Source organism: Pseudomonas sp. SJZ080 (genome assembly GCF_007828295.1).
Lineage (GTDB): Bacteria > Pseudomonadota > Gammaproteobacteria > Pseudomonadales > Pseudomonadaceae > Aquipseudomonas > Aquipseudomonas migulae_A.
In genome coordinates this window covers 57362-114635 of record NZ_VIUK01000006.1, presented here as the reverse complement: position 1 = coordinate 114635, position 57274 = coordinate 57362, and the positions used below count along the sequence as shown (strand labels likewise).

Here is a 57274-nt window from a genome sequence, read left to right as displayed (position 1 = left end):
TTCCGGGAAGATCATGTCGGCGCCGGCCTCGATGCACGCCGCAGCGCGATCCAGTGCGGATTCCAGACCTTCAACGGCCAGGGCGTCGGTGCGGGCCATGATCACGAAGCTGTCGTCGGTGCGCGCATCGACCGCCGCCTTGATGCGGTCGACCATTTCCTGCTGCGAAACGATCTCTTTATTAGGACGGTGACCGCAGCGCTTGGCGCCGACCTGATCTTCGATGTGAATCGCCGCCGCGCCGAACTTGATCATCGACTTGACGGTGCGCGCGACGTTGAACGCCGAGGAACCGAAACCGGTGTCCACGTCCACCAGCAGCGGCAGGTCGCACACGTCGGTGATGCGACGCACATCGGTCAGCACGTCATCCAGGCCGGTGATGCCCAGGTCCGGCACGCCGAGGGAGCCGGCAGCCACCCCGCCACCCGACAGGTAAATCGCCTTGAAACCTGCGCGCTTGGCCAGCAGCGCATGGTTGGCGTTGATCGCGCCGACCACTTGCAGCGGATGTTCGCTGGCGACCGCATCGCGGAAACGCTGGCCTGGAGTGCTCTTGTTGGAACTCATGACTCACCTCGTTCAGTGGCTGTCTTAGTAGCGCCGTCCTGGTAGTGACGGGCGATATTGCGTTTGGAGGCGCCGATGTGACGGCGCATCAACAACTCGGCCAGTTCACCGTCACGGTCGGCGATGGCATCGAGAATCCTGTGGTGCTCGGCAAAGGCCTGGCGCGGGCGATTGGGCGTGGTGGAAAACTGGATGCGGTACATGCGCACCAGTTGATAAAGCTCGCCGCAGAGCATCTGCGTCAGGGTGCGATTGCCGCTGCCCTGGATGATTCGGTAATGGAAGTCGAAATCGCCTTCCTGCTGGTAATAGCCGACACCGGCCTGAAACGCCGCATCGCGCTCGTGGGTTTCAAGGACGTGGCGCAGCTCGTCGATTTCTTCGACGGTCATGCGTTCAGCGGCCAAGCGACAGGCCATGCCTTCGAGGGATTCGCGGATTTCGTAGAGCTCCAGCAGCTCGGCGTGGCTCAGGGAAACCACCCGCGCCCCGACGTGCGGCACGCGAACCAGCAGGCGCTGGCCTTCCAGACGGTGAATGGCTTCACGCAGCGGGCCGCGGCTGATGCCATAGGTGCGCGCCAGTTCCGGCTCGGAGATCTTGCTGCCCGGGGCGATCTCGCCCTTGACGATGGCCGCCTGAATGCGTCGGAAGACGTTCTCGGAAAGTGTTTCCGGATCGTCTTGGGCAATGACCGGGGGATCGAGTTGATCCAGCATATTGTCGACACCTTGAAAGCTGATGCGGCAAAAACTAGCGAATACAGGTCTCTTAGTCAAAGGATAAATGGGTATTGTCGACAATCGTCTAATAACCGGATTGTTTTTAGCGTAGACCGAGTGCATGTCCGTTGCTGCTTTTGGCGGCGGGGCGATTCTTTTGATGGGGTACATATCCGTTGCTGCGGTAACGGCGGGTAATGGTTCCGCCCTTACGGCGGGTTACTTGGAAAAGCGCCAAGTAACCAAGCGCCTGCGCCCCTGACGTACGGTGGCTCGCTAGGGCTCGCCATGCCCTCGCTCCGGTCCTGCTCCGAGGGCCCGCCGCCATCGGCCATCCATGGCCGGGGGCGACTAACCCGGCATCCATGCCGGGTTGCCCACTGCGCAGAACCTGCGCTCGGCCTTCCGACGGGGCAGATCAAGATCAAAAGCCAAAGCGAGGCGGCCTTATAGCCGACCTGATGTTCGTCAAGGTCATCGGCGGTGAACCCCCATGTCATGCCCACCAAAAATCCCCTGTGGGAGCGGCGGTGCGACGATTCGGCTTGCTCGCGAATGCGAACTGGCATTCAGCATTGATGTCGACTGACCGGACGCCTTCGCGAGCAAGTCGAATCGTCGCACCGCCGCTCCCACATTTAATAGGAGTTGCTCAAGAGGGATGTAAACGACAAATGAGCGAAGCGCGCCCGCTTCAAGCCCAGGTCGGCCCGAAGGCCGCCTCGCGCTGCTGTGGCGGTAGTCGCCCCCTCACGCCCTGAGCCTGTCCGTCAACCGGTGACTACCTCCATCGACGCCTCTACCAGCGTTGATCTGCCCCGCGCCCGCCTGCGAGCGAACACCAAACCCAAAAGTCCAACGCTGGCGCCATAAAACCACCGTGCTAGAATGCCGCCCGCATTTGTTTGTGACATCTGCACTGCTTGTCATAAATGGCTGATAGGCATACGAGGGAGCTTGCGCAGCGATGCCAGGGCCTTGAATCGAAACACGGACCGCTGCGCACCAGGATTTATGAGACTCAAGCCCTTCCCCACCTTCTTTTATCTGCTTTGCCTGCCCGGTGTCGCCGCGGCGGGGGAAAAGACCGTGTACGGCCTCAACGAGTACGCCTCGCTGGATGGCATCAACCTGGAAGTCGCGGCCAAACTCGACACCGGGGCGAAAACCGCCTCCCTGAGCGCCCGCGACATCAAACGCTTCAAACGCAATGGCGAATCCTGGGTACGCTTCTATCTGGCGATCGACGCGGCGCACTCGCACCCGATCGAACGGCCGCTGGCGCGCGTCAGCAAGATCAAGCGTCGCGCCGGCGACTACGATCCGGACGAAGGCAAGAAATACACCGCCCGTCCGGTGATCGAGCTGGATATCTGCATGGGTTCGGCTTTACGCAGCATCGAAGTGAACTTGACCGACAGAAGTGCCTTCCAATATCCGCTCCTGATCGGCTCCGAAGCGCTCAAACGCTTTGATGCGCTGGTCGACCCCAGTCTTAAATACGCTGCTGGCAAACCCGCCTGCGCCACCGACGCACATACCGCAGAGTAATTCCAATGCGCTCTCTTACCCTTCATCTGAAAATGCTGATCGCCATCCTGGTGGTGCTGGGCATTTCAGTTACGGCCTATCAGATCTTCGTGCTTGGCATTCCGGTGACCGAAGATGCCACCGACGACTTGTGGAACATCGACGCCAAAGTCGAGTTCGTCCCGAATGCCAAGGACCCGGTCAAGATCCAGATGTTCGTGCCACCGCTGAGCCGCGACTACGTCAGCCTCAACGAAAGCTTTATTTCCAATAATTACGGCGTGGCCGTGAACCGTGTCGACGGTAACCGCAAGGTCACCTGGTCGGCGCGACGGGTGAAGGGCAACCAGACGCTTTATTACCGTCTGGTGCTGACCAAGCGCTATACCGGTGAAAAATCCAAGATCAAGGGCCCGACCTTCCGCGACAGCATTGCCGTCGAAGGCGCGGAAAAAGTCGCCGCCGAAGCCCTGCTCGCGCCGATTCGCCAGCACTCGGCCGATGTCGAAACCTTCATTGGCGAGGCGATCAAGCGGGTCAACAACGTCAATGACGACAACGTGAAACTGTTGCTGGGCGGCGACCCGTCCAGCGGGCACAAGGCCAAAATCGTCGAACTGGTACTGTCCATCGCCCACGTGCCGGTGGAAAAGGTCCACACCATTCGTCTGGTGGCCGACCAACCGCAAACGCCTGAGCTCTGGCTGCGCAGCTTCAACGGCACCGACTGGCTGTACTTCAACCCGGAAACCGGCGAACAAGGCCTGCCGACCGACCGCCTGCTGTGGTGGACCGGCGACGAAAACCTGATCACCGTCGATGGCGGCAAGAAAGCCACCGTCACCTTCAGCATGAACAACAGCGAAATGAACGCCATTCGCCTGGCCAAGCTGACCGACGAAAACACCGACGCCAACTTCCTCGAATACTCGCTGTATGGCCTGCCGCTGCAAACCCAGCAGACCTTCATGATCATGGTGATGATCCCGATCGGCGTGCTGGTGATCCTGATCCTGCGCAACCTGATCGGCTTGCAGACCCTCGGCACCTTTACCCCGGTGCTGATCGCCCTCGCCTTCCGCGAAACCCAGCTCGGCTTCGGCATTGTGCTGTTTACCATCATCACCGCACTGGGGCTGTCGCTGCGCTCGTACCTTGAGCATTTGAAACTGCAAATGTTGCCAAGACTGTCGGTGGTGCTGACATTTGTGGTGGTGCTGATCGCGGCGATCAGCCTGCTCAGCCATAAGCTCGGCCTGGAGCGCGGGTTGTCCGTGGCGTTGTTCCCGATGGTGATTCTGACCATGACTATCGAACGCCTGTCGATTACCTGGGAAGAACGCGGTTCCGGGCATGCGATGAAAGTGGCGATCGGCACCCTGTTTGCCGCCACCCTGGCGCACCTGATCATGAGCGTGCCGGAACTGATTTACTTTGTGTTCACCTTCCCGGCGGTCCTGCTGATTCTGGTGGGCTTCATGCTGGCGATGGGGCGCTATCGCGGTTACCGCCTGACTGAACTGGTACGTTTCAAGGCATTCCTGAAGAAGGCTGACGCCTGATGTTCGGCTTCTGGAAGACCTGGAAGGCCCTGGAAGCCCGGGGCATCATGGGGATCAATCGGCGCAACGCGGACTACGTGCTCAAGTACAACAAGCGCAGCCTGTACCCGATCGTCGATGACAAGATCATCACCAAGGAACGGGCGATCGCCGCCGGCATTCACGTGCCGGAACTGTATGGCGTGATCTCCACCGAGAAAGAGATCGACAACCTCGACGAGATCATCGGCGGGCGCAACGACTTCGTGATCAAACCGGCCCAGGGCGCCGGCGGCGATGGCATCATTGTGGTTGCCGACCGTTTCGAGGGGCGCTATCGCACGGTGTCCGGCAAGATCATCAGCCATGAGGAAATCGAGCACCATATCTCCAGCATCCTCACCGGCCTCTATTCACTGGGTGGTCACCGCGACCGTGCACTGATCGAATACCGCGTGACGCCCGATCAGATTTTCAAAAGCATCAGCTACGAAGGCGTGCCGGATATCCGCATCATCGTGCTGATGGGCTACCCGGTGATGGCGATGTTGCGCCTGCCGACGCGCCAGTCCGGCGGCAAGGCCAACCTGCACCAAGGCGCCATCGGCGTCGGTGTCGACCTCGCCACCGGCCTGACCCTGCGCGGTACCTGGCTGAACAACATCATCACCAAACACCCCGACACCACCAACGCGGTGGACGGTGTGCAGCTGCCCTACTGGGACGGCTTCATGAAACTCGCCGCCGGCTGCTATGAGCTGTGCGGGCTGGGTTACATCGGTGTCGACATGGTGCTGGACCAGAAAAAGGGGCCGCTGATTCTTGAGCTGAATGCCCGGCCGGGGTTGAACATCCAGATCGCCAATGATTGCGGCCTGACGTTGCGCACCCATGCGGTCGAGGCGCGGCTGGAGGAGCTGAAGGCTCGCGGGATTACCGAGTCGGTGCAGGAGCGGGTCGAGTTTGTTCAGGAGATGTTCGGACATATCCCAGCAGTTGAAGGCTGACCTTGTGGCGAGGGGGCTTGCCCCCGTGGGACTGCGCAGCAGGCCTGATTTTGGGGCCGCCCCGCAGCCCAACGGGGGCAAGCCCCCTCGCCACAGGTTCGTGCTACCGCTGCCGATCGGTCACTTCGCGACATCCCCTCTAGGAGCAATTCCCTGAGGGGACTACAATCGCCACCCCGCCTCGATGGCTGATCTGCCCCGCCCATGTTGACCTGTTCCGTACACCCCCTGCCCTATCTCGCCAATCCCGCCGAGTACTTCGCGGCGATCCGTCATGCCCCCGGTGCCGTGCTGCTCGACAGCGGCCGACCAACGGCTGATCGCGGACGTTATGACCTGCTCAGTGCCTGGCCACTCGAGCAACTGACGGTGTTGCCTGACGAAAGTGGCAGCGATTTCCTGCAGCGTCTGCGCACCCATCTGACACGACTGGGCGAAGCGACTGTTCCGCATGATCTGCCCTTCGCTGGCGGTTTGATGGGCTATCTGAGCTATGACTTCGGTCGGCATCTGGAAAGCCTGCCGAGCCAGGCACAAGATGATCTGCAGTTGCCCGATGCGCGTTTCGGACTGTACGACTGGGCGCTGATCAGCGATCACCAACGAATGACCAGTCAATTGGTGTTCCACCCGTCACTGATCGACAGCGAACGTCAACGGCTGATGACGCTGTTCACTCAACCTGCGGTCGCAGCGGCCCAGGCATTTCAACTGAAAACGCCGATGCATGCCGATCTGAGCGCTGATCAATATCGCCGGGCACTGGAGCGTATTCAGCAGTACATCCAGGCTGGTGACTGCTACCAGGTCAACTTCGCCCAGCGTTTTCGCGCCGAGTGCGAAGGTGATCCGTGGGCCGCTTACTGCGCGTTGCGTGCAGCATGTCCGACGCCCTTCTCCGGCTTCCAGAGCCTGCCCGACGGTGGCGCGGTGCTGAGCCTGTCGCCTGAACGCTTCGTCAAAGTCAGCGAACGCCACGTTGAAACCCGCCCGATCAAAGGCACCCGCCCTCGCGGCCTGACCGATGCGGAAGATGCGGCGAACGCCGCCGAATTGTTGGCCAGCCCCAAGGACCGCGCGGAAAACCTGATGATCGTCGACCTGTTGCGCAATGATCTGGGCCGGACTTGCCGCATCGGCTCGGTACGAGTGCCGGAATTGTTCAGCCTGGAAAGTTACCCGAACGTGCATCACCTGGTGAGCAGCGTGACGGGCGAACTGGCGGATGACCGTGATGCCCTGGACCTGATCGCCGGCAGCTTCCCGGGCGGCTCGATTACCGGCGCCCCGAAAATTCGCGCGATGCAGATCATCGATGAGCTGGAGCCGACCCGACGCGGGTTGTATTGCGGTTCGTTGCTGTATCTGGACGTGCGCGGCGAGATGGACAGCTCCATCGCGATCCGCAGCTTGCTGGTGAAGGATGGGCAGGTGTGTTGCTGGGGCGGCGGCGGGATCGTGGCGGATTCGGAGTGGCAGGCCGAGTATCAGGAATCGATTACCAAGGTGAAGGTGTTGCTCGACACCCTGCAAAACCTTTAACAGCATCGCCAGCAAGCCGGCTCCTACGGGTTTTGTGTTGATCGCGTCATCGTGGTTCCACACAAAACCCGTAGGAGCCGGCTTGCTGGCGAAGGCATCATGTCAGGCGACTACAAACTCAACGCCCGATTCGAAGCCTTGATGAACTCCTGCTTCAAATCCTCAAACGTGTGCACCGCCGGGAACTGCGGAAACTCGCGAATCACGTTATCCGGCGCATGGAACAGAATCCCCGCATCCGCCTCGCCCAGCATCGTGGTGTCGTTGTACGAGTCTCCCGCAGCAATCACCCGGTAATAAAGGCTCTTGAACGCCAAAACCGACTGACGCTTCGGATCTTTCTGACGCAACTGATAGCTCGTTACCCGCCCGGTATCGTCGGTAATCAGACGATGGCAAAGCAAGGTCGGGAAGCCCAACTGGCGCATGAGCGGCTGCGAGAACTCGTAGAACGTATCCGACAGAATCACCACCTGAAAGCGCTCGCGCAGCCAGTTGACGAACTCGGCAGCACCGTCCAGCGGCTTGAGCGTGGCAATCACTTCCTGGATGTCGGTGAGTTTCAGGCCATGTTCGTCGAGGATCCGCAGGCGCTGCTTCATCAGCACGTCATAGTCGGGAATGTCCCGGGTGGTGGCCCTGAGGGATTCGATCCCGGTTTTTTCGGCGAAGGCGATCCAGATTTCCGGGACCAGCACACCTTCAAGATCCAGACAGGCAATTTCCACAAGACACTCCCATTTGTATTGATTATTGAGTCGAGCGAGCAAAAGGACTGCCGAACTCTAGCGACTCGGGCGGGGCTGCGCAACGCAGAGGGCGCGCCAGCCACTGCAGGATTTTGTTACCATCAGCCCATATAGAGCGCCCAGCGCCACCGACCTGTAGGAAGCCGCCCTGATGAGCCCATCGTTCGATGTCGTGGAACTCGCCACGACCTATGCCAACAAATCCGCCCAGGACATCCTGAAACTCGCGTTTGCCGAGTTCGGCGATGACCTGTGGATATCTTTCAGCGGCGCCGAAGACGTGGTGCTGGTGGACATGGCCTGGAAGCTGAACAAGAACGTCAAAGTGTTCAGCCTCGACACCGGCCGCCTGCATCCCGAGACTTACCGCTTCATCGATCAGGTGCGCGAGCACTACAAGATCGACATCGAACTGGTGTCGCCGGACTACACGAAACTTGAACCGTTCGTGAAGGAAAAAGGCCTATTCAGCTTCTACAAGGACGGCCATGGTGAATGCTGTGGCATCCGCAAGATCGAACCTCTGCGCCGCAAGCTGTCGGGCGTGACCGCCTGGGCCACCGGCCAGCGTCGGGACCAGAGCCCTGGCACCCGCAGCGCCGTCGCGGTGCTGGAAATCGACACCGCCTTCTCCACCCCGGAACGCACCCTGTACAAATTCAACCCGCTGGCGCAAATGACCAGCGAGGAAATCTGGGGTTACATCCGCATGCTTGAGCTGCCGTACAACAGCCTGCATGAGCGCGGCTTCATCAGCATCGGCTGCGAGCCGTGCACCCGCCCGGTACTGCCAAACCAGCACGAGCGTGAAGGTCGTTGGTGGTGGGAAGAGGCAACGCAGAAAGAATGCGGGTTGCATGCCGGTAATATCATCAGCAAGTCCAAAGCCTGATCCCGCCTGGCGAATTTCCTGTAGGAGCCGGCTTGCTGGCGATAGCGATTTTCCAGTCAAGAAGCTGTGGCTGACACACCGCTATCGCCAGCAAGCCAGGCTCCTGCAGGTTTCGTGACCAGCCCCATTAAATGTGTACACACGAATGTCACCATAGGTGCCATTAATGTGTGCACTTTTTGTTTCGACGCCCCAAATGGTTACATCCTCCCTTCCTGAATTCCTCTGTAGACCTTCCCCGCGAATCCCGCTGAAAAATAAATACCTGTTCATCCGGTCAATTTATATCACCTGAATTTCAATCACTTATTGCACATCAATAACAAAACGAAATTAGCAGCGAAAATCATAGACCTCTGGCTGGCATGGATCTGGCTTATGTGCATACATGTTTTGTATACAATCAAATCAAAACATACACACACTTTAGATCCGCAAGCCTGAAGCGCCCTATCCCGTACAGGCTGCAGATGCCCCGTAACCAATGACGCTTGTTGCCCGCGACGAAGATTTGTCGAGCCTACGCTCATGCACAGTCATCGCGACGCCAAGCTCGGAGCCTGCCGGAATGCGTACTCGCCTCCCTGATAACAACATCGCGCTGGATCTGTCCTCCTTTCCACCTACTGCTCACGATAAAACCTTTCAAGAACCCGTGGTGCTCAGCCCGCGCCTGCACAATAAAGACCTGGCGCCGACCAAAGCCGAAGGCCGGCGCTGGGGGCGCTACAGCATCTTTGCCCTGTGGACCAACGACGTTCACAACATCGCCAACTACTCCTTCGCCATCGGTTTGTATGCGCTGGGCCTGGGCGGCTGGCAGATTCTGCTGTCGCTCGGGATCGGTGCGGCGCTGGTGTATGGCTTCATGAACTTGTCCGGCTACATGGGCCAGAAAACCGGGGTGCCGTTTCCAGTCATCAGCCGGATCAGTTTCGGTATCCACGGGGCGCAAATTCCTGCACTGATCCGCGCCGTTATCGCCATCGCCTGGTTCGGCATTCAGACATACCTGGCCTCGGTGGTGTTTCGCGTGCTGCTGACGGCAGTGCATCCGGGCTTCGCCGACTACGACCACAATTCGATCCTCGGTCTGTCGAGCCTGGGCTGGGTGTGTTTCGTTGCCATCTGGCTGGTGCAACTGGCGATCCTTGCCTACGGCATGGAGATGGTGCGGCGCTACGAAGCGTTTGCCGGACCGATGATTCTGCTGACCGTCGCGGCCCTCGCCGCCTGGATGTACTTTCAGGCCAACGCGACCATCGCCTGGTCGATCCGCGAGCCGCTGACCGGCGGCGAGATGTGGCGCAACATCTTCGCCGGTGGTGCATTGTGGCTGGCAATCTACGGCACGCTGATTCTCAATTTCTGCGACTTCGCCCGCTCTTCGCCATGCCGCAAGACGATCCAGGTCGGAAATTTCTGGGGCCTGCCGGTGAATATCCTCGTGTTCGCCGGCATCACCGTCCTGTTGTGCGGTGCGCAATTTCAGATCAACGGCCGGATCATCGAAAGCCCGACTGAAATCATTGCGTCGATTCCCGACACCTTCTTTCTGGTACTCGGGTGCCTGGCGTTCCTGATCGTCACCGTGGCGGTGAACATCATGGCCAACTTCGTCGCCCCGGCCTTCGTCCTCAGCAACCTGGCGCCGAAGTACCTGACCTTCCGCCGCGCCGGGCTGATCAGTGCGACCATTGCGGTGCTGATCCTGCCATGGAACCTCTACAACAGCCCGCTGGTGATCGTGTATTTCCTGTCCGGCCTCGGCGCCCTGCTCGGCCCGTTGTACGGCGTGATCATGGTCGACTACTGGCTTGTACGAAAAGGTCAGGTCAACGTGCCGCAGTTGTACAGCGAGGACCCCGACGGCGCTTATTACTACAGCCGTGGCGTCAACTTACGTGCGGTGGCGGCGTTCACTCCTGCAGCGCTGATCGCCATCGTCCTGGCGCTGGTGCCGGGTTTCCACCTCGTATCGCCCTTCTCCTGGCTCATTGGCGCCGGCATTGCCGGGATGCTTTACCTGATCATCGCCAAGCGGCAGCCCCACTACGCGGACGTCAACGGCGAAGCCATCGCAGTCGACAACGTCAGCCATTAACCCCATGACGGCCCGGCACCGTCGGGCCGCAGAACCACCCCGCTATAAGGACTTCCCATGCGAATTCTCGTGGTCAACGTCAACACTACTGAATCCATCACCCAGGCCATTGCCCGTTCGGCACAAGCCGTGGCCGCGCCCGGTACCGAAATCATCGGCCTGACCCCACATTTCGGCGCCGACTCCATCGAAGGCAATTTCGAAAGCTACCTCGCCGCTATCGCGGTGATGGACCGGGTGATGTCCTACGATCAGCCTTTCGATGCGGTGATCCAGGCCGGTTATGGCGAGCACGGTCGAGAAGGGTTGCAGGAGTTGCTCAATGTGCCGGTGGTGGACATCACCGATGCCGCCGCGAGCACGGCGATGTTTCTTGGCCATGCCTATTCGGTCGTCACTACGCTGGACCGAACGGTGCCGCTGATCGAAGACCGCCTGAAACTCTCCGGCCTCTGGGACCGATGCGCATCGGTGCGGGCCAGTGGCCTCGCGGTGCTGGAGCTGGAATCCGATCCGCAGCGGGCGCTGGAAGCGATTGTTGGTCAGGCTGAACGGGCGGTGCTTGAGGACAAGGCCGAGGTGATTTGCCTCGGCTGCGGCGGGATGGCCGGGCTGGACGAACAGATTCGCCGGCGCACCGGGGTTCCGGTGGTGGATGGTGTGACAGCGGCGGTGACCATTGCCGAATCGCTGGTGCGATTGGGGTTGTCGACGTCGAAAGTGCGGACGTACGCGACGCCGCGGCCGAAGAACATTATTGGGTGGCCGGGCCGGTTTGGGCGTTGAGTTTGCACCGTTAGACCCAGTCGACACCATCGCGAGCAAGCCAACCTCATAGAGCACTAAACCGCCGCCCCAACCCCTGCTCCGCAAACTGCTCAATAATGAAATCGACAAACGCCCGGGTCTTGCCCGGCAACAATTTGTGCTCCGCGTAATAGATAGAAATGTTGCCATCGTCGACGTACCAATCGGGCAACACCCGCTGCAACGTCCCGGCCTCCAGGTACCCCGCAGCAAACGGCATGCTCACCAGCGCAATGCCCAACCCCTGAGTCGCGGTCGCACAGGCAGCTTCCGAATCGCTCATGGTCATCCGCGCCTTGAGCGTCAGAGGACTGTGTTGCTGAGTGCGACTGGTCAACTGCCAGGAACGCACGCGCCCCGTCTGCGGCGACCGAATGAGGATGCCATCGTGATGTTTGAGATCATCGGGTTCGACGATCGCCTCACGCCCTGCCAGATACTCGGCTGAAGCCACCAATACCCGATGGGCCGGCGTCAGCTTGCGCGCCACGACGCCTTGCGGCAGCTCGAATCCCCCTCCTATCGCGGCATCGAATCCCTGAGCGATCAGATCGACCTGTCGGTTATCGAAGTGCCAATCCGGGTTGATCGCCGGAAACCGCCGCAGAAACTCACCCAGCAAAGGCACGACATACAATCGTCCGAACACCGTGCCCATGCTGACTTTCAGCGTACCGGCCGGACGCCCTTCGGCGCTGGCAAGGTTAGCCACCGCATTCTGGATCGTGAGCAAGCTGGAGCTAACTTCGCCGAGAAACAACTGACCGGCCTCGGTCAACGTCAGGCTGCGGGTGCTGCGCTGGAACAACCGCACACCGAGGTGCGCCTCAAGTTTTGCCACACTCTTGCCCACCGCGGCGGGTGTCAGGCTCAGTCGCCGCGCAGCTTCGGCAAAGCTGCCGACTTCCGCGCTGCGCACGAAGCATTCGATACTGCTGAAGGTTTCCATAGGCGTCACTATAAACTTCTGGTTTACACAGACTATCGCAATTACCGGCTACTCAGCGTGTAATCAGAATTCGATACTAGCCTCCATCAACCGAGACATCTCGCCTCGGGACTTTGGAGATCAGCATGACTACTCAGAACCTCAGCGGCAAAGTGGCTTTGATTCAAGGCGGTTCCCGCGGCATCGGCGCAGCCATCGTCAAACGCCTGGCCGCCGAAGGCGCAACCGTTGCCTTCACCTACGTCAGCTCCACGGCCAAGGCCGAAGAGCTGCAAAACAGCATCACCGGCAACGGCGGCAAAGCGCTGGCGATCAAGGCCGACAGTGCCGACGCCGAGGCCATCCGCAACGCCGTGAGCGCCACCGTCAAAGCCTTCGGTCGCCTGGACATCCTGGTCAACAACGCTGGCGTGCTGGCCGTTGCCCCGCTGGAGGATTTCAAACTCGAAGACTTCGACCAGACGCTGGCGATCAACGTACGCAGCGTGTTCATCGCTACCCAGGCCGCCGCGAAACACATGACCGAAGGCGGTCGCATTATCAACATCGGCAGCACCAATGCCGACCGCATGCCCTTCGCCGGTGGCGGCCCGTACGCCATGAGCAAAGCGGCACTGGTCGGCCTGACCAAGGGCCTGGCCCGTGACCTCGGCCCGCGCGGGATTACGATCAACAACGTGCAACCGGGCCCGGTCGATACGGATATGAACCCGGCCAGCGGCGACTTCGCCGAAAGCCTGATCCCGCTGATGGCGGTGGGTCGTTACGGCAAAGCGGAAGAGATCGCCAGTTTCGTCGCCTACCTTGTGGGGCCGGAAGCGGGCTATATCACAGGGGCGAGCCTGACCATCGACGGTGGTTTCGGCGCTTGATGAGTTAAACGCAAATCAAATGTGGGAGCGGCGGTGCGACGATTCGACTTGCTCGCGAAGAGGGAGTGCCTGGCAACAATTATGTCGACTGATACGACGCCTTCGCGAGCAAGTCGAATCGTCGCACCGCCGCTCCCACATTTGCCGGTTTCTTCCTGCGTGTCGTGTTAGGCCCACTCGAGCGCGGGCAAACCACATGCACTCGGTTTGAACGCTTTCAGCGTACGAAGAATGCCATCAGCGTGTGCGTATTTTTCGTCAGCCATCGCCGCATCGGGAATCGCAATCGCCGTCATCCCCGCCGCTTTCGCCGCCGTGACACCGAACGGCGAATCTTCGAACACCAGGCAATCCTCAGGCGCCACGCCCAGGCGTCGTGCTGCCGTGAGGAAAATATCCGGCGCGGGCTTGGCTGCACCGACCTCCGGGTCATCGGCCGTCACGATGAAGTCGAACAACGCAAACCAGTCGCGATGCAACGTGGTTTTCTGGCCAAACGACTGACGCGAAGAACTCGTGCCCACTGCAATCGGAATGTTGTTGGCCTTCAAGTGCCGAACCAGTTCCTCTGCCCCCGGCATCGCCAACGCTGTAGGAAAACGCTCGCGCATCAGCGGCTCGCGGATCACCAGAAACTCCTCGGCAGTGATCGGCAGTTCCAGCGCCTCGACCACATAACGCGCCAGATCGCCCGCGCCACGGCCGATGATGTTCTGCTTGACGCTCCAGTCGAAGGTCCGGCCATAGCGCCCGGCAATGATCGACGTCACCTCGGTGTAAATGCCCTCGGTGTCCAGCAGCAAGCCGTCCATATCGAAAATCACGGCTTTGATCGGGCCGAACTCTTTCAGCGGTGCATTCATCGCATCTGATCCGTTTTTAATGACATCCCGACCGATTCAGGTACGGCTGAATCGCGGATTGGATTAAAGGGTTCAGCAGCATAACGAGCGCGGCCGACATTGAGCAACGGGCAATCTCCCGACGCCGACAGAACCTGTTCCAAAGCGCTGCCCATGATTTAGCGATTCGCCCTACACCAAACGCCTCCTTTCCCGACTTCTTTCCCTGTTGATCCCCCGCAAAGTCTCGCGATCAAAATCGACCCGCGCGAGGGACTGCGAATGTTCAACCCCGACAAGGTCCTGGCCTTGAACAACGCCATCGGCCTGATCGTGGTCGCCGCCATGAACCCCGGACAACCGGACGTCGAGGCGCTGCTTGGGGATTTTCGTCTCTGCCTCAATGACTACGAAGCCTGGGCGGAAAATTTCTGGACCAGTTGGGCGCTGGACGTCGAGCAGGTGTTCAAGGTCGGTGACGACGTTCGCTTGAGCGCACCGAAGAATTCTACCGGCCCCATCAGCTCGACCCTCGCCACGTGCCCGGCCAGCGGCCCTTTGACCCTGGTGCACATGTTTGACACGGCGCGCTTTGTGCCGATTGGCGATACGCCAGTGATGCTCGAACCCCTGCTGGCCGAGGACAAAGGCGTACCGACGTTTGGCGAGGCGATTCACAAAGTCATTGGCCCCAGCGGCATTCTCGAAATCCCTGAATGCTGGCGTGGCCAGCGATACCGCATCACATTTTTTCCCGACGTTTCCGTCGCCCACGTCAAAGCGCTTTACGCCTCTTATCAAAGCGTGATCGACGAACTTGAAGGTTGGTTGCGCAACGAGTGGACGACCGAGTTTGAGCCCTTGTGGGCTGGGTTTACCGAGGCCGGGTTCACTGAGCGCTATGGCCTGCTGCAACAGGCCGATTGGCGTGGTTTCGAGAAGTCGCTGCACGGCTTGTGGGATGACGTGAAGCAGGTCTTTGCCCTGATGGCCGACCTGCAAGCCAACAGCGAAAAACTCCTTGAGTACCTGAGCGAGGTTGAGCTCGAAACGCTGCTGAACGCGTCGGCGGAAGCCATCGCCAACGTGTTGCTGGTGTTGAGCGATGAACCGTTGATGTTCATCCATCTCGCGGCCTTCACCAGTTGGTTGCGCCTGTTGCCGCCGCAGTTCGTCGCCGAGGTGGTGGCGGACATTCGCACAGAGGTACTGATCGGTTTCCTGCTGGTGCGCCTCACGGGTCCTGCAGGCTTGACCGTCGGCATGAGCGCCAAAGTACTGGGCAAGATCAAGTCCGAGCGTGCACGACAATGGCTGGCGGCGGCGAGTGTGCGACTGGCCGGGGTTACGACGGGCGCTGATCTTACCCGTCACGCGGGCGCGCTTAAACCATTGATGGTCAACGCCAGGAATGCGCCATTCAAACCTGCGCCAGCGGTTCCACTGCACATCAACGACGGTCAATCAGCGGCTGTGCAGGTCAACAATCCGCTCGCCATTGCCCGCAACAAGTCCGAAGCCAAGACCCGCCTGAGCCGGCAGGAACATCGCGATGATGCCTCCGCCCCGGCGAAAAACCCGAACGGCGACAGTGTCGATTCAGCGGACAACACCGCGACCAACGGCTGCCCGGTGTCGATGGTCACCGGCGAAGAACTGCTGACCCTGATCGATGGCTCGCTGGATGGTCTGTTGCCGTTCGAGTTCACCCGCGTGTACCGCACCAGTGCCGCCGAAATCGACGGAGGGCTCGGATTTGGCTGGAGTCATTCCCTGGCGCATCGGCTGGAAATCGATGGCGACATCGTCAGCTGGATCGACCACGAAAACCGTCGCATCACTTTCCCGCTGCCAGACAGCGAACGACCGGCCATCCACAACAGCCTGTCGCGGGCGGCGATTTATCTGGGGGACGAGCCGGAAGAACTGATGCTCGCACTGGCCGGCGAAACAGTGCGCTTTTACCACTTCCGGACAGGACGACTGACGGCCATCAGCGACGCCTATGGCAATCGGCTGACAGTGCAGCGCGACAGGTCCGACAGAATCAAGCGCCTCGACAATGGCGCCGGGCGCTCACTGCGATTGCGCTATGACCGCCGGCACCTCGCTGCCGTCGAGTATCAGAGCTTTCATCCAGCCGCCACGCTGGAAGACGCCTGGCACACCGAACAAACACTGGTTGCCTACCGTTACGACGCCTGCCATCGGTTGATCGAAGCCACCAATGCCCTCGGTGAAAGCGAACGCTACGACTACGACGACCAGCAGGTCATTTTGCAGCGGCAGCTGGCCGGTGGCGCGAGTTTCTTCTGGGAGTGGGAAAGGTCCGGCAAGGCCGCGCGATGCGTCCGACATTGGGCGTCGTTTTCACAAATGGATACGCGGTACGTCTGGGATGACAACGGTGGCGTGCAGGTAAAAAACGTCGATGGCAGCGAAGCGTTTTACCAGCACGATCATCAGGCGCGGCTCGTGCGGCGGGTTGAACCGGACGGAGCGGAACACTGCAACGCCTATGACGAAAAAGGCCGGCTGATTGCCGAAAAGAATCCGCTGGGGGCGATTACCCAATACCGCTATGACGAAATCGGGCGACTGATTGCCCTGGCTCCACCTGAAGGCGAGCCGACGTCCTACGAATACCGCCATGGTTTCCTGCATGCGCAGTCTCGCGGCAAAGCGGTGTGGAGGTACCAGCGCAATGCCCAGGGGGACGTCACCGAAGCGACCGATCCTGACGGGCAAGTCACCCATTATCACTACGACGGAAAAGGTCGGCTGCTCTCGGCCCGTTACCCAGACAACAGTCGGCATCTACTCGTCCGCAATGCCCTGGGCCAGTTGATCGAAGAGACCTTGCCGGATGGCAGCCAACGGCGTTTTTCCTACGACATGCTTGGCCGGCAGACTACTCGTCAGGACGAGCACGGTGCCGTCACCCGGTACGAATGGGACGCCGTTGGACGACTGCTCCAGACGACGTTTCCCACAGGTGCCACTCGCGCCTTCAGCTACAACGCCTACGGCAAGATCGTTGCCGAACGTGATGAGCTGGGCCGCATCACCCGTTTTGAATACACCGATGATCTGCACCTGATCAGCCGCAGGATCAATCCCGACGGCACGCAACTGCTTTACCGCTACGACAACGCGCAGTTACTGCTGACCGGGATCGAAAACGAATCCGGCGAGCAATATCAGCTGGACTACACACCCAATGGATTGATCCGACAGGAAACCGGGTTCGATGGCCGTCGCACCGCCTATGCCTACGACCTCAACGGTCATCTGCTGGAGAAAACCGAGTTCGGTGATGACGACTCGACACTGATTACCGCTTATCAACGGGATTCGACTGGACGCTTGCTGGTCAAGACGCTGCCGGACGGCGTCAGCGTCGAGTACCGCTATGACAGCCTTGGGCGGTTGATCAGCGTCGATGACGGACATGACCACCCGCTGGAGTTCGCGTACGACCAACAGGACCGGCTGGTCACCGAACACCAAGGATGGGGCACGTTGCGCTATGGCTACGATGCCTGTGGACAACTCAATCACCTGCGTCTGCCGGACAACAGCAAACTCGATTTCCACCATGCCAAGGGTGGCGCACTGACGGCCATTGACCTCAATGGGGCTCGCCTGACGTCGCATACCTTGGTCGCCAATCGCGAACAGACCCGCCGACAGGGCCTGTTGCTCAGCGAGTACCAGTACGACGACCAGGGACGTTTGAAGGCCCACGCTGTAAGCCGACAGCAGCAATCGCTGTATCGCCGCGATTTTGCCTACAGCGCCAATGGCAATCTCGACAGCATCGCCGACTCCCGGCACGGCCAGCGCAGCTACCGCTACGACCCGCTCGACCGGCTGATTTGCGTCCGCCACTCCCGCGATCACCAACCGGAAACCTTCGCCCACGACCCGGCCGGAAACCTGCTGATGCAGGATCGCCCCGGCGTAGCGAAGGTGCTGGGTAATCGCCTGCTGAGACAAGGCGACCGGCATTACGATTACGACGCCTTCGGCAACCTCAGCCGCGAACTGATTGGCACTGGGCAAAAACTTGTCACCGAATATCGTTACGACTGCCAGCATCGGCTGATCGGCGTCACCCTGCCCGACGGTCGTTGCGCGAGTTACCGCTATGACGCCTTCGGCCGTCGTATCAGCAAAACGGTCGACGGCAAAACCACCGAGTTCTTCTGGCAGGGCGACAACCTCGTCGCCGAAAGCAGCCGCGAGCATTACCGCAGTTATGTCTACGAACCGGGCAGCCTGCGGCCGCTGGCCATGCTCGACGGCAAAGGTCCGCGCAAGGCTTGCCCGTTTTACTACCAGCTCGACCATCTCGGTACACCGCAAGAGCTCACGGATTACAGCGGCGACATCGTCTGGGCCGCCCGATACACCGCCTACGGCCGCCTCACCCGACTGAACCGGAACACCCACCAGATCCTTGACCAGCCATTGCGGTTTCAGGGTCAGTATTTCGACGCCGAGAGCGGCCTGCATTACAACCGGCATCGGTATTACCAGCCGGAGGTCGGACGGTATTTGACGCCGGATCCGAGCAAACTGGCCGGAGGATTGAACCAGTATCAGTACACGCGAAACCCGACGGGGTGGGTCGATCCGTTGGGGTTGAGTGATTGTCCGGGGGCGGGGAAATGCGGGGCGGCGGTTGGGGTTGAGGAACCGGCAGGGAAAGTTAAGGTTGTTGCTGGAGAGCCGAAACTTCCCTTCCCGGAAACAGTTGGCTGGACACCACACGGTTACAAGCACACACCCTCAAAAAAAATGACTTGGGGGGAAACGATAACCTCAACCAAGTCGGGGCCCGCCAAATACAAGCACGGTATTGATATTGAGAGTATGGAACGAGAGGCCTATAAAACCGGAACCGCTGCAACCAATGGAAAACCTTGGAAAGTGAAAGAATACGGAACTGACATCGGCGCGAGCGAAGGGAAACCAAGTCGCTGGATACGGATAGAATTAAGCGCCAAAACAATTCACGGGCACCCGATTTCAGAGAACGAATTCAGGAGACTAATGAAGTGATTGACCTAACATTCATCACGGGAAAAATCACTCACGACGATCTTTCTCCACTGAACAATATCGATCCTTCCTATCAGATCGAATCTCTGAAGGAAGACTTGCTGCAAGTAGAGTACCCGGCATCGATGCTGTTGGATGTCGGTTGGTACCCTTCATTCAATATAACTGGGTGTTTTCAGATTAGAGTAATCAAGGAATATGACTGGGATACGCCGCTATTCTCTTCGCAAGCAAACACCGTTCAGTCACTCATCGAAGAGATGATCATTGCGCAAAAAATCATCAACTAACGTAATCTTCCGCTTCACGTTTCTCACACAACAATTATGAAAAAGCCCAGCAACGTTCAGCGCTTGCTATTTGACGGTGGCGCTCTCGACAATCATCGACGCACCACCTCACACCTATCAACTCGGCTCGTCAGAACCCTCCTTCCCCGCAATATCCGGATCATCAGGAAGCGCTTCAACATCAGTATCGCTGCGCTTTACATCACCGTCAGGCACCTGTTCCACACCAGGCTCATCATCCGGCGGCCGCTGATCGCGACTCAGGGAATCAGTCGGCGAAGGCAGCGGATACTCAGGGGTATCGTCGTCGGTGTCTTTGGGGTCAGCGTTCATAAAGCACCTCTCAAGGGGCCTGAAAAACAAGTTTTTGATGACAGCGTGACGAACGCAGTTCGATCAGGGGGACGATCGGTCGCCCCGATCGCAGCGGCCGATCATTGCTCGTCTTCGTCGTCATCCTCGTCTTCAAACTCTGTCTGGCCGACGTCGCCCGCATCATCGGCATCGTTGAGCGGCACCGTCGCATCATCCATCAGCGACCCCGGATCTTCATTACCCGGATCATTGATAAACGGCAGTCCGCTCGGACCTTTTTCTTCCTTGCCTTCGGTTTCAGGTGTCATGGCATACCCCTCGATATTCAGGTGTGTATGAAGTTCGAGGCAACCTGAGGGCCAAACGTTCCGGAGTACTTCTCACGAAAACGAAAAACCCGGCGCCAGGCCGGGTTTCTAGTGTCATTCGCTATCGGTCAGCGATGTTTATTCCTGTGTTTATTCTTGTGTTTGTTTTTGTATCCGTTTCCGGAATGGGAACTGCCGCTGTCGGTGCCCAGGTTGTTGCCCACCGCGCCACCCGCTGCACCACCCAGGCCTGCGCCAATGGTAGAGCCGGTCGAACCACCGAGGCTGTTACCAATCACCGAGCCACCCGCCGAGCCCAAACCACCACCGATGGCCGCTTCGGTGCGACTGCCTTTAGACGCGCCAACCGCACTGCCCGCCGCGCCACCCACACCTGCGCCAATCGCTGCACCTGAGCTGCCGCCCATTTGCCGGCCGACCACGTCACCCAGCGCACCGCCAATACCACCGCCAACAGCTGCGGTGCCATCACCGGCAGCCATCGCACCTTGAGCGACCAAAAGTCCCAGAAACAACGTGGACAATGTCAAACGCATGATATGAACCTCTAATTCCGCATCGGGGGAAAGGAACGCGCTGCGGATGGGGCGGAGTCTAGCACCTGTCCCCGCTGAATCCGCTCAGCGATGACGTTTGGACAGCTTAAGATGCGCTAGATGCGAAGAAGAAACAGCCAGATACAAAAAGCCCGGCATCAAGCCGGGCTTTTGAACTGATCTCGCAGAATCAGTGGCCCTTGTGGCCCTTGCCCAGGTTACTGCCAACGCCACCGCCCAACGCACCGCCCAGGCCTGCGCCGATGGTCGAACCGGTCTTGCCGCCCAGGCTGTTGCCGATTATCGAGCCGCCCGCAGCACCCACGCCGCCGCCGATGGCCGCTTTGGTGCGGCTGCCTTTGCGTGCTCCAACAGCGCTGCCGGCGGCGCCCGCGACACCAGCACCAATCGCAGCGCCAGTGCTGCCGCCCATGCTTTGGCCGACCACATTACCCAGCGCGCCACCCAGACCGCCACCCAGTGCGGCAGTGCCGTCGCCAGCAGCCATTGCACCTTGAGCAACCAAAAGCCCCAGAACCAGAGCGGGCAGTGTTAAACGCATGACAAGAACCTCAAAAATAGGGGGAAATCAAAAAGGGTCGAGATTGAATGCTTTAGCGGCGAGAAAGTCCAGACACACAGCCCCAACCTCACCATTGGCGACGGTTGGACAACGTTTATGGAAAAGGTTTTATGACAGGCAAAAAAAAGCCCGCTGGGGAAACGGGCCAGGTGTTGCTTTCTAACGGATGAGTTGAGACTACGTAAGACCTTGTGAAAACTTTGTGAAAAAACCGGACGAAAAAACAGGCATCAGCAAAATCATTCAGGCATAAAAAACCCCGCTCGATGACGGGGTCTATTCATGGCAGCTACTTCCTGACCGGAGCCGCTACCTTGGGTAAAAATTTAGCCTTCGGTCCCTGGCGCACCATCGTCTTCATCTTGCCGAGCTTGACCTTGTCGTCACCAAAGCCCGAGTCATAGTCTGTCTGGCCACACTGCACGCAATTGTTGATCGGAAATTCAGCACCGTCGTCTTCGATATACGGATCAGTCATCTTTTCACCCCTCTCAAAAGCGGGATCGACACCGGCAAGCCCTATTTGCCTGAAACATATCGACCACCAAGCTTTTGAGACTAGTCGGTCACTACCGGACTTGTAATTCAGATTTCCCGATGCCCGACGAATGGCCCACCTCGCTTCCTACAAACCAACACATCAATTCGTACCGGACTCACCTCAGTTTAACGGCTGTCCCGGTGACGAAAACCACCACCATCCCGCCCTTCCCGGCCGGCATGCTGATCTCATAATCAAGCCCCACCACAGCATCGGCCTGAATCGCCCGCGCCCGTTCCTTGATCTCATCGGTCGCCTGAATCCGCGCTTCCTTCAACGCACGCTCCAATGTCTGAGAGCGCCCGCCGAAGAAGTCGCGCATTCCGGCGAACATGTCCCGAATAACGTTGACGCCCTGTACCGACTCGGCGCTGACGATGTCCAGGTAAGCCGTGATTTGCCGACCTTCGATGGCGTGGGTTGTGGTGGTGATCATGGGATTTCCTTTTTCAGGGCCTTGGGACTCAAGGCAACCGGGATAAATAGAGAGCCAGCGCATCAAACGCCGGCAACGTAACAGGATCGTTAGCCGAGTTGCTGGCAACGGGATGAGAAGCGTCCGGGAAGGTTGCAGCGGGGATACAGTGGCAAGCGAACAAACAGCGAACATCGACATTGCTGCGATCGGCATCAATAGCCGGCGGGATGCAGCAACGGGATGAGGCATGGTTTCAATTCCGTTCGAGGGAGCCTGACAATATCTCAAGGGGCGAGAATGCAGATTCCGGGCTCCTGATTATTGATACAAAAAGAGATCCTCGGCAGAGTCCACCTCGCCCCACTCTCCACTGTAGGCCACGGCCAGTATTGGAACCCGCCCCGCATCAATGACTTGCTGAAGGGTGTTCGTCATATGCACTTTGTCACTTTGTTCCGGGGTTAAAGCCGAGCGAAGGCGCACGACTTCTGTCCAACCTTCAGGCGTGAAGCGCAAAAGCCCCATGTATTGGCCTTGAACATCGTCGACTGATTGCGGCTTGTTGCCGATTTCAGCCAAGGTGTTATCGGAGGTCAGGCGGAACGTTTCGGCGTCCAGTAACGGGTCGCCAAAACGCTCGGTCCAAAGTGCCAGCCAATTCGGGTCATAGGTGACGGCCAGGGAAGCCTTGCATGCCATCAACGACTGAACCGCTGCGGGACTGTAGAAGATGTCGGAATAACTCACGATGCACGGTTCGTTCTGCAGCCAGGCTTCAGCACAGGCCAATGACGACACCATGTTGGTTTGCGCCCAGCGTGGATTATGAAATTCGATCAACCCTTGCTCTGCCAGCAACTCGCGCTTGTACCCAGTCACAATGGCTATCTCGCCAATGCCTGCCTCGCGCAGCGCCGCAAGCTGCCACTCCAGCAGAGTCTTGCCACGCAATTCGACCATGCACTTCGGACGTTCATCCGTGAGACTTTTCATACGGCTGCCACGTCCGGCAGCCAGAATAATGGCTTTCACAACAGTCCTTCCTCATGAATGTCTTGAAGTCGTTTTACTGACCAAACAATTGCTGCAGTCGATGAACGTCGTGTGGAGCCCAGACGTCCTCTCGTTCCGGGTGCCACATCCAGCCCTCCCAAGGAAGGCTGCGGTGCCGGATGGCTTCGATTTCCCCATCGCCACTGCACGCCAGGACCTCGAAACCTTCCGGGCAACCGGCAAGCGCATAACCGTGATAACTGTTCACCTCGGCTACGATTTTTCCTGTCAGTTGATGCCGGGTTCGCACATGACCGGTCACCGGTTTCAGCCCGCCACCCGACCAGTGCGCAATCATCTGCATGCCCCGACAGATTCCGAGTACGGGCAGACTGTGGGATCGTGCATGGGCAAGCAATCGGCCTTCGGTCAGGTCGCGTGACGAGCATTGGCCGACGTCATTGCCTCCCGACAGCACGATGGCCTGTGGCGATACCGTGTGCAGCCAGTCATGGAGGGCGTCCTGAGTCAGCTTTCCGTCGGTGGTTTGCAGACATAACCCGTTGGGTACCGGCACCGGCAAAAAGCCGACAGCCACAAGAAAGGCGATCAGACGCTGGTCAATTGCATCGCGGCTTTCACCGCGTTCGGGAAATACGTCAACACGCTGACTGAGGGCAACGACTTTCATGCCAGCATCTCCACGCAACGTCCTGGACAGTCCAGGTGCAAGCGCTGCGCCGCCGACCAGCGGCGATAGAGGACCTCGCCGGCACCAATCACTGCTGGCAAGCCAAGTTCTCCTGCGCGAATCGCCATGTGCGAGTTGGCGCCGCCCCAAGCCGTTATCAGCCCGGCAATCGGGTAGGCAAACAACCAATCGAACCCGGGGTCCGCGTTGGGAATGCAGACAATCGCACCGGCGAGTCTTTCTCGGTCATCACTGCCCACCACAGGTGCAGTCACCTGCTTCTGGGTGATGAAGTTGGGGGCTGTTTCCGGCCATTCGAAAGACCAGACATCCTCAGGTCGGGTAATCACCGGCGGTAGCGATACCTTGAGCGTCTCTGCGTGGCGGGCCTTGCCCTGCTCAATGCTGCGCAACAGCACGTCGTTCGGATTGACAGCCGCGACATGCAGTTCCTTGAAGACACTGATATCGCAATAGGCCATGTCTTCACGGCTTATGCCGTGCTGGGCCCCCACTTGCGCGATCAATGCCAGGGCATCCGAAAGATTGCGGGTGAAGTGGAACTTGGCCAGCTCCCGCAACTCGATTCCTGCTTGCATGAAGTCCAGCAAGCCAACTGGATCGGGCTGCAAGCCGTGTGATTCCAGTTGCTTCACGATTTCGCGCATTTGTGGAAGGGTCAGCGAAAACGGTTGAACGGGCTCCGGGATAGAAGGACGTTGAGTCCAGTCGAAGTAAAGTTCCGGCGCTTCATCGTAACGGGGCGAAAGGATGTCGTAGGTGCCCGGGCGCAAGTGGCCGTATCGCGCGAGGAACGTCGCCTTGTCCAATGTCGCACGGTCACGTGCCAACTGCCCGCTGACAGTCGACACTCCACCCATGAAACAATCGTAGTCAGCCTGCGAGAGCACACCCACCGTCATCAGGGATTTGAGCATCTGCACCGCGACGAAGCCGGCGCGGGCCAGACCGGCGAATGGCAGGGTTCCGTAGCGCTTGGCATCCTCCAGCAGCCAGTAAATCCGTTCCAGAGGGTCGGCGTTGGAGGCCAGCAAGGCCTCACGTCGCGCATTCAGCGTATCGAGTTTGTTGGCATCCGCGCGCCACAAGCCATCCTTTGGATGGACGATGCGGTTGGTCAACTTGCGCAAACTGCTGCTGATGGCCTCCAGTTCATGCTCCAGAAAACCGGCACTGGCCAGGCGCTCCAGCCGTTGCGACAAATCCAGTGTGTAGCACGAGAACACAATCTCGAACTCCACTTTGTCGTGCAACGTCGGTTCGGACAGCAGCCGATCGATATAGTGATCGACCAGACGCCCCGCCAACCCCTCATCGAGGTCTGCCGGGATGAACGAGTTGAAGGACAACCGCACATCGATGTAGGGCAGCCCGAAAAAGTGCGGCATCAGCGGAAAGCTGCGCAAGTTGCGGTAGCCGTAATTATGGCGCTGATAGGCCCAGATCGAGTCAGTCACCAAATCCCGGTAAAGCGATAGCGCCAGTGGCTTGGGACGGATACCGATAATCTCGGCCGGATTCCAGTCCGGCATCACGCCATAGACGGTTCGCTGACCGATCAGGAACGGATGCGGCTGCATGCCCCGCGCCACCTTGCTTTGAATGTTTTGCAATCGGTCTGCTTGTGCTGTTTCCGACTCCGGGGGGGCTGGCAAAATCAGTGGTCGGGCCTGTAATAACCACAATACCTCGCCTTCAGCCTCCCGCGTGACTGCGAACTCACAGTCGATCGGTGTCCCCTCGAACAACCCCAGCAACTCTTCGAGCAAGGTCATGACGGGGGCCATATCCGGCGGTGGCGACACTTGGCTGTGTGCCGCCTGCTGCCAGAGCCGGCCGCCCATACCACCGGTGACCGATGCCGTGTCATGGCCTTCCGTCCAGTTCACCACCCGATACGGCGCGCAGGTATTCGGATCATGGGAAAAGGCCATGCCGGAACGAACGACATTGCTCAACATCGGTTGAATCAGAACTTCGTCTCCCAGGTTTGCATCGCCATAACTGGCTATGACCTGTTCAACCGCCGATTCCAATCCTGCTTCATGGATGTCAGGTAGCGAGAGAAAAGCACCCGCACAGGAGGCTTGTTCGCCGTCTTCGCGCAGACAACTGGAGCGCACGATCCAGGGGCCGGCTTCCAGCCGTCCCTGAATGTCGCGATAACAGGCGTGTCGCCCCATCTGCCAGTCCCTCACGGTGAATGACAGCAGTGGAGCAATACGCGCGGACGTGAGTCGCTCTTGCAGGCCGGCAAGCGTACCGGCCTTGGTGGAAAATCGCAGAACCATCAGGATTATCTCAGCTGAGCAACCCAGATATTGGTTGAGTACGGAATCTGGATCGAGTCAGTCCCCAGGCCTTTCAGATAGTCATCGATCGCACTGATCACCTCATGGAAATTCGCACCTGCCTGACGCTCCAGCGTGGCGTGAGAACGCCAGGCTTCCAGACATTCTTCGATGGTTTGCTCGTGAGTGACACGCGCATCAAGATGAACAACAGGACCGAATAGCGCACAGGAGTCGATCACCGCCGTCTGATCTTCACGACGAGTACCGTAGCCGTAACCCTGTACCCGCTCTTTGATGATCGATTCGATTCGCGCCTGGACAGGATCATCAAGATGACGGTGATTCCACATACAGGCGAACCAGCCTCGTGGCTTGAGAATACGTGCGGTTTCCTTGAGGGCCTGCTCACGGTCACAGACATTGAAAGAACTGCCAAAAGTGACCATGTCGAAAGCGTGCGACTTTTGCCCAGTCACTTCGCCCGGTCCTTCATGCCAACTGACATTCGCCAGGTCCGCGGTACGCTTGATGCCATTCGCTCGCATGGCATCGTTAGGTTCCACCGCAACAACATCCAGGCCTCGTGCAGCCAACATCAAGGTCAGGTGCGCGACGCCGGCGCCGACATCGCAGAACTTGTCGCCCTTCTCGGCGCCTGCAATCGAAAGCATCGCATCGATCGCAGCATCAGCGTAGTCAGGACGCTTCAAATAAGCGTCGGCCAGTGTGGTGTAATCCCATTCCGTTTTCATACCAACTTCCTTTTATAAAAATGGTGCAGTAAGTCATCAGTCAACATAGATAGAGGGCGATGGGGATCGAATTCCACCACCCAGTCCGCCGCACCCGGTTCATCAATCGACAAATCGAGTCCCGCGACGTGATGCAACTCGCCCGCATCGAATCGGCGATAAATGCCCTTGGGGTCCCGACGGCGAAGTTCCTCCATCGGTACCTTTAAATAGATCTCGAAATAACCAGGCAGGTGGTTACGGTTCCAGGCATGAACTTCGCGGAACAGCGAAATCGTGGCGATCACCACCGTGAACCCCTGCGCCGCGATAACCTTGCATAAATGAGCGTATTGCATGGCCAGCACCAATCGCCCTTCACGCCCATGGTTTTGCGAACTGGCCGCACTGGCGCCGAAGACGTCGCGCAGTTCATCCCCGTCCAGCATGACCACCGGGTGACCATCGCTTCTAAGCCTTGCAACAAACGCCTGGGCCAGCGTTGATTTACCGGCACCCGACAATCCGGTAATCCACACGACCTCGCCGGTAGCGTTATTCATATCGACAGTGGGGGTCTGGAAGCCACTCTCGATCATTGCCGCGCCCTTTCAGGATCGCTGATCAGACCGTCGTGGACGCCCCCGAACGAATCGATCGCACAGTAACGAAAACGGGACTCATGCTGGTTTTGAACCAACTCAAGAAACACCTCATCCGGATGATGGAGCCCGCTGTATTCCGAGTCGTAGAACTTTTTATAAATAAAGTGCTTTTGCTCGGAAGTAAGAAGTGTAAACCCAAGCACCATATCCTTAAGCTCATCGCCGTTTTTAGCGATCGGCAACAAGCCCTCCATTTGATCCAGCCAAGCTTTGACGATTGGATTGCTATCGTGGCCCACCGGAACATAATAAATGGGCAATTTGCACGTATTCAGCATAAAAGACACACCGCCACTGGAGGCATCCGTGATGATCGTGTCACATATCCGATAAAAGTCTTTGCTGCTGCCTCGAGTATCGTCAATGGAAATCCATGGGTATCGAGCCAACTGCTCACACAACTCTTTTACATGAGCGCGTTCAAAATCTGTCATATAGGGGCGAAAGATAAACTTCGCATGAGGAATCTGGGACTTGACCGAGTTGACTACCACTTCCATGTTTTCAAAGAGGGAAGCGCCGATCGGACATATTCCTATCTGGGTAGGCAGAAGGCCGACGACATACTCCTCGGACGTACACTGAAACTCAGGGGGCGCACTGAACACCTCGGGAATCTTGATCGGCAGTACCGATACTGCGCTGGTGTTTCGAAGATCGGTGCGCAATCTGTCCAGCTCAGACGATAGACGCAAGGCCCCTCTGTCCTGCCTGTAAAGGTGCAGGCCTGTCTTAATCAAATCAAAAAGCGATCGGGAAGAGGAAACAATCGCATCCCAATAGGATGTCCAACCGGAACAGTAGTAAACATCCTTGAGGGGCATCCCCACGTTGCCGTGAGCAATAAAAATGGAAAAGTTTGACTCGTCCAGAAACTTCCCGACAGAAGCATCGTTTGAGATAACTATTTGCGATTTGAGCTTTTCAATATAATCCAGCCGCACTTCTTCAACTGCACAACCTAGAAACTTTTCAGCTTCAAGTTTGCTGACACCGGTAATGCTTGTTTGAAGTACGATGCAATTGTATTGGTGGCGAAGCGCATTTAACGCCGGCAGCAAGTACTCAAGATAGGTTTTCCCGCCGTTATCGACGTTACTGATCAAATAAACGCTTTTCATATAACACGTGCACCTTCAAAGCTGTCCCAGGCAAGCCAGGGCTAGGCCAAGTAAACGCACAGAAAAGGGGACGCATTCGGTCCAGCTCAAGTGCATATCCCTTTCGCACGTGTACATCCTTGTTGTTAAGCGAATCAGGCTGAAATCGAACTGATCTTCAATGAAAATCAATTCCAAGGGCTTGATCCTGATCACACAAACCGGGGCAATATAACATACGATGGCAAATTGACACCTTGCTCGCCGAGCATTTTCACCCTCGACGCCGCCGATGTGCCGCTTCGAAATCCGGTCACCAGAACGCACAAAACCCCTGACTTCTTTCGAAATCAGGGGTTCTGGTTACATCGAATTTGGCGGTGAAGGAGAGATTCGAACTCTCGATACAATTTCTTGTATACACACTTTCCAGGCGTGCTCCTTAAGCCACTCGGACACTTCACCGTATCTCGTCAAACATGTTCTGTCTGTCGAGGCGCGCTAATGTAGTCGAAAGCTTTTCTGATGGCAAACTTTTTTTGCAGAATTTTCATGCGGTTAGCGATTTAGACGTTCTGCGGGTTTCGGAGTATGGCAAACCTGCCAATCTCCGGCTTCGCGCCCTCGCCTCTATATAGAAGGGAATACACGGTGGGTGTGGTGGGTCGGGCTTGCCCGAAGGGGAAAAGTGTGACTGGCGGGTCAGTCACGGCGCTTTACCTGGCCGGCGGCGGTGGGTAACGTCTGCCTCAACTTTCATACAAGGAATAGCGTCATGAGTGAGTTGATTTCCTACCACCTCGAAGACGGAATCGCGACCCTGACTTTGAGCAACGGCAAGGTCAATGCCATCTCCCCGGACGTGATTGCTGCGTTTAACGCTGCGCTGGATCAGGCGGTGACTGATCGTGCAGTGGTGATCATTACCGGTACGCCCGGGATTCTGTCGGGCGGTTATGACTTGAAAGTGATGACTGCCGGTCCCAAAGAAGCCGTGTCGCTGGTGACGTCCGGTTCGACTCTGGCCCGTCGCCTGCTGTCGCACCCGTTTCCGGTGATCGTTGCATGCCCGGGTCACGCGGTGGCCAAGGGTGCGTTCCTGTTGTTGTCGGCGGATTACCGCATCGGTGTCGACGGCCCGTTCAGCATTGGCCTGAACGAAGTGCAGATCGGCATGACCATGCACCATGCCGGTATCGAGCTCGCGCGTGATCGTCTGCGCAAATCGGCGTTCCACCGGTCGGTGATCAATGGCGAGATGTTCAATCCGCAGAGCGCCGTGGATGCAGGCTTCCTTGACGTGGTGGTATCGGCCGAAGAGTTGCAGGGCGCAGCCCTGGCGGCGGCTCGTCAACTGAAGAAGATCAACATGACTGCGCACAAGAACACCAAGCTGAAAGTGCGCAAGGCGCTGCTGGAAACACTGGATAACGCGATCATCCTGGATCAGGAACACATGGGTTAAGCCCAAACGCGCGCCACTGAAAGCCCGACCGTCGTGTCGGGCTTTTTCGTATAGGCTCTGTTGAAAAGCCTGCAACTGCTCTAGAACACGTCTGACCAACAAGTCGGAAACATGCGCTCAAACATCGGCTATCTCCTACCTCTATAGCGGCAATTGCCGAAAACAGTGCACATCCGTACACTGCGCCACCTTTTGTCCCGGTGGGGCCTGTAAATGCTGTTCGTGTTTCGCATGTTATTGATGGGCCTGCATTTTGTCCTGGCCGGTGTTCTGGGGGTGATCCTGGGCCTGTGTCGGCCGTTCAATCCGGACAACAGCCGTTTGTGCGCACGTCTGTATGCGTGGCCGGCAATGTGTATTTTGCGTTTGCGAGTGAAGGCAGAAGTCGGTCCGTTGATGAACATGCCTGACAGCTGCGTGATCATCGCCAACCACCAGTCCAACTACGACCTGTTTGTGTTCGGCAACGTGGTGCCCCGCCGCACTGTGTGCATCGGCAAGAAAAGCCTGAAGTGGGTGCCGCTATTCGGCCAGTTGTTCTGGCTGGCCGGCAATGTGTTGATCGACCGTGGCAATGCGCACAAGGCGCGCCAGTCCATGCTGACCACGACGCACACCTTGCAGCATGAGGACACCTCGATCTGGGTATTTCCAGAAGGCACACGTAACCTCGGTGAAGAACTGTTGCCGTTCAAGAAAGGCGCGTTCCAGATGGCGATCGCGGCCGGCGTGCCGATCGTTCCGGTGTGTGTGAGCAGTTACGTCAAACACATGCGATTGAACCGCTGGCGCAGTGGGAAAATTCTGATCCGTTCATTGCCGGCCATTCCAACCGCCGGACTGAGCCTGGACGACATGCCCCTGCTGATCGCCCAGTGTCGCGAACAGATGCGCGAGTGCATTGCCTCGATGGATCGGCAACTGCAAGCCGCATGAAACGAAACCCGCCCTGAGCGGGTTTTCTTTTGTCTGCGAGACTATGCCTTCGAACTCTGCAGATTTCACTGACTCTCAAGCAACAGACAAGGCTAAGCTGAACACTGCCTGCTACTGCCACCTGCAAATAAGAAGTGAAGCTGAATCATGGGTAGAGTTGTTGCTGCTGCGGTTTATAGCGCCGGTAAAAAAGTCACCAATATTACCCTCGACGAAGGCGCTGCCTGGGCTGCAAAACCTGGCCACTTTGTCTGGATCGGCCTTGAAGAGCCGAATGCCCAGGAGCTGTTCAACCTGCAACGCCAGTTCAACCTGCACGAACTGGCGATTGAAGACGCCCTGGAAAAACACAGTCGACCGAAACTGGAAACCTTCGGTGATGCTCTGTTTATCGTCACGTATTCGCCTATACGAAACGAAGGCCGACTGGAATTCATCGAGACTCATATCTTTGCCGGCAATGGCTACATCATTACTGCGCGCAACGGCCACTCGGCGTCCTACGCCCTTGTCCGACAGCGTTGTGAGGCACGTCCGCTGTTGCTGGAACACGGGGAAGATTTCGTACTCTATGCCATCCTCGACTTCGTGATTGAAAACTACCAGCCGATGGGCGAAGCGATCCATGCAGAGATCGATGAGCTGGAACGTAACGTGTTGTGCAGCGCGCTGAATGAACATGACATCCAGAAGCTTCATGGCCTGCGCCGAGACGTATTGCGCTTGCGTCGTTATGCGGCGCCGATGGTGGAGATCGGTGAGGAACTGCAGAAACTGAGCTTTCCGTTTATCGACAAGAACATGCGCCCTTACTTTCGTGATGTGCAGATTCATGTGACACGGCAGATGGAAGACCTGACAACCCTGGCGGATATCGCCAGTCAGACGATTGAAGTCGGGGTGTTGCTGGAGGCGTCACGGCAGAGCGTGGTGCAGCGCAAGTTTGCGGCGTGGGCGGCGATTCTGGCGTTCCCGACGGCGGTGGCCGGGATCTACGGGATGAACTTCCAGAACATGCCTGAGCTGACGTGGCATTACGGGTATTTCGCGGTGTTGGGGTTTATTGCGGTGGGGTGTGTGAGTTTGTGGGCGAGTTTCAAGAAGTCGGGGTGGTTGTAGCCGATACCGGGGCGTCTGGAAATTCGCGGGCGATCCGACTTGCCCGCGAAGCTCTTAGCGTTAAACAGTTTCTGGCTTATGCGCCACAAACCGCATCATCCACTCCGCAACGGTAGTGCCGTGATGCTCATGTTCAAGGCTCGCCATGCCTTTCGAATAAATCTGCTCGCCCAGCACTTCCTGACGAATATCCAGCAACGCCCGCGAATAATCGTGAATGAACTCCGGATGCCCCTGGAAGCACAGCACCTGATCGTTGATGTGGTACGCGGCGAACGGGCAGAAATCGCTGGACGCGATAACCGTGGCGTTTTCCGGTAGCGACGTCACCTGGTCCTGGTGACTGATCAACAACGTCAGCTCTTCGCGCACCGGGCTCATCCATGGCGCCTTGGCCGCCAGTTTGTAGCTGTGCGTGCCGACGCCCCAGCCCTGGGTCGCGCGCTCGCTCTTGCCGCCCAGCAGCAACGCCAGTAACTGATGGCCGAAGCACACGCCCAGCAGTTTGTCGCCGCGTTCGTAACGGGTCAGCAGGTAAGCCCGGAGGGTTTCGATCCATGGGTCGGTGCCGAAGGAGTCGGCCTTGCTGCCCGTGACGAGATAAGCGTCAAAAACCTCATCATCGCTCGGGTATTCGCCCTGCATCACGTTGTAGACGGAGAACTCGGCCGCGATGGGTTGCTGCGAAAACAGACGCTGGAACATCTGCCCGTAACCCTGATATTGATCGACCAGTTCCGGACGCAGGATGTCGGTTTCCAGAATGCAGATGCGTAACGACATAAAAAATACCTGACACGTGATGGGAATAATGCACACCCCAGAGCCTGCCTCGAAACAGGGTGACAAGGCAAGCCCCGGAGTGCGTCATCGGTCCCTTAAAACACCTCCCCTTTGGCGGCTTTTTGCAACAGCAGCGCCGGTGGTGCGAACCGTTCGCCGTACTGTTCGGCAAGGTATTGCGCGCGGGCAACGAAATCCTTCACGCCGTACTGGTTGATGAACTGCAGCGCGCCACCGGTCCAGGCCGCAAAACCGATACCGAAGATCGACCCGACGTTGGCGTCCGCCGTCGAGGTCAGCACGCCCTCCTCCACACAGCGCACCGTTTCGATGGCTTGTACGAACAGCAAGCGGTCACGCACATCCTTCGGCGAAATCTGCCCGTCAGCTTTTTCGAAGCGGGTTTTCAGCTCCTGCCACAAATGCTTCTGGCCACCGGCCGGGTACTCGTAGAAACCACCGCCCGCGGCTTTGCCCGGACGCTTGTATTCGTTGAGCAGCAAGTCAATCACCGCAAAGGCCGGGTGCTCAATCAACGGTTTCCCTTCCGCTTGCAGGTCTTTGGCGGTTTGCTGGCGGATATGGCTCATGAGGCTGAGGGAAACTTCGTCGGAGATCGCCAGAGGCCCGATCGGCATGCCGGCCTTGCGGGCTTCGGTCTCGATCATCGCTGCGCTTACGCCTTCGCCGAGCATGGCGATGCCTTCGTTGGTGAAGGTGCCGAACACCCGAGAAGTGAAGAAGCCGCGGCTGTCGTTGACCACAATCGGCGTTTTCTTGATTTGCAGTACGAAATCGAACCCGCGGGCCAGGGTTTCGTCGCTGGTGTGGGCACCTTTGATGATTTCCACCAAGGGCATTTTTTCCACGGGGCTGAAGAAGTGCAGGCCGATGAATTTGCTCTGATCCGGTACGGCGGTGGCGAGACCGCTGATTGGCAAGGTCGAGGTGTTGGAAGCGATCACCGCGTCAGGGCCAACGATGAGTTGTGCGGCGGAAGAGACTTTGGCTTTGAGTTCACGGTCTTCGAACACGGCTTCAATGATCAGATCGCAGCCGGCCAGATCGGCATCCTTTTCAGTGGTTTTAATTCGCGCCAGCACTGCATCGCGCTGCTCGGCGCTCAACTGGCCGCGGGCAACTTTCTTGTCCAGCAACGCCGCCGAATGAGCCTTGCCTTTCTCCGCAGCCGCGAGGCTGATGTCCTTGAGCACCACTTCGATGCCCGCCGATGCGCTGACAAAAGCAATCCCGGCGCCCATCATCCCGGCGCCCAGGACACCCACGCGACGCGTGACATAAGGTGCAAACCCTTGAGGTCGCGAGCCGCCCGCATTGATCTCGTTGAGCTGGAACCAGAAAGTGCCGATCAGGTTTTTCGAGATCTGTCCCGTGGTCAGTTCGGTGAAGTAACGGGTTTCGATCAGGTGCGCGGTATCGAAATCCACTTGCGCACCTTCAACTGCGGCGCAAAGGATTTTCTCCGGCGCGGGCAGGCAGCCCTGGGTTTTGGTGCGCAGGATCGACGGCGCTATCGCCAGCATCTGCGCAACTTTTGGATTCGATGGCGTACCGCCCGGTATCTGATAGCCCTTGACGTCCCAGCGCTGTACAGCCACTGGATTGGCGATGATCCAGGCTCGAGCCTTGGCCAGGAGCTCATCGCTATTGGCTGCCAGTTCATCGATCAGACCCGCCTGCAAGGCTTGCTGCGGGCGGACCTTCTTGCCTTCAAGCAGATACGGCAAGGCTTTTTCCAGACCGAGCATGCGCACCATGCGCACCACCCCACCGCCGCCCGGCAACAGGCCGAGGGTGACTTCCGGCAAGCCGAGCTGCACCGATGAATTGTCCAGCGCCACGCGGTGATGGCACGCCAGGCAGATTTCCCAGCCTCCGCCCAGCGCCGCGCCGTTGATCGCGGCGACCACCGGTTTACCCAGGGTTTCAAGGGTGCGTAATTGGCCCTTCAGCGTCAGCACCATGTCATAGAACGCTTTGGCTTCGGGTTTGCCGACCTTGATCAGTTCATTGAGGTCGCCGCCGGCGAAGAAGGTTTTCTTGGCCGAGGTGATGATGACGCCGGCGATGCTTTCTTTTTCGGCAACCAAACGGGCAACGCAGGCAGCCATGGCCTCGCGGTAGTCCGCGTTCATGGTGTTGGCACTCTGGCCCGGCATGTCGATGGTCAGGACGACGATCTGGTCCTGCCCTTTTTCGTAACGAATGGCTTCGGTCATGGCTCTTTACCTTAAGAATCAGTTTCCTAAAAATCGGGGGCTCAGAGGCGTTCGATGATGGTGGCAATGCCCATGCCGCCGCCGACACACAGCGTCGCCAAGCCATAGCGCAGGCGCCGGGTTTCCAGTTCATCGAGCAGCGTGCCGAGGATTGCGCAGCCAGTGGCGCCGAGCGGGTGGCCCATGGCGATGGAGCCGCCGTTGACGTTGACCTTGTCCGGATCGATGGACATGTCCTTGATGAATTTCAGCACGACCGAGGCGAACGCCTCGTTGACCTCGAACAGGTCGATGTCTTCGACCCGCAGCCCGGCCTTGGCCAGCGCCTTGCGCGTGGCCGGCGCCGGGCCGGTGAGCATGATGGTCGGGTCGGTGCTGGTCACCGCCGTGGCAACAATCCGCGCCCGTGGCTGCAAGCCCAGCGCGCGGCCCTTGGCTTCGGAGCCGATCAACATCAGCGCCGCACCATCGACGATCCCGGAACTGTTGCCCGGTGTGTGCACGTGGTTGATTCGCTCGACATGGCTGTAGACCCGCAGCGCGGTGGCGTCGAAACCCATTTGCCCCATCATCTCGAAGCTCGGTTTGAGCTTGCCCAGGCCTTCGAGGGTGGAGTCGGCGCGGATGAATTCATCATGATCAAGCAGCAGGATGCCGTTCTGGTCCCGTACTGGCACCAGCGATTTGCTGAACGAGCCATCGGCCCGGGCCCGCGCGGCTTTTTGCTGGGAATGCAGCGCGTAGGCATCGACGTCCTGACGGCTGAAACCTTCAAGGGTAGCGATCAGGTCGGCGCCCACGCCTTGCGGTGTGAAATGGCTGTGCAGATTGGTTTCCGGGTCCAGCGCCCAGGCGCCGCCGTCGCTGCCCATCGGCACCCGGGACATCGACTCGACCCCACCGACCACCACCAGCTCCTCAAAGCCGGAACGCACTTTCATCGCCCCGAGGTTCACCGCCTCCAGCCCCGACGCGCAGAAGCGGTTGATCTGCACACCCGCCACGCTGACGTCCCAATCGGCCACTTGTGTCGCGGTTTTGGCAATGTCGGCGCCTTGATCGCCGACCGGCGTCACGCAGCCCAGCACCACGTCATCGACCTGGCTGGTGTCCAGAGAAGTGCGCTGCTGCAGCGCCTTGAGCAACCCGGCCACCAGGTTCACCGGTTTGACACTGTACAAGGCGCCATCGGCCTTGCCTTTGCCACGGGGCGTGCGTAACGCGTCGAAAATCAAAGCTTGGGTCATGACGTCCTCGAACCTGACGGTGAAAATCTGAGCCTTCACCTTATGCCGAGCCACCGCCGATTCAATGACCGCAATGCTCACGGACGTTGACGGACACGCTCAGACGGACGGTAGTGTGCTACCGGATTAACCGTTTCAGGACACCGACATGTCTAGCAAAAGGGCGGCAAAGAAGCTGGCAATAGGCCTCATACCTTTTTCAAAGCAATAAGTACGCACTCCATACGAAATGGATCTAAACCACGAGTGACGCGGGCCCTAAGGTCAACATATGCGAAGTTGTCGTCGGGTTTTGCCGAGGCGCTCGCACTACAGGAAGTGCAACGCGCTGCCGTCATGGAGATATGCAGGCAGGCATCAGGAAATAACAAAAAAGGCGGTCAAGCCATGTTCAAACATTCGAAAGTACGTCAAGCCGGGCTCATTCTTTTCGCCACTACGCTGTTGTTGATTTTGCCGAACCTGACGAAGGTGACCGGCTAGTCGGTTTTAAAAATACGGCGCCAAGGTTTTTTATCGCCTCATCAAAAATGTGACTGGCTCGCTACCCGGGCCAGCGTGGGTGTGCCACCCTTTGCGGCACTTCCACGACATGGACGGCGATCATTTGAAAACGCTCATTCTGCTCGGGGCCTTGCTGTTCGGCTCGCCCCTTTATGCCGCACAGCTGAACCTGGAGCTGGGCGCGAACAGTCGCACCTGGCAGACCGAGGAATTGCTCAAGCATCCTCAGTTACAGACCATCACGATCAGCAACGACGTTTCCTATAAACGGGACATGAGTTATCTCGCCGTGCCCCTGGCGGCGTTGTTGACCGGCATCAAGCCTGACGATCACCTGCAAGCCGTGGCGCTGGATGGTTTTGCTGCTGAACTCGCGGCCGCGCCGTTGCTCAATGCCAAGGGCGCGCGGGCCTGGCTGGCGATTGAAGACCCGGCCAGACCGTGGCCAGCGTTGTCCGAGGGCAAGCACAGTGCAGGTCCCTTTTATCTGGTCTGGACCGATCCGCAGGCGGGCAACATCAGCCCCGAGCAATGGCCGTTCGAAGTGGCGAGCATCAAGCGCATGGCGCCGGTGGCCGAGCGCTTCCCTGCCCTGCTGCCTGATCCGGCGTTAAAGGCGAGCGATCCGGTGAATCAGGGGTTTGCGCTGTTTCAAAAGAACTGCCTGGCGTGTCATCGACTCAATGGCGCCGGGGATGCGCAGTTCGGGCCGGATCTGAACATTCCGTTTAACCCGACCGAGTATTTTGGCGCGGACTTTTTGAAGCGCTATATCCGTGATCCGCAGAGTTTGCGGCAGTGGCCGCAGGCGAAGATGCCGGGGTTTTCGGCGCAAGTGTTGCCCGATGGCGATCTGGACATGTTGGTGGGGTATTTGAAGCATATGGCGGGGCGCAAGGTTAAACCCTGACGCTATTCCCTGCCCTTGTAGGAGCTGGCTTGCTAGCGATGGAGTGTCAGTCGACATCGTTTTCGCTGACACACCATCGCTAGCAAGCCAGCTCCTACAGGGGTTGCGGTGTTCCTGATTACTGCTGCTGGACCGAGATCACAGGCATCGGCGTCGGCGACACAAACACCTTCGCATGCATCTGCTCACACCCGCCGCCGCGACGCATCCCGCGCACCGGGCAGGCATCCAGGTAATCCAGGCCCACCGCCAGCTTCAAATGGCGTTCCGGCCGCGCCAGTTCATTGGTCACGTCAAAGCTGTACCACGCGTCATCCAGCCAGGCTTCGGCCCACGCGTGACTGGCCAGGTGCTCGCAGTTCTCGCTGTACAGATAGCCCGACACATAACGCGACGGAATGCCCAGGCTGCGGGCGCAGGCGAGGAACGCGTGCGTGTGGTCCTGGCACACGCCCGAACGCCCGGCGAAAGCCTGAGCCGCGCTGGTGTCCACTTCGGTGGAGCCCGGCGTGTAGGTCATGTGCTGGTTAAGGCCATGCATCAAATCGATCAGCGCCGAGCGGTCCCGGCGCTTTTTGCATTCCTTCTCGGCGAACGCACGCAAGGCTTCGTCCGCTTCGGTCAGGCGCGTGAAACGCAGAAACGGCAGCGCCGACTGGCTCTCGTGCTCGGCTTCACGCAGTTCGTCGATATCGACCTGACCACGGGCGCCGATGATGATTGCTTCGTGCGGTTCGTCCATGGTCAGCACATGCAGGATGTTGCCGAATGGATCGAGTTGCGCGCGTACCGGGCGCGGCAGGTCGAGTTGCCAGCTGAGCACGTGCTGGCGCTCGCTGTCGTGAGGGGTCAGTCGCAGGTACTGGATGCTCGCCCGCACCTGATCTTCGTAGTGATAGGTGGTCTCGTGGCTAATGGAAAGTCTCATGCAGCCTCCAGGTAGGAACTGTGTATGGCGTTACCCAACTGGCGCACCAGCGGGATGAATTCGGTCAGCCAGGCATGCAGGCCTTCGTCGAGGATTTCGTTGATGCCGGTGTAGCGCAGGCGCGCGTCCATTTCAGCGGCGAGGCGTTGCGCGGGACGGCCGTTGGCGCCGGGCAGTTGAGCGAGGATCTGGTCGATTTCTTCGGTGCAGGCCCGTAGCGAACGCGGCACATCAGCACGCAACAGCAGCAGTTCGGCCACATGCCGGGCACCGGGCGCATCACGGTAGATTTCGGTGTAGGCCTCGAACGAAGACAACGCCCTCAATAAAGCACTCCACTGGTAATAGGCATGCGCTGTGCCATCGCTGACCGCTTCGGCCTGATCGCCGGCCATTTCGTAGCGGGCATCGAGCAGGCGCAAGGTGTTGTCAGCCCGTTCGATAAACGTGCCCAGCCGAATGAAACGGAACGCATCGTTACGCATGATGGTGCCGTAGGACGCGCCGCGAAACAGGTGCGAACGTTCCTTGATCCACTCGCAAAAACGGCTCATGCCGTAGCGACTCAAACCTTGCTCGGCGATCCCGCGAATTTCCAGCCAGGTGGCGTTGATGTTTTCCCACATGTCGGCGGTGATTCGCCCACGCACTGCATGGGCGCTGGCTCGCGCAGCGCCGAGGCAGCTGTAGATGCTCGCCGGGTTGGCCGCGTCGAGAGCGAAAAAATGCAACAGCCGTTCGGCATGCAGCTCGCCGTGGCGTTCCAGGTAGTCGTCCAGGGTGCCGGTGATCAACAGGGGCATCGCGAGTTCATGCAGACCGTCACCGCGACCATCCTGCGGCATCAGCGACAGCGAATAACTGATGTCGAGCATCCGTGCGAGGTTTTCCGCCCGCTCCAGGTAACGCGACATCCAATACAAATCCGAGGCAGTTCTACTTAACATGGCAGGCTTCCTTCAATCCTCGACCACCCAGGTGTCCTTGGTTCCGCCGCCCTGTGAGGAGTTCACCACCAGGGAGCCTTCACGCAAGGCGACACGGGTCAAACCGCCAGGTACAACCCGGGTTTCGCGGCCAGACAATACAAACGGACGCAGGTCGATGTGGCGTGGAGCGATGCCGTTTTCGACAAAGGTCGGACAGGTCGACAGGGACAACGTCGGTTGCGCGATGTACGCGTGGGGCTTGGCCTTGATACGGGCGCGGAACGACTCGATTTCCGCCGCCGTCGCCGCCGGCCCCACCAGCATTCCGTAACCGCCTGAGCCCTGGGTTTCCTTGACCACCAGGTCCGGAAGATTGGCCAGCACATGGGACAGCTCAGAAGGATTGCGGCACTGGAACGTCGGCACGTTCTTCAGGATCGGCTCTTCATCCAGATAGAAACGGATCATGTCCGTCACAAACGGATACACCGATTTGTCGTCCGCGACCCCGGTGCCGATGGCATTCGCCAGCACCACGTTGCCCGAGCGGTAGGACGACAACAGCCCCGGCACCCCGAGCATCGAATCCGGATTGAACGCCAGCGGATCGAGGAACGCATCGTCGAGGCGACGGTAGATCACATCGACGGCTTTCGGCCCGTCCGTGGTGCGCATGAACACCTTGTCGTCACGCACGAAGAGGTCCGCGCCTTCCACCAGTTCAACGCCCATTTCCCGCGCCAGGAATGCATGCTCGAAAAACGCACTGTTGAAGCGCCCCGGTGTCAGCACCACCACGCTCGGGTTATCGATCGGGCTGGAGCTTTTCAGGGTGTCGAGCAACAGGTTCGGATAATGGTCGATCGGCGCGATGCGCTGGGCCGAGAACAGTTCGGGGAACAGCCGCATCATCATCTTGCGGTCTTCGAGCATGTAGCTCACGCCGCTCGGTGTACGAAGGTTGTCTTCGAGCACGTAGTACGTGCCGTCGCCATCGCGTACCAGATCGACGCCGGAGATGTGCGAATAGATATCCCGGTGCAGATCCAGGCCTTGCATCGCCAACTGGTATTGCTCGTTGGCCAGCACTTGCTCGGCCGGGATGATGCCGGCCTTGATGATGCGCTGTTCGTGATAGAGGTCGGCGAGGAACATGTTCAACGCCTTGACCCGCTGGATACAGCCACGCTCGACAATCCGCCATTCGCTGGCGGGGATGCTGCGCGGAATGGTGTCGAAGGGAATCAGGCGCTCTGTCCCCTGCTCGTCCCCGTAGAGCGTGAACGTAATCCCGGCGCGATGAAACAACAGATCGGCCTCGCGTCGCCGTTGGGCCAGAAGCTCGTCAGGCGTCTCGGCCAGCCAACGGGCAAACTCCCGGTAATGCGGGCGGACCTGGCCGCCGGCATCGTACATTTCATCAAAATAGGTGCGGATCATGCCGTACTCCTTGTCACCCGGACATACAGGCCTTCGCAAGGCCCGTGCCATCGGCATAAACGCTTTGATATCAATCGGTTGGATATTCGTCGCGCATACACCGCACCATTCCTGTGCGGCAAATGCCCCAACCTGATCGCCCCCGCTTCATTGCGAAGCAATGCTTTCGCCTATCACCAGCATAGCCAGAGTTGATTTCACTGCCCGGCGGTGGCTGCTGATAATCCGTGCATTCGCTGTAAAAGCTCACCGAACTTCCCTTTTAGCCGCCTTGCTCAGGCGGCTTTTTTTTGTTTCGGGGTTTGTGCCCGGTGGTGTGGTCGCCGGTTTGGCGGAGATTGGGAGGACGCCATCGCCAGCAAGCCGGCTCCTACAGGTTTTGGGGCATGGCACACATCACCGGCAACCACACGGCCCCATTGCTGGCGAGGGGGCCTTGAATTCCGCACAAACGAAAACGGCCGACCCGAAGGTCAGCCGTTAGTGGATGTTGTCGCTGTTCATAGTGTTATGCGAGTAGCCCTCGTACCTCCTGCTTGACGCCCCAGCCTTCGATGATGCCGCCCAAAGGCTCGACCACCGCCTCGAAGTCCTGCTCAAAGTCGCCGATGCCGTCGTAAGTGGCGGACATCACTTTACTCAGTTCCAAGGCCCATGCGCCGTCATCGCGTACGCTGATCTGTGCATTCATGGATTCGCCGGAATAATGCCCTGCCGCCCTGCGTGCCCGCTCCTCGTCCGGGAAAATGGCGTAGAACTCGATCGGATGGAATCGTGAAAAGTCGAAACCGCCTTCTTTCATGCGGCGCAGTACCGAGCTGCTGATGTCTTCTTGATAGGCTGTGCTCATGAAACGTCCTCCTCAAACCGATGGATAGACTTTCCGTACTCCCGACGCCCGCAACCGAATGGTGTGAGCAATGCAGCAACCACGTTGCGGCCGGGAAACAAGCATGTAGCTGACAAGACCAGACCTTAGCGATCCAATCGCTGATCTCGCTTGCAGAGTAGCCTCAAGTAAGCGCCCCTGCCAAGGCCTGGTGTTTCAAGAGTGTGCCAAAGGGTGTATCAGACGGGAGTAATGCCGAGGATTTGTATGCTGTTCTGGGTCTTGAGGTTTTTGACGGTAGCGTCAGCAGTGCGCCCCTCCAGATCGTTCAGATCCAGTTCGGCGGCGACGGGAAAAAGACGCTCCTTGAGCAGTTTCGCGGCGTGCTCGTTATCCGGGCACTCATCACACTCAAAGATTTCGTCGACTGTTTCGCCGTGATCATCCACGAAAGTGATCTTCCACTTTTGCATCAGTGCCTCCTCGAACAAACCCGCAAATGGGTCTACAACTATCTGGACTTTTGGCTGGACTGATCGTTCAAAAGGATCGCAGGCAAGCATGAAAAACACGCTCCCTGTAGGAGCTGGCTTGCTAGCGATGCAGACGCTGCGGTTTGTCTGATACACCGCGTCGATCCAATCGCTAGCAAGCCAGCTCCTACAAGGGTTATGCGTACTTCTTCAGTTTAGTCGTTGCTTGGCTTATTGATCGCTTGCAGTACGTATTGCGGCAAGGCAAACGCGCCAATGTGGATTTCCGGGTTGTAGTAGCGGGTGATGATGCCGCTGCCGGCGAAACGCTGCTGCAGGGTTTCGCGAGTCAATTTGCGATAAGCGGTATTGGTCGCGCCCCAGGCAAATGTCATCGAGCCGCCGATGTAGGTCGGCACGGCCGCCTGATAGAAGTGCCAGTCCGGGAACAGGCTGCGCAGGCGCCCGGCGGTGGTTTTGACTTCTTCGATCTGCATGAACGGCGTGCCGTTCTGGGTCACCAGGATACCGCCCTCGTTCAGGCAGCGACGGCAGGCCTGGTAGAAGTTTTCCGAGAACAGCACTTCGCCCGGACCGATCGGGTCGGTGGAGTCGGAGATGATCACGTCGAACTTTTCGGTGGTGGTGGCGACGAAGCGCATGCCGTCATCGATCACCAGGTTCAGACGCGGATCATCGAACGCACCCTTGGAGTGGTTCGGCAGGAATTCCTTGCACATGTCGACCACGGTGCCGTCGATCTCGACCATGGTGATGTGCTCGACGCCACCGTGTTTGGCCACTTCACGCAGCATGCCGCCGTCACCGCCACCGATGATCAACACGCGCTTGGCGCTACCGTGCGCCAGGATCGGCACGTGGGTGAGCATTTCGTGGTAGATGAATTCGTCGGCTTCGGTCGTCTGGATCACGCCGTCCAGCGCCATGACACGACCCATGCGCGGGTTCTCGAAAATCACCAGGTGCTGGTGTTCGGTGCGCACTTCGTGCAGCAGTTTTTCCATGCGAAAACGCTGGCCGTAGCCTTCGTAGAGGGTTTCCAGGTACTCGCTGGCAGGGGTGTTGCTCATGGGAAGTGCTCCGATGAATGCGGGTGGCAACGGACGGTTACCCGCCCATGATGGCCAATCGATCTGCTCGATTGCCCGGGAAAGGCGCGCATTCTACGTCGCGGAAGATGACAGGTCGAACCTTCTGACTCCACATAACTGTAGGAGCTGGCTTGCCAGCGATCGGATCACCGCGGTGTATTTGACAGACCGCGTCGTCTGCATCGCTGGCAAGCGAGCTCCTACAGGTTTTGTGTAGTTTTCGGGTCAGATTCGCACATTACCCCGTGGCCCGGCGATGGCCCAGATGATCAGGCCCAGAACCGGCAGCAGCAGGATCAGCAGGACCCAGATGATTTTCATCCCGGTGTCGGCGCCACTTTTCAGCACGTTGATGATTGCCCAGATATCCAGGGCAAGAATGATCAGGCCAACCAGGCCGTTGAACGTGGAACCCATGGTGTCGCTCCCTAAGAGTGATGTGCACTCTTAGGATAGCCGGCTCCCGCGCGGGTTCCGTTTTATTCCATCAAACGTGGATGGCCACTTTTAGGGCTTCCAGGGAAGGCGCTGCCGCGATGCCGACCTCGGCGCACAACTCGAGCACACGCGGGACGTCGTTACCGTAGACCAGCACCACTTGCAGTTCGTCGTCCAGCAACTGGCTGAAGTTCATCAGCGTGTAACCGCCGTTTTCCTTGTTCATGCTGCCCATCTGCACCTGGATGCGATTGAGCGCGGTCAGGGCTTCGGTCTTGGCCAGTTGCTTGGGTTTGATGTTGAAATCCACGCCCGGACCGAACGACGCGACGATCTGCGCGAACAGGTCCATATAGGTGTCGGCCTGGAACAGCACGGTTTCCGGCAGGCTGCCGACGACGACCCACTCGCCGAGCGGAATCGGGAAAGTGTCGTCATAGTTGATGTCCGGATTGGCCGCCAGAAACGCCTCTGGATCAGCGTACGCCTGGGCCGCTTCGTCAGCGACTTTGAGGATTTCGTCTTCGCTCATGCACCCGGAGCTGATTTTGCTGATGAGTTCGACGAGTGCGGCTTTCATGGGGGCGGAATCCTGTAGCGAGGGAATTTTGAAGGCGCGAAGGATAGCGCATTACGCCCCGCAATTCCTGCGCGGAACGCAGTCGGGAATGTTGACGCATATCAAAATCCGGCGCCTCGGGTAGCGGCACAATGCTGGCACCTTGCCAATGCTGTTTCCGCTATCAGAGAAGACCTCCATGGGTGCCTGGATTAGCAACATCTCGCTGAAATACAAATTCTGGGCGGTCAACGCTGTCGCCTTCGTCACGACCCTGTTGTTGGTGCTGTACGCCGTACAGCTTGAGCAGCAGGCCCGCAGCCACGCCTCACAAGCGTCCGCTCAAGCGCAGGCACGATTGCTCAACGCCTGGCCTGCCGGGCAAGCGCTGCCCAAGGCCGAGAACCTGCTGACGTTCAGTCGCGGGCAGGCGCCGTTGCTGAACGAGCAGCCCGTGCTGGAACTGGCGGATGCCAACGGCTGGGTCGAGATCAACTCGATGCCGCTGTTCGGCGACAACCCGCTGATGGGCGCGGAAGTGTTCACGCGCGCCGATGGCTTGCAGGTGGCGGTGATCGCTCATGGCCCGAGCCTGAGCCAGGTGTTTGGCGAGCGTTTCGCCAACTACGCGGTGGCGGTGTTCATTCTGATGCTGGCGATGCTCGGAGCGTCGCAACTGTTGATCCGATTTCTGCTCAGCCAGCTCAACACCTTGAAAGACGTGATGCTTCACGTTGAGAAAACCGGCGACCTGTCAGCCCGTGTACCGCTGGCCTGCAGCGACGAGGTCGGGCAGATGGCCGGCGCGTTCAACGCCATGCAGGCCGGCTATCAGCGGGTGGTCAACACCGTCGCCAGCACCGCCCGGCAACTGGATGTCGGCGCGGCGCGCCTGGCAGCGAGCATGAACGAGGTGCGTCACGGCATGCTGGGCCAGCAAAGCGAAACCGACCAGGCCGCCACGGCGATCAACGAAATGACCGCCACCGTCTACCACATCGCCCAGCACGCCGGCGCCACCCGCGACCTCTCGCAATCCGCCGACACCCTGGCCGGCAGCGGTCAGGAAGTGGTCAGTCGCGTGCAGAAGTCGATTGCCGGGTTATCCACTGGTGTGCAGCAGACGGCCGAGATGATTCAGCGTCTGGCCGAGGACAGTCAGAAAATAAACGGCGTGGTCAATGTGATTCACAGCATCGCCGAGCAAACCAACCTGCTGGCGCTGAACGCCGCGATTGAAGCGGCCCGCGCCGGGGAAATGGGCCGTGGCTTTGCGGTGGTCGCCGATGAAGTGCGCAACCTGGCCAAACGTGTGCAGACCTCGACCGACGAAATCACCCTGATGGTCTCGGCGTTACAAGCCGGAACCCGGGACGCGGTGGATTTCATGCAGGAAAGCTCGTTCAAGGCCGACGATTGCGTGCAACAGGCTCAAGAGGCCGGGGCCGCATTGGTGGAAATCACCAGCGCCGTGGCGCAGATGCGTGAAAGCAACACGCAGATCGCAGTGGCGGCCGAGCAGCAGAGCCAGGTGGCGGAAGAGATGAACCGAGCGGTGGTGAGCATTCGCGATGTGACCGAAAACACCGTGCAGCAGACGGTGGATTCGGCGACGACCAGTAATGAGTTGGCGGCGTTGGCTGGGGAGTTGAGCAAGGCCATAGGGCAATTGAAACTCTAAAGCCCTCTTCGCGGGTGGCGATCCGACTTGCCCGCGAAGGCGTCTGTGTGGCCCACATCAATTTCGGCCATGACACCTATCACTCCGATAGCCATCCTTGATTCGCCGCCCGCCCATGCCGCGCCTATTCTTCAATCATGTGTTCAACATGGATCGAGGATCAGCATCATGGGCAAACGTCACCCCAACCTTCCCGCCTGGCAATGGCGCGCGTACCCGGACAACCACCAGCACCCGGCGAATCTGGTGCTGCACCTGATTGCCGTGCCGCTGTTCATCGTGGCCTTTCTGCTGCTGGTGTGCGGGGTGTTCAGCCTGAGTTTTGCGAACTTCGCGATCGGCATCATCGGCCTGCTCGCAGCCTTGGGTCTGCAACGTCACGGCCACAGCCTGGAGGCGCAAGCCTCCGAGCCGTTCAGTGATCGCAAAGATGCGGTGTCGCGCTTGCTGGTCGAGCAGTTTCTGACCTTTCCGCGCTTTTTCCTCAGTGGCGGCTGGTGGCGCGCCTGGCGTGAGCGCCACCGTCGTCACTGATCAGGCAAAAATCGTCACGGTCTGCCGGCTCATGGCGATTAACTGACCCTCAGCGCTCCACAGTTTCGCGGCCGCATGACCGTAGCCGTCAGCGGCATGTTCGATTTCAACGAGGTATTTGCACCAGTCCAGGGTGCTCAGTTCGAGCAACGGCTGGACGAATTCGATGGTCCAGGTCAGCGTGCTGCCCATCGCGACCTTCTTCAGGTGCGGCAACAGCGCCGGTGGCCAGGCGTCGACCAGCGCGAGAATATGCGACTCAGTGACCACCTCTTCCTTCACATCCCCCCGCAAGCGCACCCAGCCGCCCATCTCGCGGGATTTATTACCGCTGAACGGCAGGCCACCGACACTCCAGCGCATCGCCAGGTGGCGCATGAATTCCGGGGTCATGCCTTTGACATACGGCAGTTCCTGGCAATCGTCCCAGTGCTTCATTTCGGGGGCCGGCGTGGCGGTTACCGCCACTTCGGACGGTCGCGAAGCGCCGAAGCTGCCCTGAATCAACGTCACCACCTGTCCCTTCTGCATCGCCCGGCCCAACACCTGGCTGACCGCCTTGCCTTCGCGCAGGACATCGACTTCAAAACTGACCGGCACTTCGGGTTCTACGGGCCCGACAAAGGTGATCGCCAACGAGCGCACGGGGCGATCCGCCGGCACCCGTGCGCGCATGGCTTCGTATTGCAAAGCCGCGACCAGGCCGCCGAAGCTGGCACGTCCCTGTGCCCATTCGGCCGGAATAGACAGCTCCAGCGGCTGGCTGCGGACGGCGTCGAGCAGATCGGAAAAGCGCATGAAAACCTCAGGGGCAGAAATGGGATGAAGGGATGTTAACCAGCCAGAGAGGATGGCACAGCGCTTATTCTGGCCAAAGAGGCTGACAGATAGGCCGCGTTTGGCTTGAGCATGATTCCTCGGACAACACATAACCCTGTGGGAGCGGGCTTGCCCGCTCCCACAGGGTTATGTGTTGTCCACCCGAGTGGTGACGAGACCTACATTTGGATTAGTGTTGTTTCTCAGGACTTGAAGCAGGAAGCACTGAGTTTGTCGAGAACACGGTCGGCTCGGCCTTCAGCCTTGGCCATGGTGGTTTTCCACACGGCAATACAAGGTTGCAGATCCGCTTCCTGTTCGGCGCGGGCCAGCCATTGCCAGCAATCGTGCCAGTCACCCAAGGCAGCCTGGGCCGATTTGAGCTTCGGCAAGGCCGGTTTCGGTAAACGGTCCAGTTCGGGGTAGGCCTCGATGCCATAACGCACACGCTTAATCAGCAAGCGAAGTCGATGGCGATCATGAGCAGGATCGTGCAAGGCTTCATCGAGTTTTTTCCACTGTTTGCCCAGACGCTTCTCGATGCGTTTGCGTAAACCCTTGAGCAACCCCTGACGTTGGGACGCCCGCAGAAAACGCGGGAAGGCATCGAAAATCATCAGCAGCTGCGCCAGCTCAGTGCTCGCCGCAACCGCCGGATAGGCCTCGGCCATTTGCGCCATGCGGCGCTGCGCGGCCTCGGGTTGATCGTGCTCGAGCAAGTACGCCGCCAGCACTTCGCGGTCGCGCAACGGCGTGGTCAGGTCTCCGACCCGGGACGCCGCCACTTCCAGTTGCTCGACCCCGGGCAAGCCGCGCAACGGCCGCAGCAGACTGCGCAAACGGCGAACCGTGGTGCGCAGATCGTGCAACGCTTCCGGGTCGGTGCGGGCATTCAAACGTGCCTGACAGGCCAGCAAACGGACTTCCAGGCCCAGAACATGGGCCACCAACCGATCAACCAAGGCAGACATCGTTTGCTCCCTGAATTGAATTTCTGATGCCTACATCATGCCTTAACGGCCGGCGCGTGATTCACGAATATAGAAACGTGCCTTCTCGGCTTTCCTGGTACAGCCTTCGAACGCTTCGAATTGCTGCTGGGTCTTGGCACCGGTCAGCAACGACAGGGCCTTGGAGTAACTGACGGTGCCGGCAAAACCTTCGGCCTTGGCCAGGTCCAGCTCCCGCCACGCGGCATCGATCCCGCTGCCGCAGCTGTCACGGTAAGCGGTTTTACCGGCACAACCGGCGAGTGCAAGCGCTATCAAAGGCACACAGATCCAGGCTTTCATTACTCACACCTCAAAAATAGGTAAACAGTCGTGCAGGTAAGACGGTCTGGCGCGTGAAAAGTGCCTTGGCCCCGCTGCGGAAACTATAGCGCTCGCGAGAATAACCGTCTGCCGCCATAGAGTGTCGAAAAAACGACGCGTTTACCCTGCCAAGCGACCTTAGCGATTGAAGCACGCCCCTCGTTGGGTGCATTGTTGAACCTTGTCAGACGAGGGCGATTCATGAAAAAACGTGTCGCACTGGTGCTGGGTTCCGGTGGAGCCCGAGGCTATGCCCATATCGGTGTCATTGAAGAGATCGAGCGGCGTGGATACGACATCGCCTGCATCGCCGGTTGTTCGATGGGCGCCGTGGTCGGCGGGATTTATGCCGCCGGCAAACTGGATGAATACCGCAACTGGATCGAGAGCCTGGATTACCTCGACGTGTTGCGTCTGGTGGATGTCAGCTTTCGACTGGGCGCGATTCGCGGGGAAAAGGTCTTCGGGCAGATCCGCAAGATCGTCGGCGAGATCAATATCGAAGACCTGCGCATCCCCTACACGGCGGTGGCTACCGACCTGACCAACCAGCAGGAAATCTGGTTTCAGGAAGGTTGCCTGCACCAGGCGATGCGCGCCTCGGCGGCCATCCCGAGCCTGTTCACGCCGGTGATGCAGGGTAATCGCATGCTGGTGGACGGCGGTATCCTCAACCCTTTGCCGATCGTGCCGGTGGTGTCGAGCCATTGCGACCTGATCATCGCGGTCAACCTCAACTCAACCAACCAGCGCCACTATCAACTGCCGGTGATCCAGCGCCCCGCCGCGTTCAAGACCCGGTTCGACAGCCTGATGAGCTCGGTAGGCTCGAAGTTGCCGTTCCGGCGCAAGCAAGCGGAAAAGTTGCTGCTGCTGGAAAAGGAGGCATTGATCGCAGAGGCGGCCGAGATCAACCCGTGGATCGAATCCGCCGAACCGGAAGCCCAGCAACCGGCGGCTGCCCCGGAACGCGATGGCGCGCCGAAGTCCGCCACCGGCTCATTCATCATCGACAACGTGGGGCCGGCGTCCTTGCTGGATTTGATCAACCAGAGTTTCGAGGTGATGCAGACGTCGTTGGCACAGTACAAGATTGCCGGTTATCCGCCGGATATCCTGATCAACGTGCCGAAGCGGGTGTGCCGGTTTTTCGAGTTTTACAAGGCGCCGGAGTTGATCGCACTGGGGCGGGAGATTGCGCGGGATACACTGGATCGGTATGAGAATGAGCGGGACTCCTGAAGGTCTCGGGTGAATTTGAGGGCCCCTTCGCGAGCAAGCCCGCTCCCACACTTGACCGTGTCTAACTGGAGAACTCGGTCAAGTGTGGGAGCGGGCTTGCTCGCGATGGGGCCGGATCAGGCAACGCAACACCTAAAGCCCACCCTCACTCAAAAGCCGATACCCAACCCCCGCCTCGGTCACGATAAACCGCGGCTGCGTCGGATCATCCACCAGTTTCTGCCGCAAATGCCCGACCACAATCCGCAAGTAATGACTGTCCTCGGTATGGGTCGGCCCCCAGATATCCTTGAGCAATTGCTGCTGGGTGATCACCCGCCCCGGATGCCGCGCCAGTTGCGCCAGCACCGCGTATTCCTTGCGGGTCAACGCCACTTCGACACCGTCGAGCAACACCCGGCGATAAGCCAGGTCCACCGTCAACGGACCGAACGCCAACGCCGCTTGCTGCGCCTCGCCCACCGGCGCCTGACGCAACAAGGCACGCACCCGCGCCAGAAATTCCTGAATGCCGAACGGCTTGGTCACGTAGTCGTTCGCACCGCCATCCAGCGCTTCGACTTTTTGCCCTTCGCCGGCACGCACCGACAGGACCAGCACCGGCACCGTCGACCATTCACGAAACTCGCGCAGCACTTGCTGGCCGTCCATGTCCGGCAGACCGAGGTCGAGCACCAGCAGGTCCGGTTTGTTCAACGCAGCCTGTGCCAGACCTTCCGTGCCGGTGCCGGCCTCAAGCACTTTATAACCTTGGGAAACGAGGCTGATGCGCAGGAACTTACGGATCTGCGGTTCGTCGTCAATGACCAAAATGGTCGCAGTCTGGCTCATGGTTTCTGATCGTGGCATAGAGAAATCCAAAGGGTATCAGGCTTCACAGTCAGCGCTCACTTTCAAACGCAGGCTGCTCCTGCAATGGCAAGTGAAGGGTGATGCAAGTGCCACGCCCTTCGATACCGTCGCCGACGCTGATTCGCCCGCCATGTGCCCCGACCATGCCCTGACAGATCGCCAGCCCCAGCCCCGTACCCTGCCCGCCACGATCACCGCGCGCGGCGGTGTAGAACATGTCGAAAATCTTCGCCCGTTCCTCTTCGGGAATCCCCGGTCCTTCATCGCTCACCGAGAAGAACAGCTCGTTTTCATCTACTCCGGCGCGCAATTGCAAACGCCCATGAACCGGTGAAAACCGCGCTGCGTTTTCCAGCACGTTGACCAGCGCCTGTTCGATCAGCGCGGCGTGAACGTAGAGCAACGGCAACTCCGGTGGCACATCAGTGCTGACCTGCAACGGCGCCAGCACTGCGCGCAGGCGATTGAGCGAACTGCCCACGATGTCGGCCGGCGACACCCAGTCCCGCGCCAGCTTCAGTGCGCCGTGACCGAGGCGGGTCATGTCCAGCAGGTTTTGAATGTAGCGATCAAGGCGCTCGGCCTCATCGCGTGTACCTTCGAGCAATTCGCGGCGGTCCTCCAGCGGGATCGCCTCGCCCAGTGCCAACAGGCTGTCAATGCTGCCGCGCATGGACGTCAGCGGCGTGCGCAAATCGTGGGACACCGACGCCAGCAAGGCACTGCGCAGTTGCTCGGTTTCCCCGTGCAGCCGCGCCGCTTCCAGGTCTTCGGCCAGTTGCGCACGAGCCAGGGCCTGGGCCAGCGGCTGACTCAGCGCGGTCAGCAGACGCCGACGCTGGCCACTCAAGGTCTGCCCCTCCCTGGCACAGACGCCGAGCAGCGCCAGCGGCCCGTCTTCCACGGACAGCGGCCACCACCACCAACGCCCGAACGGCAGCGTGCCGGTGCCCGCGCCCGCCGGTTGATCGTGTTGCCAGGCCCAGTCGGCGGCAGCGCGTTCGGCTTCGGAAAACTCCAGCGGGCCACCGGCTTCGACTTTCCAGCCGCTCTGGCCATCGCGATTGAGCAGGCACAATTGCAGATCACTCCAGCCTTCGAGGTGATGAGCAGCGGCATTGACCACGGCCTGACGGTCAGTGGCAGCCGTCAGTTTGCGCGACAGGTCGAGCAGTTCGGTGGTTTCCTCCTGAGTGTCGCGCAAGGCCTGCAATTGCCGCCGCTGGCGCGCCGCGAGGTTGCCGGTAAGTGCCGCCATCAGCAGGAAGAACAGCAAGGTCAGCACGTCTTCTTCGCGCTGGATGCTGAAGGAAAAAGTCGGTGGAATGAACAGGAAGTCGTAAGTCAGGAAGGACAGCGCGGCACAGGCCAGCGCCGGGCCGAGGCTGCTGCGCACCGCCACCAGCAACACGGCGGCGAGGAACACCAGCGAGATGTTCGGCAGCGGCAAGACACTCGCCACCGCCCAGGCCAGGGCACTGGCGAGCACGGTCGCGACCAGCGCCAGCGCATAGTCGAACCACACCAGCGACTGTACCGGGCGTTGTCGTGGCGGGTCCTGTTCGTGATCGCTGTCGATGACGTTGATTTCCAGCCCGCGCGCATGGCGCAACAGACGCGCCGCCAAGCCGCCACCGAACAACCGACGGCGCAATCGCTGCCGGGACCGACCAACCAATACCAGGCTGGCGCGTCGTTCGGTGGCGTGCTGAATCAGCGTTTTCGCCACCTCACCGGCCCGCAGCAACACCACTTCACCGCCGAGGCGTTCGGCCAGTTGCTGGGCACTTTGCAGACGCTGGCGTGATTGCTCATCACGCACGCTGCCGTTGTCGACATGCACCAGACTCCACGGCAGATGCCGGCGCTGAGCAACACGGCTGGCGTGACGCACCAGACGCTCGGCCTGGCTATCGCCATCGACGCCGACCAGCAAACGACCGCGCACCGCCGGTGCTGCCTGGCCAAGTTGGCGATACCCCTGGGCCAGGTCGTTATCGACCTGAGCCGCTGCAGTTTGCATCGCCAGCTCACGCAGGGCGGTGAGGTTTGTCTGGGAAAAGTACGCATCGATGGCCGCCCGCGCCTGCTCCGGCACATAGACCTTGCCGTCACGCAGACGCTCAAGCAGCTCGCGTGGGGGCAAGTCGATCAACAGCAATTCGTAGGCTTCTTGCAGTACCCAGTCCGGCAGGGTTTCGCGGACCTGCACCCCGGTGATACCGCGCACCTGATCATTGAGGCTCTCCAGGTGCTGGACGTTGACCGTGGTGTACACGTCAATGCCGGCGGCCAGCAGTTCCTGGATGTCTTGCCAGCGTTTGGCGTGACGGCTGCCCGGTGCATTGCTGTGGGCCAGTTCGTCCACCAGCACCAGTTTCGGTTTGGCGGCGAGCAAGCCGTCGAGGTCCATTTCCTCGAGGGTCACGCCGCGGTATTCCGAGCGCACCAGGGGTTGCTGCGGTAAACCGCCGAGCAGCGCCTCGGTCTCGGCGCGACCATGGGTTTCGACGACGCCAGCGATGAGTTTCACGCCTTGACGAAGTTGGGTATGGGCGGCTTGCAGCATGGCGTAGGTCTTGCCGACACCCGGCGCGGCACCGAGGAATACCTTGAGCCGGCCACGGCCATCGCGGGGCAGGTCTGCTAACAGCGCGTCGGCGCGGCCGGAGTCACTCATCTGTCATTGCCTTGTTCGACTTTAAATTGGGGTGTTGCCTTAAAGGATCGCAGCCTTCGGCAGCTCCTACATTGGTTGGCGTACACCCTGTAGGAACTGGCGAAGCCTGCGATCTTTTGATCTACAGTTTTTCCAGCGCCATATTCAGCGCCAACACATTCACCACCGGCGGTCCCACCAGCGGCTGCTCGATGTGCGTATCCAACAGATTCTGAAGCGTCGCCACCGGCAGATTCCGCGCCGCTGCCACTCGTGCCAGTTGATAGGCAATCGCTGCCGGAGGCAAGTGTGGATCGAGGCCGCTGCCAGAAGTGGTCACCAGCGCCAACGGCACCGGCCCTTGCCCTGGCACCCGCTGTTTGTTGGCGTCGTCGATTACCCGAGTGGCCAGGGCCGGGTTACTTGGCGAGAGGTTACTGGCGCTGCTCGACACCGTGGCGAAAGCACCCGCGGATGGCCGTGGATGGAACCAGGCATCACCGGTGAAATCCTGGGCAATCAGGGAAGAGCCGCGGACCTTGCCATCGGCGTCGTGTACGAGGCTGCCGTTGGCTTGATCAGGGAATGCAACCTGGGCGACACCGGTCACCACCAAGGGGTAAGCGACGCCGGTGATCAGGGTCATCAAGACCAGCAGGCTCAGGGCCGGACGTATCATTGTGGACATTTCAAAATCCTCGAATTCAGTGAAGAACTGTAGGAGCGAGCGTGCTCGCGATGAAATTGAAAGCGCCGCGTTTAGACAGAATGGGCGCGTTATCGTTAACCATCATCGCGAGCAAGCTCGCTCCTACATTAGTGGACAGGTGTTCGCTTAAACCAGATGCAGCGCCGTCAACAGCATGTCGATCGCCTTGATGCCCACGAACGGCACCAGAATCCCGCCCAATCCATAGATCAGCAGATTGCGACGCAGCAACGCCGCCGCACTCGCCGCCTGCACCCGCACGCCGCGCAAGGCCAGTGGAATCAGCACCACAATGATCAAGGCGTTGAACACGATCGCCGAGAGAATCGCACTCTGCGGACTGCTCAAATGCATCACGTTGAGCACACCCAATTGCGGGTAGATCGAGGCGAACAGCGCCGGCAGGATGGCGAAGTATTTGGCCACGTCGTTAGCGATGGAAAAGGTCGTCAGCGCACCGCGGGTCACCAGCAATTCCTTGCCGATCTGCACCACGTCCAGCAACTTGGTCGGATCGCTGTCGAGGTCGACCATGTTCGCCGCCTCGCGCGCGGCTTGCGTACCATCGTTCATTGCCATGCCGACGTCTGCCTGAGCCAGGGCCGGGGCGTCGTTGGCACCGTCGCCGCACATCGCGACCAGGCGGCCATCGTTCTGCTCGTGACGAATACGCGCGAGTTTTTTCTCCGGTGTGGCTTCGGCCAGCACATCGTCGACGCCCGCTTCTGCCGCAATGGCGGCTGCGGTCAGCGGGTTGTCGCCGGTCACCATGACCGTGCGAATCCCCAATTTGCGCAGCTCGGCAAAACGTTCGCGGATGCCGGGTTTGACCACGTCCTTGAGGTGGATCGCACCGAGCAATTTACCGTCGACGCAGACCAGCAACGGCGTGCCGCCGCTCTGGGCAATCTTGTCGATTTCACGGGACAGTGCCGGTGCGAGATCGGCGCGTTTCAGGCCGACGAACGCCAGCAACGAATCCACTGCGCCCTTGCGATACACGCGGCCCTGATAGTCAACGCCGGACAGGCGGGTTTCAGCACTGAACGGTACGGCGGTCAACAGCTCGGTGCTCGGCTCAGGCTGCGGATGCAGGCCCCGCAGATACTCGACGATGGATTTACCTTCCGCCGTGTCATCGGCCAGCGAAGCGAAAAGCGCGCCCTCGGCCAGCTCTCTGGCGTTCACTCCCGGTGCGGCATACACCGCGGTGCAACGACGGTTACCGAAGGTGATGGTGCCGGTCTTGTCCAGCAGCAGGACATGCACGTCGCCTGCGGCTTCCACGGCGCGACCGGATTTGGCGATCACGTTCAGGCGCACCAGACGGTCCATACCGGCAATACCGATGGCCGAGAGCAAACCGCCGATGGTGGTCGGAATCAGCGTGACCAATAACGCCACCAGGAACACCAGCGGCAGGCTGCCGTTGGCGAAGTGGGCGAACGGTTGCAGGGTGACGACCACCAACAGGAAGATCAGGGTCAGGCCGATCAGCAGGATGTCGAGCGCCACTTCGTTCGGGGTTTTCTGGCGTTTGGCGCCTTCGACCAACGCGATCATGCGGTCCAGGGTCGACTCACCGGGGTTGGCGGTGATGCGCACCAGCAGCCAGTCCGACACCAGGCGAGTGTTGCCGGTGACGGCCGAACGGTCGCCGCCGGATTCGCGGATCACCGGCGCGGATTCACCGGTAATCGCGGCCTCGTTGACCGCCGCGATGCCTTCGATCACCTCGCCGTCACCGGGGATCATTTCCCCGGCTTCGACACGCACCACATCGCCCTTGCGCAGCGTCGTGGCCGGCACCACTTGAAAGGCGCCGTTGCTGGTTTTGCGACGAGCGCTCAAGCCTTCGCTGCCGGCCTTGAGGCTGTCGGCGCGAGCCTTGCCGCGGCCTTCGGCCAAGGCTTCGGCGAAGTTGGCGAAGAGCACGGTGAACCACAGCCACAGCGCGATTTGCGCGGCGACGAAGGTCGGCACGGCGCTGTCAGGAATGAAGCACAACACAGTGGTCAAAACCGCAGTCAGTTCGACCACCAGCATCACCGGCGCACGCTGCAATTGCCGTGGGTCGAGCTTGACGAAGGCTTGCACCAGCGCCGGGCGCCACAGGGCCGAGATCGCAGTTTTCGGTTGTTCCGGCGCCTTCACGGTGGCGGTTTTAGTTACGGGCATATTCATCATTGACTCCTTAGAAGCCCATGCTCAGATGTTCAGCGATTGGGCCCAGCGCCAGGGTCGGCAGAAAGGTCAGGCCGCCCACCAGCAAAATGGTCACGGTCAGCAACGTCACAAACAACGGGCCATGAGTCGGGAAGCTGTTCTGGCCAATCGGCGCGGTTTTCTTCATGGCCAGGCTGCCGGCCAGGGCCAGTACCGGAAGGATGTAGCCGAAGCGACCGATCAACATCCCCAGGCCGAGCATCAGGTTGTGGAACGCGGTGTTGGCACCGAAGCCGCCGAACGCCGAACCGTTGTTGGCACTGGCTGAGGTGTAGGCGTAAAGCAACTGACTGAAACCGTGAGCACCCGGGTTACTCACCGAGGCCACCGGACCGGGCAGGCTCGCGGCAATCGCGCCAAGCACCAGCACGCCGACCGGCATCACCAGCAGGGTCACTACCAGCAGTTGCACTTCCCTGGCCTGCAGTTTCTTGCCGAGATATTCCGGGGTACGGCCGATCATCAGGCCGGCGAGGAACACCGCGATCAACACGTTGAGCAACATGCCGTAGAGGCCCGCACCGACGCCGCCGAAGATCACTTCGCCGACCATCATGTTGACCATCGCCACCATCCCGCTGAGCGGGTTGAGGCTGTCATGCATGCCGTTGACCGAACCGTTGGAT

53 protein-coding genes and 1 tRNA gene (2 of these 54 cut by a window edge) are annotated in these 57274 nt (G+C 59.3%); 17 read left to right on the top strand and 37 right to left on the bottom strand.

Annotated features, from left to right (window positions below):
- Together prpB and FBY04_RS10905 are read right to left on the bottom strand one after the other, a co-directional pair.
- Positions 1–570 carry the 5' portion of a methylisocitrate lyase gene (prpB, locus tag FBY04_RS10910; RefSeq protein WP_008027432.1) on the bottom strand. Its footprint begins 321 nt before the window's first position, so only the first 570 of its 891 coding nucleotides appear in the window; its start codon is at positions 568–570; its stop codon lies beyond the left edge, outside the window.
- Positions 567–1286 carry a GntR family transcriptional regulator gene (locus FBY04_RS10905; protein ID WP_178118274.1) on the bottom strand — a complete coding sequence of 240 codons (720 nt, stop codon included), beginning with the start codon at positions 1284–1286 and terminating at the stop codon, positions 567–569. Before FBY04_RS10905 ends, prpB begins: the two co-directional genes overlap by 4 nt.
- A 1020-nt stretch (positions 1287–2306) precedes the next feature.
- Between FBY04_RS10905 and FBY04_RS10895 the strand changes: the two genes are divergently transcribed.
- From FBY04_RS10895 to pabB, 4 genes are all read left to right on the top strand, one after another.
- Complete coding sequence (locus FBY04_RS10895; protein WP_084318757.1) at positions 2307–2843, top strand: ATP-dependent zinc protease; 537 nt, start codon at positions 2307–2309, stop codon at positions 2841–2843.
- 5 nt (positions 2844–2848) lie between these two features.
- Positions 2849–4384, top strand: a complete 1536-nt coding sequence (locus tag FBY04_RS10890) for an inactive transglutaminase family protein (protein WP_084318759.1) — start codon at positions 2849–2851, stop codon at positions 4382–4384.
- Entirely contained in the window at positions 4384–5370 is a 987-nt protein-coding gene (locus FBY04_RS10885; RefSeq protein WP_145315212.1) for an alpha-L-glutamate ligase-like protein, read from the top strand. The genes FBY04_RS10890 and FBY04_RS10885 overlap by 1 nt, the downstream gene beginning before the upstream one ends.
- 204 nt (positions 5371–5574) lie before the next feature.
- A complete protein-coding gene (pabB, locus tag FBY04_RS10875) occupies positions 5575–6912 on the top strand; it encodes an aminodeoxychorismate synthase component I (protein ID WP_145315210.1) in 1338 nt (445 codons plus the stop codon).
- A gap of 110 nt (positions 6913–7022) precedes the next feature.
- Here pabB and thrH read toward each other — a convergent pair whose 3' ends face one another.
- Entirely contained in the window at positions 7023–7640 is a 618-nt protein-coding gene (thrH, locus tag FBY04_RS10870) for a bifunctional phosphoserine phosphatase/homoserine phosphotransferase ThrH (protein ID WP_084318765.1), read from the bottom strand.
- Between the two features lie 172 nt (positions 7641–7812).
- Here thrH and FBY04_RS10865 point away from each other — a divergent pair, with 172 nt between their 5' ends.
- The 3 genes from FBY04_RS10865 to FBY04_RS10855 all read left to right on the top strand — a co-directional run bounded on the left by FBY04_RS10865 (position 7813) and on the right by FBY04_RS10855 (position 11443).
- Entirely contained in the window at positions 7813–8553 is a 741-nt protein-coding gene (locus FBY04_RS10865) for a phosphoadenylyl-sulfate reductase (RefSeq protein ID WP_008042297.1), read from the top strand.
- Between the two features lie 568 nt (positions 8554–9121).
- Positions 9122–10657: an NCS1 family nucleobase:cation symporter-1 gene (locus tag FBY04_RS10860; protein WP_145315209.1), complete on the top strand. Its 1536-nt coding sequence runs from the start codon at positions 9122–9124 to the stop codon at positions 10655–10657.
- 57 nt (positions 10658–10714) lie between these two features.
- On the top strand, positions 10715–11443 hold the full coding sequence (locus FBY04_RS10855) for an aspartate/glutamate racemase family protein (RefSeq protein WP_084318769.1): 729 nt from the start codon (positions 10715–10717) through the stop codon (positions 11441–11443).
- Positions 11444–11489: 46 nt separating this feature from the next.
- On the opposite strand, the gene FBY04_RS10850 is transcribed toward FBY04_RS10855, so the two are convergent.
- The gene (locus FBY04_RS10850; protein WP_084318771.1) at positions 11490–12413 is read right to left on the bottom strand and encodes a LysR family transcriptional regulator; all 924 of its coding nucleotides are present in this window, start codon (positions 12411–12413) and stop codon (positions 11490–11492) included.
- A gap of 125 nt (positions 12414–12538) precedes the next feature.
- On the opposite strand from FBY04_RS10850, the gene FBY04_RS10845 reads away from it, so the two are divergent.
- Complete coding sequence (locus tag FBY04_RS10845) at positions 12539–13285, top strand: 3-oxoacyl-ACP reductase family protein (protein ID WP_145315208.1); 747 nt, start codon at positions 12539–12541, stop codon at positions 13283–13285.
- 167 nt (positions 13286–13452) lie between these two features.
- Here the strand turns inward: FBY04_RS10845 and FBY04_RS10840 are convergent, their stop codons facing one another.
- Positions 13453–14148 (bottom strand): HAD-IA family hydrolase, encoded by a 696-nt coding sequence (locus tag FBY04_RS10840; RefSeq protein ID WP_084318775.1) that lies wholly within the window; start codon positions 14146–14148, stop codon positions 13453–13455.
- A gap of 261 nt (positions 14149–14409) precedes the next feature.
- Between FBY04_RS10840 and FBY04_RS10835 the strand changes: the two genes are divergently transcribed.
- Positions 14410–19194 carry an RHS repeat-associated core domain-containing protein gene (locus FBY04_RS10835; protein ID WP_145315207.1) on the top strand — a complete coding sequence of 1595 codons (4785 nt, stop codon included), beginning with the start codon at positions 14410–14412 and terminating at the stop codon, positions 19192–19194.
- Positions 19191–19484 (top strand): hypothetical protein, encoded by a 294-nt coding sequence (locus FBY04_RS10830; RefSeq protein WP_145315206.1) that lies wholly within the window; start codon positions 19191–19193, stop codon positions 19482–19484. Before FBY04_RS10835 ends, FBY04_RS10830 begins: the two co-directional genes overlap by 4 nt.
- A gap of 117 nt (positions 19485–19601) precedes the next feature.
- Here the strand turns inward: FBY04_RS10830 and FBY04_RS10825 are convergent, their stop codons facing one another.
- The 13 genes from FBY04_RS10825 to FBY04_RS10765 form a co-directional block, all read right to left on the bottom strand.
- Positions 19602–19817 carry a hypothetical protein gene (locus FBY04_RS10825; protein WP_145315205.1) on the bottom strand — a complete coding sequence of 72 codons (216 nt, stop codon included), beginning with the start codon at positions 19815–19817 and terminating at the stop codon, positions 19602–19604.
- Positions 19818–19918: 101 nt separating this feature from the next.
- Complete coding sequence (locus FBY04_RS10820) at positions 19919–20107, bottom strand: hypothetical protein (RefSeq protein WP_084318782.1); 189 nt, start codon at positions 20105–20107, stop codon at positions 19919–19921.
- A gap of 128 nt (positions 20108–20235) precedes the next feature.
- Positions 20236–20664 (bottom strand): glycine zipper domain-containing protein, encoded by a 429-nt coding sequence (locus FBY04_RS10815; protein WP_145315204.1) that lies wholly within the window; start codon positions 20662–20664, stop codon positions 20236–20238.
- A gap of 190 nt (positions 20665–20854) precedes the next feature.
- Positions 20855–21226, bottom strand: a complete 372-nt coding sequence (locus FBY04_RS10810; RefSeq protein ID WP_008027331.1) for a hypothetical protein — start codon at positions 21224–21226, stop codon at positions 20855–20857.
- A gap of 310 nt (positions 21227–21536) precedes the next feature.
- Positions 21537–21725 carry a hypothetical protein gene (locus FBY04_RS10805; RefSeq protein WP_084318785.1) on the bottom strand — a complete coding sequence of 63 codons (189 nt, stop codon included), beginning with the start codon at positions 21723–21725 and terminating at the stop codon, positions 21537–21539.
- Between the two features lie 178 nt (positions 21726–21903).
- The gene (locus FBY04_RS10800) at positions 21904–22224 is read right to left on the bottom strand and encodes a YbjQ family protein (protein WP_084318787.1); all 321 of its coding nucleotides are present in this window, start codon (positions 22222–22224) and stop codon (positions 21904–21906) included.
- A gap of 300 nt (positions 22225–22524) precedes the next feature.
- The gene (locus FBY04_RS10795) at positions 22525–23238 is read right to left on the bottom strand and encodes a phosphocholine cytidylyltransferase family protein (RefSeq protein WP_145315203.1); all 714 of its coding nucleotides are present in this window, start codon (positions 23236–23238) and stop codon (positions 22525–22527) included.
- 34 nt (positions 23239–23272) lie between these two features.
- Complete coding sequence (locus FBY04_RS10790) at positions 23273–23890, bottom strand: gamma-glutamyl-gamma-aminobutyrate hydrolase family protein (protein WP_145315202.1); 618 nt, start codon at positions 23888–23890, stop codon at positions 23273–23275.
- The gene (locus FBY04_RS10785) at positions 23887–26202 is read right to left on the bottom strand and encodes a PEP-utilizing enzyme (RefSeq protein WP_145315201.1); all 2316 of its coding nucleotides are present in this window, start codon (positions 26200–26202) and stop codon (positions 23887–23889) included. The genes FBY04_RS10790 and FBY04_RS10785 overlap by 4 nt, the downstream gene beginning before the upstream one ends.
- A 5-nt stretch (positions 26203–26207) precedes the next feature.
- A complete protein-coding gene (locus FBY04_RS10780) occupies positions 26208–26957 on the bottom strand; it encodes a class I SAM-dependent methyltransferase (protein WP_145315200.1) in 750 nt (249 codons plus the stop codon).
- Complete coding sequence (locus FBY04_RS10775) at positions 26954–27535, bottom strand: adenylyl-sulfate kinase (RefSeq protein WP_145315199.1); 582 nt, start codon at positions 27533–27535, stop codon at positions 26954–26956. Before FBY04_RS10775 ends, FBY04_RS10780 begins: the two co-directional genes overlap by 4 nt.
- Positions 27532–28722 (bottom strand): hypothetical protein, encoded by a 1191-nt coding sequence (locus FBY04_RS10770; RefSeq protein ID WP_145315198.1) that lies wholly within the window; start codon positions 28720–28722, stop codon positions 27532–27534. The genes FBY04_RS10775 and FBY04_RS10770 overlap by 4 nt, the downstream gene beginning before the upstream one ends.
- A 354-nt stretch (positions 28723–29076) precedes the next feature.
- Positions 29077–29166: transfer RNA gene (locus FBY04_RS10765), tRNA-Ser, on the bottom strand.
- Between the two features lie 310 nt (positions 29167–29476).
- On the opposite strand from FBY04_RS10765, the gene FBY04_RS10760 reads away from it, so the two are divergent.
- From FBY04_RS10760 to FBY04_RS10750, 3 genes are all read left to right on the top strand, one after another.
- Positions 29477–30166 (top strand): crotonase/enoyl-CoA hydratase family protein, encoded by a 690-nt coding sequence (locus tag FBY04_RS10760; protein WP_084318789.1) that lies wholly within the window; start codon positions 29477–29479, stop codon positions 30164–30166.
- A gap of 213 nt (positions 30167–30379) precedes the next feature.
- A complete protein-coding gene (locus FBY04_RS10755; RefSeq protein WP_145315197.1) occupies positions 30380–31102 on the top strand; it encodes a 1-acylglycerol-3-phosphate O-acyltransferase in 723 nt (240 codons plus the stop codon).
- Between the two features lie 147 nt (positions 31103–31249).
- On the top strand, positions 31250–32221 hold the full coding sequence (locus FBY04_RS10750) for a magnesium and cobalt transport protein CorA (protein ID WP_145315196.1): 972 nt from the start codon (positions 31250–31252) through the stop codon (positions 32219–32221).
- A 60-nt stretch (positions 32222–32281) separates the two neighbouring features.
- Here the strand turns inward: FBY04_RS10750 and FBY04_RS10745 are convergent, their stop codons facing one another.
- The 3 genes from FBY04_RS10745 to FBY04_RS10735 all read right to left on the bottom strand — a co-directional run bounded on the left by FBY04_RS10745 (position 32282) and on the right by FBY04_RS10735 (position 36491).
- Complete coding sequence (locus tag FBY04_RS10745) at positions 32282–33004, bottom strand: amidotransferase (RefSeq protein WP_084318795.1); 723 nt, start codon at positions 33002–33004, stop codon at positions 32282–32284.
- 95 nt (positions 33005–33099) lie between these two features.
- Positions 33100–35244, bottom strand: a complete 2145-nt coding sequence (locus FBY04_RS10740) for a 3-hydroxyacyl-CoA dehydrogenase NAD-binding domain-containing protein (protein ID WP_145315195.1) — start codon at positions 35242–35244, stop codon at positions 33100–33102.
- 41 nt (positions 35245–35285) lie between these two features.
- Positions 35286–36491, bottom strand: coding sequence for an acetyl-CoA C-acetyltransferase (locus tag FBY04_RS10735; protein ID WP_145315194.1), 1206 nt, complete (start codon positions 36489–36491; stop codon positions 35286–35288).
- Between the two features lie 592 nt (positions 36492–37083).
- On the opposite strand from FBY04_RS10735, the gene FBY04_RS10730 reads away from it, so the two are divergent.
- On the top strand, positions 37084–37905 hold the full coding sequence (locus FBY04_RS10730) for a cytochrome c (protein WP_145315193.1): 822 nt from the start codon (positions 37084–37086) through the stop codon (positions 37903–37905).
- Between the two features lie 118 nt (positions 37906–38023).
- On the opposite strand, the gene FBY04_RS10725 is transcribed toward FBY04_RS10730, so the two are convergent.
- The 8 genes from FBY04_RS10725 to FBY04_RS10690 all read right to left on the bottom strand — a co-directional run bounded on the left by FBY04_RS10725 (position 38024) and on the right by FBY04_RS10690 (position 44634).
- Positions 38024–38833, bottom strand: coding sequence for a transglutaminase family protein (locus FBY04_RS10725; RefSeq protein ID WP_145315192.1), 810 nt, complete (start codon positions 38831–38833; stop codon positions 38024–38026).
- A complete protein-coding gene (locus FBY04_RS10720; RefSeq protein ID WP_047531601.1) occupies positions 38830–39780 on the bottom strand; it encodes an alpha-E domain-containing protein in 951 nt (316 codons plus the stop codon). The genes FBY04_RS10725 and FBY04_RS10720 overlap by 4 nt, the downstream gene beginning before the upstream one ends.
- Before the next feature lie 12 nt (positions 39781–39792).
- Entirely contained in the window at positions 39793–41202 is a 1410-nt protein-coding gene (locus FBY04_RS10715) for a circularly permuted type 2 ATP-grasp protein (protein WP_017337349.1), read from the bottom strand.
- Positions 41203–41710: 508 nt separating this feature from the next.
- Positions 41711–42052, bottom strand: coding sequence for a ribonuclease E inhibitor RraB (locus FBY04_RS10710; protein ID WP_017337348.1), 342 nt, complete (start codon positions 42050–42052; stop codon positions 41711–41713).
- A 218-nt stretch (positions 42053–42270) separates the two neighbouring features.
- Complete coding sequence (locus FBY04_RS10705) at positions 42271–42504, bottom strand: hypothetical protein (RefSeq protein ID WP_084318838.1); 234 nt, start codon at positions 42502–42504, stop codon at positions 42271–42273.
- 215 nt (positions 42505–42719) lie between these two features.
- Complete coding sequence (gene speE / locus FBY04_RS10700) at positions 42720–43595, bottom strand: polyamine aminopropyltransferase (protein WP_084318803.1); 876 nt, start codon at positions 43593–43595, stop codon at positions 42720–42722.
- 246 nt (positions 43596–43841) lie between these two features.
- On the bottom strand, positions 43842–44033 hold the full coding sequence (locus FBY04_RS10695; protein ID WP_033055745.1) for a PLDc N-terminal domain-containing protein: 192 nt from the start codon (positions 44031–44033) through the stop codon (positions 43842–43844).
- Between the two features lie 70 nt (positions 44034–44103).
- Positions 44104–44634, bottom strand: coding sequence for a hypothetical protein (locus tag FBY04_RS10690; protein WP_084318805.1), 531 nt, complete (start codon positions 44632–44634; stop codon positions 44104–44106).
- A 178-nt stretch (positions 44635–44812) separates the two neighbouring features.
- On the opposite strand from FBY04_RS10690, the gene FBY04_RS10685 reads away from it, so the two are divergent.
- Positions 44813–46294 (top strand): methyl-accepting chemotaxis protein, encoded by a 1482-nt coding sequence (locus tag FBY04_RS10685; protein WP_145315191.1) that lies wholly within the window; start codon positions 44813–44815, stop codon positions 46292–46294.
- A gap of 168 nt (positions 46295–46462) precedes the next feature.
- Positions 46463–46828 carry an Mpo1-like protein gene (locus FBY04_RS10680; RefSeq protein WP_017337343.1) on the top strand — a complete coding sequence of 122 codons (366 nt, stop codon included), beginning with the start codon at positions 46463–46465 and terminating at the stop codon, positions 46826–46828.
- On the opposite strand, the gene FBY04_RS10675 is transcribed toward FBY04_RS10680, so the two are convergent.
- The 3 genes from FBY04_RS10675 to FBY04_RS10665 all read right to left on the bottom strand — a co-directional run bounded on the left by FBY04_RS10675 (position 46829) and on the right by FBY04_RS10665 (position 48939).
- Positions 46829–47626: an acyl-CoA thioesterase II gene (locus FBY04_RS10675; protein ID WP_145315190.1), complete on the bottom strand. Its 798-nt coding sequence runs from the start codon at positions 47624–47626 to the stop codon at positions 46829–46831. It lies immediately after the preceding gene.
- A gap of 224 nt (positions 47627–47850) precedes the next feature.
- Complete coding sequence (locus FBY04_RS10670; protein WP_084318810.1) at positions 47851–48618, bottom strand: CHAD domain-containing protein; 768 nt, start codon at positions 48616–48618, stop codon at positions 47851–47853.
- A gap of 42 nt (positions 48619–48660) precedes the next feature.
- The gene (locus FBY04_RS10665) at positions 48661–48939 is read right to left on the bottom strand and encodes a hypothetical protein (RefSeq protein WP_084318812.1); all 279 of its coding nucleotides are present in this window, start codon (positions 48937–48939) and stop codon (positions 48661–48663) included.
- A 222-nt stretch (positions 48940–49161) separates the two neighbouring features.
- On the opposite strand from FBY04_RS10665, the gene FBY04_RS10660 reads away from it, so the two are divergent.
- Positions 49162–50202, top strand: coding sequence for a patatin-like phospholipase family protein (locus FBY04_RS10660; protein WP_084318814.1), 1041 nt, complete (start codon positions 49162–49164; stop codon positions 50200–50202).
- Positions 50203–50334: 132 nt separating this feature from the next.
- Here FBY04_RS10660 and FBY04_RS10655 read toward each other — a convergent pair whose 3' ends face one another.
- From FBY04_RS10655 to kdpA, 5 genes are all read right to left on the bottom strand, one after another.
- Entirely contained in the window at positions 50335–51033 is a 699-nt protein-coding gene (locus FBY04_RS10655) for a response regulator (protein ID WP_145315189.1), read from the bottom strand.
- A gap of 49 nt (positions 51034–51082) precedes the next feature.
- Complete coding sequence (locus FBY04_RS10650; protein ID WP_145315188.1) at positions 51083–53734, bottom strand: sensor histidine kinase KdpD; 2652 nt, start codon at positions 53732–53734, stop codon at positions 51083–51085.
- A gap of 121 nt (positions 53735–53855) precedes the next feature.
- Positions 53856–54401 carry a potassium-transporting ATPase subunit KdpC gene (gene kdpC / locus FBY04_RS10645; protein ID WP_084318820.1) on the bottom strand — a complete coding sequence of 182 codons (546 nt, stop codon included), beginning with the start codon at positions 54399–54401 and terminating at the stop codon, positions 53856–53858.
- A gap of 147 nt (positions 54402–54548) precedes the next feature.
- Positions 54549–56606, bottom strand: a complete 2058-nt coding sequence (kdpB, locus tag FBY04_RS10640; RefSeq protein ID WP_084318822.1) for a potassium-transporting ATPase subunit KdpB — start codon at positions 56604–56606, stop codon at positions 54549–54551.
- Positions 56607–56616: 10 nt separating this feature from the next.
- Positions 56617–57274, bottom strand: the end of a protein-coding gene (gene kdpA, locus FBY04_RS10635) for a potassium-transporting ATPase subunit KdpA (RefSeq protein ID WP_084318824.1). Its footprint extends 1037 nt past the window's final position; the window shows 658 of its 1695 coding nt (coding positions 1038–1695); its start codon lies beyond the right edge, outside the window; the stop codon is at positions 56617–56619.

What these genes read in the sequence shown, in the direction of transcription:
- FBY04_RS10895 (WP_084318757.1), top strand. Translation starts at nt 2,307, where the DNA reads ATGAGACTCAAGCCCTTCCCCACCTTCTTTTATCTGCTTTGCCTGCCC.
- FBY04_RS10890 (WP_084318759.1), top strand. Translation starts at nt 2,849, where the DNA reads ATGCGCTCTCTTACCCTTCATCTGAAAATGCTGATCGCCATCCTGGTG.
- FBY04_RS10885 (WP_145315212.1), top strand. Translation starts at nt 4,384, where the DNA reads ATGTTCGGCTTCTGGAAGACCTGGAAGGCCCTGGAAGCCCGGGGCATC.
- pabB (WP_145315210.1), top strand. Translation starts at nt 5,575, where the DNA reads ATGTTGACCTGTTCCGTACACCCCCTGCCCTATCTCGCCAATCCCGCC.
- FBY04_RS10865 (WP_008042297.1), top strand. Translation starts at nt 7,813, where the DNA reads ATGAGCCCATCGTTCGATGTCGTGGAACTCGCCACGACCTATGCCAAC.
- FBY04_RS10860 (WP_145315209.1), top strand. Translation starts at nt 9,122, where the DNA reads ATGCGTACTCGCCTCCCTGATAACAACATCGCGCTGGATCTGTCCTCC.
- FBY04_RS10855 (WP_084318769.1), top strand. Translation starts at nt 10,715, where the DNA reads ATGCGAATTCTCGTGGTCAACGTCAACACTACTGAATCCATCACCCAG.
- FBY04_RS10850 (WP_084318771.1), bottom strand. Translation starts at nt 12,413, where the DNA reads ATGGAAACCTTCAGCAGTATCGAATGCTTCGTGCGCAGCGCGGAAGTC.
- FBY04_RS10845 (WP_145315208.1), top strand. Translation starts at nt 12,539, where the DNA reads ATGACTACTCAGAACCTCAGCGGCAAAGTGGCTTTGATTCAAGGCGGT.
- FBY04_RS10840 (WP_084318775.1), bottom strand. Translation starts at nt 14,148, where the DNA reads ATGAATGCACCGCTGAAAGAGTTCGGCCCGATCAAAGCCGTGATTTTC.
- FBY04_RS10835 (WP_145315207.1), top strand. Translation starts at nt 14,410, where the DNA reads ATGTTCAACCCCGACAAGGTCCTGGCCTTGAACAACGCCATCGGCCTG.
- FBY04_RS10825 (WP_145315205.1), bottom strand. Translation starts at nt 19,817, where the DNA reads ATGAACGCTGACCCCAAAGACACCGACGACGATACCCCTGAGTATCCG.
- FBY04_RS10820 (WP_084318782.1), bottom strand. Translation starts at nt 20,107, where the DNA reads ATGACACCTGAAACCGAAGGCAAGGAAGAAAAAGGTCCGAGCGGACTG.
- FBY04_RS10815 (WP_145315204.1), bottom strand. Translation starts at nt 20,664, where the DNA reads ATGCGTTTGACATTGTCCACGTTGTTTCTGGGACTTTTGGTCGCTCAA.
- FBY04_RS10810 (WP_008027331.1), bottom strand. Translation starts at nt 21,226, where the DNA reads ATGCGTTTAACACTGCCCGCTCTGGTTCTGGGGCTTTTGGTTGCTCAA.
- FBY04_RS10805 (WP_084318785.1), bottom strand. Translation starts at nt 21,725, where the DNA reads ATGACTGATCCGTATATCGAAGACGACGGTGCTGAATTTCCGATCAAC.
- FBY04_RS10800 (WP_084318787.1), bottom strand. Translation starts at nt 22,224, where the DNA reads ATGATCACCACCACAACCCACGCCATCGAAGGTCGGCAAATCACGGCT.
- FBY04_RS10790 (WP_145315202.1), bottom strand. Translation starts at nt 23,890, where the DNA reads ATGAAAGTCGTTGCCCTCAGTCAGCGTGTTGACGTATTTCCCGAACGC.
- FBY04_RS10785 (WP_145315201.1), bottom strand. Translation starts at nt 26,202, where the DNA reads ATGGTTCTGCGATTTTCCACCAAGGCCGGTACGCTTGCCGGCCTGCAA.
- FBY04_RS10780 (WP_145315200.1), bottom strand. Translation starts at nt 26,957, where the DNA reads ATGAAAACGGAATGGGATTACACCACACTGGCCGACGCTTATTTGAAG.
- FBY04_RS10775 (WP_145315199.1), bottom strand. Translation starts at nt 27,535, where the DNA reads ATGATCGAGAGTGGCTTCCAGACCCCCACTGTCGATATGAATAACGCT.
- FBY04_RS10770 (WP_145315198.1), bottom strand. Translation starts at nt 28,722, where the DNA reads ATGAAAAGCGTTTATTTGATCAGTAACGTCGATAACGGCGGGAAAACC.
- FBY04_RS10760 (WP_084318789.1), top strand. Translation starts at nt 29,477, where the DNA reads ATGAGTGAGTTGATTTCCTACCACCTCGAAGACGGAATCGCGACCCTG.
- FBY04_RS10755 (WP_145315197.1), top strand. Translation starts at nt 30,380, where the DNA reads ATGCTGTTCGTGTTTCGCATGTTATTGATGGGCCTGCATTTTGTCCTG.
- FBY04_RS10750 (WP_145315196.1), top strand. Translation starts at nt 31,250, where the DNA reads ATGGGTAGAGTTGTTGCTGCTGCGGTTTATAGCGCCGGTAAAAAAGTC.
- FBY04_RS10745 (WP_084318795.1), bottom strand. Translation starts at nt 33,004, where the DNA reads ATGTCGTTACGCATCTGCATTCTGGAAACCGACATCCTGCGTCCGGAA.
- FBY04_RS10740 (WP_145315195.1), bottom strand. Translation starts at nt 35,244, where the DNA reads ATGACCGAAGCCATTCGTTACGAAAAAGGGCAGGACCAGATCGTCGTC.
- FBY04_RS10735 (WP_145315194.1), bottom strand. Translation starts at nt 36,491, where the DNA reads ATGACCCAAGCTTTGATTTTCGACGCGTTACGCACGCCCCGTGGCAAA.
- FBY04_RS10730 (WP_145315193.1), top strand. Translation starts at nt 37,084, where the DNA reads ATGGACGGCGATCATTTGAAAACGCTCATTCTGCTCGGGGCCTTGCTG.
- FBY04_RS10725 (WP_145315192.1), bottom strand. Translation starts at nt 38,833, where the DNA reads ATGAGACTTTCCATTAGCCACGAGACCACCTATCACTACGAAGATCAG.
- FBY04_RS10720 (WP_047531601.1), bottom strand. Translation starts at nt 39,780, where the DNA reads ATGTTAAGTAGAACTGCCTCGGATTTGTATTGGATGTCGCGTTACCTG.
- FBY04_RS10715 (WP_017337349.1), bottom strand. Translation starts at nt 41,202, where the DNA reads ATGATCCGCACCTATTTTGATGAAATGTACGATGCCGGCGGCCAGGTC.
- FBY04_RS10710 (WP_017337348.1), bottom strand. Translation starts at nt 42,052, where the DNA reads ATGAGCACAGCCTATCAAGAAGACATCAGCAGCTCGGTACTGCGCCGC.
- FBY04_RS10705 (WP_084318838.1), bottom strand. Translation starts at nt 42,504, where the DNA reads ATGCAAAAGTGGAAGATCACTTTCGTGGATGATCACGGCGAAACAGTC.
- speE (WP_084318803.1), bottom strand. Translation starts at nt 43,595, where the DNA reads ATGAGCAACACCCCTGCCAGCGAGTACCTGGAAACCCTCTACGAAGGC.
- FBY04_RS10695 (WP_033055745.1), bottom strand. Translation starts at nt 44,033, where the DNA reads ATGGGTTCCACGTTCAACGGCCTGGTTGGCCTGATCATTCTTGCCCTG.
- FBY04_RS10690 (WP_084318805.1), bottom strand. Translation starts at nt 44,634, where the DNA reads ATGAAAGCCGCACTCGTCGAACTCATCAGCAAAATCAGCTCCGGGTGC.
- FBY04_RS10685 (WP_145315191.1), top strand. Translation starts at nt 44,813, where the DNA reads ATGGGTGCCTGGATTAGCAACATCTCGCTGAAATACAAATTCTGGGCG.
- FBY04_RS10680 (WP_017337343.1), top strand. Translation starts at nt 46,463, where the DNA reads ATGGGCAAACGTCACCCCAACCTTCCCGCCTGGCAATGGCGCGCGTAC.
- FBY04_RS10675 (WP_145315190.1), bottom strand. Translation starts at nt 47,626, where the DNA reads ATGCGCTTTTCCGATCTGCTCGACGCCGTCCGCAGCCAGCCGCTGGAG.
- FBY04_RS10670 (WP_084318810.1), bottom strand. Translation starts at nt 48,618, where the DNA reads ATGTCTGCCTTGGTTGATCGGTTGGTGGCCCATGTTCTGGGCCTGGAA.
- FBY04_RS10665 (WP_084318812.1), bottom strand. Translation starts at nt 48,939, where the DNA reads ATGAAAGCCTGGATCTGTGTGCCTTTGATAGCGCTTGCACTCGCCGGT.
- FBY04_RS10660 (WP_084318814.1), top strand. Translation starts at nt 49,162, where the DNA reads ATGAAAAAACGTGTCGCACTGGTGCTGGGTTCCGGTGGAGCCCGAGGC.
- FBY04_RS10655 (WP_145315189.1), bottom strand. Translation starts at nt 51,033, where the DNA reads ATGAGCCAGACTGCGACCATTTTGGTCATTGACGACGAACCGCAGATC.
- FBY04_RS10650 (WP_145315188.1), bottom strand. Translation starts at nt 53,734, where the DNA reads ATGAGTGACTCCGGCCGCGCCGACGCGCTGTTAGCAGACCTGCCCCGC.
- kdpC (WP_084318820.1), bottom strand. Translation starts at nt 54,401, where the DNA reads ATGTCCACAATGATACGTCCGGCCCTGAGCCTGCTGGTCTTGATGACC.
- kdpB (WP_084318822.1), bottom strand. Translation starts at nt 56,606, where the DNA reads ATGAATATGCCCGTAACTAAAACCGCCACCGTGAAGGCGCCGGAACAA.